We start from the raw sequence: 46,198 nt of genomic DNA on the forward strand, positions 1-46,198 counted from the left end.
AAGAAGGTAGTGGCGTACTCGCCCTTGCCGTCAATGCCCAGGATCGCGGTTTTTTCCTGGAAGCCCGAGCAGTGGTAGGCGCTGGATGCGTGAGCCAGGTGGTGTTCTACCGGTTCGATCTTGATTTTCTTCGGATCGAAGCCCAGTTGCTCCAGGCACCAGACGATCTTGTTGCGATAGCGCTTGTAGCGACGGTTGCCCATCAGGATCGCGTCAAGGGCGCGGTCCGGGGCGTACCAGTAACGCTTGGCGTAGTGCCAGCGCGCCTCGCCGAACAGGCTGATCGGGGCGAACGGGATCGCCACCACGTCAACGTCCGAAGGCTTGATGCCAGCCTGCTCCAGGCAGAACTTCGCCGACTCGTAGGGCATGCGGTTCTTTGCATGTTTGTCGCGTACGAAGCGCTCTTCTTCGGCGGCCGCAATCAGCTTGCCGTCGATATACAGGGCTGCGGAAGGATCATGGCTAAGGGCGCCGGACAGGCCAAGAATCGTCAATGCCACTGGGGTCTAGCCTCTTTTAGTCTGCATGCAGGCGCATCGCGCCTGAAAAAAGTGTGTTTCTCGCCGGGGCGGGAAACAGCTAAAGGGCGGGATTATAGCTTAAAAGCAGCAGGAAGCTGTTAGCGCAGCTCGATGCTCCCGTCCGCGCTTTGGCGGTAGATCGTGTAGGGCAGGACGAGCGTGTCCAGGACAGCAGAAACGGGCACATCAAGAATGACCCAGGGAATGCCATTCAGCGAGAGATCACTTGCGGAGTTCGGCGGTCCATGCAAGACACACAAGTCATAAACCACGCCGCTATAAACACGCGGAACAGAGTTGCAGTACGTTTTCTTCCTCTTGAGGTCCAGAACAGTGACGTCATCGCCACGCAGTACCGTGGTCGTAGTGCCGCAGCCGCCCATGAGCAACGATATTCCCAGCAATACCAGCAACCTCAGAATAGGAGTCCGCATAGTTGATTCTTCTTGTTTGTTAATAAAGACCGAAAACCTAACACCACAGAACCAAGGCTTCAGGCTTACGCAGTCGACGCTAAGCGTAGGAAGCATCCCATTGCGCCCAGCGGTAAGGATTTCGGCAAATCAGAGGGCGAGTCGTTAAACTTGTAACATTTTCGCCTACACCCCTCACTTGCGCGCTACCAACCGGCCTCTTCATGACTCCTTCTGCCCCAACCTGCCTTGCCTTACTGCTGGGCCTGTGTAACACCGCCCAGGCCGACAATGCGCCCTTGATCCTGGACCCCAGCGTGGTCACCGGTTCGCGCAGCGCCAGCCCGACGTTCGATTTGCCCTATTCCGTGGACGGCATCAACCGCGAGCAGATCAGTGACGGCCAGCTCGGCATCAACGCCTCCGAAGCCCTGTCCCGCGTGCCCGGCCTGGTGGTGCAGAACCGTCAGAATTACGCGCAAGACCTGCAGATCTCGTCCCGAGGCTTCGGCGCCCGTTCAGCATTCGGCGTGCGCGGCATCAAGCTGATCGCCGACGGCATCCCCGCCAGTACCCCGGATGGCCAGGGCCAGGCCGCGACGTTCAACCTCGACACGGCCGAGCGCATCGAAGTGCTGCGCGGCCCGGCGGCGACGCTGTATGGCAGCAACGCCGGGGGCGTGATCCAGATGTTCTCCCGCGACGGCGAGGGCCCGCCGCGTATCGGCGCCGAAACCCTGGTGGGCAGCGACGGCCTGAACAAGAACCACCTCAGCGCCGAGGGCGCGGCGAATGGCGCCGGGTTTGTGCTCGACACCTCGCGCATGGACACCAACGGCTACCGCGATCACAGCAGCGCGCGCCGCGACCAGACCTTCGCCAAGCTCAATGTCGAGCCCGATGACGACAGCAAGCTGGCATTGATCTACAGCAGCCTGGAGCAGAACGGTACGCAGGATCCGCTGGGGCAGAAATGGGAAGCATACAAAGCCGATCCGCGCTCGGTAGATACAGCTGCTTTGCAATATGACACGCGCAAAAGCATCGATCATCAACAGTTGGGGATGAACTACGAGCGGCATTTCGATAGTGCAACTTTACAGGTCAACGCATATACCGGGCGACGTAGCGTGATTCAGTATCTATCGATTAAACAAGGAACACCGCCTAACGAACGCGGCGGTGGCGTGGTGCAATTTGACCGTAAGTTCTACGGCGGCAGCGTGCGCTGGCTGCAGCCCATCGAAAGCGCGCCTGGCGAGCTGACGATCATTACCGGCCTGGACTTCGACCAAAGCGAAGACAGCCGCCATGGCTATCAGAACTACAGCGGCAACACCCTCGGCGTGAAAGGCCAACTACGCCGCGACGAAATCGACACGGCTCGCAGCCTCGACCCGTATATCCAAGCCAACTGGGCCCTCGACCGCTGGACCCTGCAAGCCGGCGTGCGCCACAGCACGATGCAAATGGACGTTGACGATCAGTTCCTGAGCAATGGCGACGCCAGCGGCAACAAGACCTACCAGAAAAACACCCCTTCGATGAGCGTGATGTACGCGCTCACCCCCGACTTGCACGCCTACATCAGCGCAGGCAAAGGCTTTGAAACCCCGACTCAGGCGGAGCTGGCCTATGCACCGGGCAACGCCGAGGGCTTCAACTTCGGCTTGAAGCCGTCTGAAAGCACGCAATATGAAATGGGCGTGAAAGCGCAACTGAGCAACACGCGGATCAACGCCGCCATTTTCCAGATCACCACCGAGGACGAACTGGTGGTGCAGCAATCCATCGGTGGCCGTACCAGCTACCAGAACGCCGGTCGCACGTTGCGCCGCGGCTTCGAACTGGGTGTTGAAAGCCAGCTGAGCGACCACTGGAGCACCAGCCTCGCCTACACCCGCCTGCACGCAACCTACGACAGCGACTTTACCAGCGGCGCCAACACCATCGACAAAGGCAACTACCTCCCCGGCGTGCCACAAACCACCCTGTTCGCCGAACTGAACTGGAAACCACGGGACTGGGTCAGCACCGCCATCGAAGGCATGTACCGCAGCAAGGTCTACGTAGAAGACACCAACCAACAACACGCCGCGCCGGCCTACAGCGTCTTCAACTGGCGCGCACGGTTTGAGCAGAAGGTAGAGCACTGGACCTTTCACCAGACCCTGCGCCTGGATAATCTGCTGGATCGTCAGTACGTGGGATCGGTGATTGTGGGGGATGGCAATAACCGCTATTACGAAGCGGCGCCGGGGCGCTCGTGGTATGCGGGGGCTGGGGCGCAGTACCAGTTCTGAATGCAGCGCCTGGACGGGCGCCATCGCGGGCAAGCCCGCTCCCACATTTTGACCGCGTTCACAGATCAAGTGTGGGAGCGGGCTTGCCCGCGACAGGTTTAACTGCCGACACCCGCCTCTTTGGGCAACCGCTGATCAATCACGCGATACAACGCACTGCCTTGCGGCCAGTTACGCATAAACCTTGCACGATCTTTGGCATAGGCCGGCGCAAAGCTGGCAGCGGAAGAGTGCTGGCACATCGCATCCAGGTCAATCATCGCCCAGCGCCCGTCGCTCCAGAACAGGTTATGGCCTTTGAAATCCCCATGGCTGATGCGCTCGCGGATCAAGTCGGCAAACAGCTGGTCCAGCGCCTGCAACTCGCTCTCGGGCGCCTCGCCGCTCTCCACATACGGCGCAAAGCGCTCGATGATGTCCGGCCCAGGCAGGTATTCGGTGACCAGGTAGGCGCGGCTGCGCAACCACAGGAATCGTTTCTCCAGCACCGCCAGCGGCTTGGGTGTGGCGAAGCCCAGGAAGGCCAGGCGGTTGCCTTCGCGCCAGGAGTGCCAGGCGCGGCTCGGGCGCCAGAAGCGCTTGAGCCAATGGGCAAAACCCTTGATGTTGTAGCGCTTGATCACCAGCGGCCGGCCGGCCACGTCGACCTTGGCCACGCTCGCCGCGCCACCGGTCTTGTACAGGTGACCCTGGTCGAGCAACGCATCGGCCTGCTCAAGCACCGGCACCATGGCGGCTTCTTCTTCGCGGCGGATCGCACGCAAGCCAAAAGCGCCGCGCACCACACTGAACAGCGTGCATTCGCGGCCGGTCTTGTCCAGGTAGTCTCTCAAGCGCCAGGCGCTGACTTTACGCACCTGTTTTTCCAGGGCTTGCATTGGCAAGGCGTGTTCGCCGTTGGCCAGCAAGTAATACACCAGCAACTCCTCGGTAAAGGGCTCGAGGTTTTTCGGCAGTTGGGCGAAGAACACACCGAGGTTCTCCAGCACTCGATTGCGCGATAGCGCCTTGCCCGCCTCTTCGACACGAATGCCGGCGCCATCGATCAGATACAGCTTGCCATCCTTGCGCAACAAGTTGTCCAGGTGCAGGTCTTCTTGCCACAGGCCCTTGGCATGCATCTGGGCGATCGCGCCCAGCGCTTCGGCGAGCACAGCGGTTTGTTCGTCCGCCAACGGCGGCAGGTTTTCGACGGCGAGCCAAGCGTCGGACAGGCTTTGGGCCCCCTCGATAAATTCAAACAGCAGCCAACCACCCTCGCCGTCCTGCAAGCCATCGGCCAGCAGCAACGGCGTGGTCAGGCCTTGCTCAGCCAACAGACGCACACCCGTGAGCTCACGCTGAAAATGCCGCGCCGCCTTGCTGCCCACCAACAACTTGGCCAACACCGGGCGACCACGCCACACGGCGGCACCCACGTAGCGCTGCCCCGGCAACACCCGCAGCAGGCTCAGCAATTGCAATTGCCCAGGGCCGGCGGCATCCGCCAGGTCGAGGGTCAGTGGCAGGCTGGGGGTACGCCCAGCCGTTTTCAGCTCGGATAAACGCATCAGCGGTTCTCCTTGTGGCTGCGGCGCGCGGTCAGGCGCTGGTGCCAAGTGGACACCAGGGCACCGTCCTCGGGCTGCTCAAGGTACGCCGCCAGCAGTTGGCGCACCTGCGCATCCGACCATTGCGGCGCACGGCGCAGCAGCGGTTCCAGGTCCTTGACCCGGTCACGCCAGCCAAACAACAGCGGGCGGGTTTTCTCCAGGTCGATCAACTGTGCGGCATACCCCTCACCGGCAGGCTGCAGGAAAATATGCTTGGGGTAAAAACAGCCATGCACCTGCCCGACGCTGTGCAGATGACGCGCCAGCTTGCCGCAGGCCAACAGGATCGCACTGTGCTGGGCTGCGCTTAATTGCGCCCACTGCTCCAGCAACGAATCCAGGTCATTCCAGCCATCCAGCGCACGGGTGAGCAGCATCGCCCGGCGCTCACCCTTGACCTTGCGCTCTCCGAAGAACGCCGCTTGCAGGGCCGGGATGCCGAGCTTTCGATACAGGCTGATGTTGCGAAACTCGCGGGCAAAACTCGGCTCGCCAAACGGCCGGTGCAAGGTGCGTGTGAGGTAGTTGCTCTGGCGCTTGAGGTAGTAGCCTTGCCCCTCAAGCTCCAGGCGATACACGCTGCTCCAACCGTCGCCGCTGGTGTTCGGCTCGTCCACCGCATCCAGTTGCTTGGCCCACAGGGCGTCGAAGGTCGCCAGGCCGTTGCGCTCAAGCAGAGCGCGGTCTTCAGCCGCCAGGAAGTCACTCATTCGCGTCCCTCGAAAAACTTCACCACATGGCGAATTCGCTGTTTGTCCGACGCGGTCAGGTGCGCGCGCTGGCGATATTGCAGGTAGAAACGCAGGCGCTGGGTGGCCGACAAGTGATACTTGGCGACTTTGTCCAGGCAGGCCAAGTCCTTGGTGATGCGGTACTTGAGCCAGAAGCCGCGCCAGAAATCACCGTTGGGGCAGTCGATCAGGTACAGGGTGCGCTGATCGTCCACCAGCAGGTTGCGCCACTTCAAGTCGTTATGGGTGAAGCGGTGATCGTGCATGGTGCGCGTGTATTCGGCGAGCTGGCGGCTGATGCCATCGACCCACCGGGGGTCTTTGAGGCGCTCATCGTGACGCTCGGCCAGCACCGACAGATCTTCGGTCTTGGGCAGTTCACGGGTGATCATGGCGCCACGGTTATAGGCCAGGCCCTTGCGGTCCAGGCCCCAGGCCACCACGTCGGCGGTGGGGATGCCCCACTTGGCGAAACGCTTGAGGTTCTGCCATTCGGACTTCACCCGCGGCCGACCCAGGTAACGACGCAGGCCCTTGCCGGCACCTACGTAGCGCTTGACGTAATAATTGACCCCGTCACGCTCCACCCGAATCACTTCCGACAACGGGTCGCGGGTCAGCCGCTCGCCTTGCAAGGCGAACACCGCGTCCAGGCTTCCAAAGTCATCCGCCAGGGCGGCGTAGGCAGGTTCCAGATTCCAACCCGCCATCAGATCGCATCCCCGTATCGTTGTTTACGCGCATACAGCTTTGCTGCCATGCGTTCCAGCGCAGACAACAGCGCGGTTTGCTCCGCCAGGATCTGGCGCAGCGGCTGCTGGAAATAGGCCTTGAGAAAACGCAGCTTGTCGCGCTGGGTCAAGCCGATCTCCAACGCGGAGTAATACAGGCCGGCCAAGTCTTTGTTGCGCCAGCGCACGGGGATCGTCGCACGCACCTGGGCACGGTGCAGGTCGATCACCGACAGCTTGAGGTTGTCGACACTGATGGGCCGGTCGGTGTGCAGCAGGAAATGGCAGAGGTAGCAGTCACGGTGGTTGACGCCACCGCGGTGCATCGCGCCCACGGTACGCGCCAGCTCAAGGGTCAAGGCATGCTTGATCGACGGCACGGGCGGTTGCTTGACCCAGTCGAGGGTCAGGTCTTCCAGGCTGATGATGGGGGTCAGTTCCTGGGTGATGATGAACGAGTGCTGGTCGGCCGGGTTGCTGCCTTTTTCACCGAACGCCACGGCGGTCATGGTCGGTACACCAAGCGCCTGCAAGCGCTGGATCGCCACCCACTCCTGGCCCGCGCCCAACACCGGCAATTTGGCAGTAACCAGGTTCTTGAGGATTTCGCCCCAGCCGATCCCACGGTGGATCTTCACAAAATAAGGCTGGCCCTCGACCACCGTACGCAACGTACGGCGAGCGGCCAGCTCGCGGAACACCTGGCCTTCCAGCTTCTCGACCTCGGCGAACGCATCGCGTCCGGCCCAGAGGGTCTTGAAGGGTTCGGCTAGAATCAACTTCATCGGTTTGGCTCCGCCAGAATCAGGTCCGCAGCGTACTGCGGCATGCTAAAGAGGTCGGCCGTCTCGGCGAAGGCCAGACCATTGCGACTCCAGGTCGCACGCGCTTGTGGGTCGTCGAGCATATCGACCAGATACTGGTTGAGCTGGGTTTGCTCGAACGGCTCGTCCAACACCCGGCCGCTCTGGGCCTTGTCGATGTAGAACGCATAGCCGCACACCTGGCTCACCAGTACCGGGAGGCCGGCGACCACCGCTTCGACCAGCACCATGCCGGCCGCCTCGTTGTACGCGGGGTGAATCAACAGGTCCGCCCCCAGCAGGAAACGCGGAATATCATTGCGGCCCTTGAAGAACTGCACCTGGTCGCCCAGGCCCAGCGCCGCGCTCTGCAATTGGAATACTTTGGGGTCGTCCTGGCCGATTACAAATAGCCGGGTACGTTTCTTCAGCCGCGAAGGCAGTGCGGCCAGCGCCTTGAGGCTGCGGTCGACGCCCTTGGTCTTGAACCCCGAACCGATTTGCACCAACAGCAAATCGTCTTCGGCCAAGCCGAATTCAGCGCGGAACTCGGCGCGGATCTCGGCGGCGTTCGGCGGGGCGCGGCGGTCGCGGGCAATACCCGGTGGCAACAGGTGAAAACGCTCGGCCTGGGTGCCGTAATACTGGGTAAACAGCTGTTGCTGATGCTCGGACAACACCATGATCTGCGTCTTGGCGTTTTTATCGAACACGGCGCGCTCGTATTCGGCAAAGTGCTTGTAGCGCCCGAACCAGCGATACATCGGGTTGCGCAGTGTCTGGGCCTTGTCCTCGAACACACCGTCGGCGGCAAAATACAGGTCCAACCCCGGCATCTTGTTGAAGCCCACCACGCGGTCCACTGGGCGCTTGGCCAGGTCGGCCTGGATCCAGGCGTAGAGCTTTTCGTTGCGGCGGTGGTTGACCAAGGCCTTGACCGGCGCCACCAGCACCTCAAAGCCTGGCGGGATATCGCCTTCCCAGATCAGGGTGTACACCCGAATGCTGTGGCCGCGCTGCTGGCATTCCAGGGCGATGCGCATGAAGTCGCGCTGCAGGCCACCGAAAGGAAAGTACTTGTACAGAACAAAAGCCAGTTGCATCAGTGCTGCTCCTCGGCCAGTAACAACGTGCTCAGCCGGCTTGCGACACGCTCAGGGTTCAAGCGCGTGAAGCACAGGGGCGACTCGCGTGCGATGTCGAACCGCCGCAGGTCGTCGGCAGTGGGTTGATAAGTGCACTGTTTTTGCAGGCAAGGCGCACACGGCCAGTCGCTGGCCAAGTGAATCTGGCCCTTGCCGTAGGCACCGGTGAGGCCTGGGTTGGTGGGGCCGAACAGGGAAATGGTCGGCACGTCCAATGCCGCCGCCAAGTGGCCAAGGCCGGTGTCGACGGCCACGCAGGCACGGGCGCTCGCCAAGACACGGGCAACGCCCGCCAGGTTGAGCTTGGGCAACACTTCGGCGTTGGGCAGGCCGAGGGCCAGGCGTTCGGCCCGCGCCTTTTCGGCGGCGTTGCCCCACGGCAGCTTTACATCGACGCCCAAACGGCCCATGCGTTCGGCCAGCTCGCGCCAATAGGCTTCGGGCCAGTGCTTGGTGTCCCAGGTAGTACCGTGCAGCAGCAATACGAACGGTTTTTTCGGCGGCAGGCCAAGCAGCTTTTCAACGCTCAGGCCGTAGTCGCCCAGGCGTTGGGGCAGGTCGTAGCCCAGCGCCACGGCGAACAGCTGGCGCAAGCGCTCCACCGCATGCTGCCCACGGGCCACGGCCAGGCGCCGCGAATAAAAGCGCGCAGCCAGGGGTTCACGCGCAGAATCTTTGTCGAAGCCGGCGATGGGCGCCCGCACATAGCGGGTCAGCCAGGCGCTTTTGAGCAAGCCCTGGGCATCGATCACCAGGTCATATTTGGTCGACTGCACCGCCTGCTTGAACCGCCGCCATTCACCGCTCTTGATGGTTTGCCAGAGGTTCTTGCGCCAGCGGCGAATCGCTACCGGGATGACCTTGTCGACCGCCGGGTGCCAGGTTGGGATTTCGGCAAAGCCTTCTTCCACCACCCAGTCGAACCGAATGCCGGGAATCGCCCGTGCTGCATCAGTGAGGGCCGGCAAGGCATGGATCACGTCGCCCAGGGATGAGGTCTTGATTACCAGAACCCGCAACTCAGTGAACCTCGACCACGTCGCCCTGCAAACGCTGCAAGGCATCGGTTACCGGCTGGGGCAGCAACTGGCGCAGGCAGTTGTAGTGGCCGAAGCGGCAGGTGCGGTCAAAACACGGACTGCAATCCAGACCCAGGCGCACCACTTCGACCTTGTCGGCCAACGGCGGAGTGAAGCCTGGGGATGTGGAGCCGTACACGGCCACCAGCGGACGGTTCAGCGCCGCCGCCACATGCATCAGGCCGGAATCGTTGGACACCACCGAGTCGGCGCACGACAACAGGTCGATGGCCTCAGCCAGGGACGTGTCGCCACTGAGGTTCACCGCTTCTTCACGCAGGCCGGGTATAAGGCGCTGGCGAATGTCTTCGCCCACCGAATGATCGTTCTTGGAACCGAACAACCACACCTGCCAGCCTTCGCGGATCTTGGTATCAGCGACTTTGGCGTAATGCTCCGACGGCCAGCGCTTGGACTCGCCAAACTCGGCGCCAGGGCACAAGGCCAATACGGGCCGATCCAGGGTGAGGCCGAACTTGGCCAGCGCCGCGTCGCGGGTCACCGGGTCGATCTGCAAGCTGGGGCGTGGGTACGGCTTGGGCAGTTCAGCACCCGGCTCGTAGGCCAAAGCCATAAAGCGTTCGATCATCAACGGGTAACGGGCTTTATCCAGGGTGCGCACGTCGTTGAGCAGCACATAGCGAAACTCGCCGCGCCAGCCGGTGCGCTTGGGGATACCGGCAAAGTACGGCACCAGCGCCGACTTCAGCGAGTTAGGCAGCAGGATCGCCTGGTCGTACTGGCCCGCCATGGACTTGCCGATGCGTCGGCGGGTCGCCAACTCCAGGGCACCGTGGCCGAGCGGGAAGCTCAAGGCCTTGCGCACCTCGGGCATGCGCTCAAGGATCGGCCGGCTCCACTCAGGGGCGAGCACGTCGATCTGGCAGTCTGGATAGCGCAGGCGCAGGCACTGAAACAGTGTCTGTGCCATCACCATGTCACCGACCCAACTGGGCCCAACGATCAGAATATTCATGTAGTTTCCACAAACGATGCGGGGAGGCCTATGCCTCCCCGCCTCGATAATGACTGTAGATCGCGGTGCGCCAGGGAGCATCTTTATGTGGGAGCTGGCTTGCCTGCGATCGCATCACCTCGGTATCCCTGATAAACCGAGGCGCCTGCATCGCGGGCAAGCCCGGCTCCCACATTAATCCGCATCCCATATAAAAATTGGCGTCGCCAATCAGTCGAGTTTCAATTTAAGCCCAGCGCCTGCCAGATTCGCATCACCTGTCGCCGCTCGTCGGCGAACTGGTCCCCGGCTACCGTACCGGCCTCGTTCTGCAAAGCCTGGCGGTGCGCGGCTGAGCGATAAGCCTTGTACACTTCACGCAGCAAATGGGCATCGGCGGCGGGCATCAGCCCGACCTGCTCCAGGCCCTCCAGAATGCGGATATTGTCGGTGTAGCGCAGCAACGATGGATGTTGCGCAGACCACGCCAAAGCCGCGTATTGCACCATAAATTCAATATCGACGATACCTCCGGCGTCCTGCTTGAGGTCGAACAGCGCCGTGGCCTCGAAGGCATTGGCGCCCCTGCCGGCCGTCGTGGCCTTGGTGCCCAGGTTGTCACGCATCTTGGCACGCATCTCGCTGACCTCCTGGCGCAGCTTCTCCAAGTCCCGCTCACGCCCCAACACGTTAGCCCGTACCTGCTCGAACGCCTGGCCCACATCCTGGCTGCCCACCAGTACCCGCGCGCGGATCAGGGCCTGATGTTCCCAGGTCCAGGCTTCATTTTGTTGATACCGATCAAACGCCCCCAGGGAACTCACCAACAAGCCGGATGCGCCGGAAGGTCGCAGGCGCATGTCCACTTCATACAGCTGGCCGGAGTTGGTCTGGGTGGTCAGCAGGTGAATGATGCGCTGGCCCAGGCGTGTAAAGAATTGCGCGCCATCGATCGGCTTGGCACCGTCCGTCTCGGCCTGGGGGTCGCCGTCATGGATAAACACCAGGTCCAGGTCCGAACCATGCCCCAGTTCGATGCCGCCCACTTTCCCATAACCGACAATGATGAACCCAGGATCGCACAGGGTGCCGTCCAGTCGCTGCGGCGAGCCGTGACGGGCGACGGTCTGGCGCCAGGCCAGGGCCAGCACTTGTTCAAGAATCGCTTCGGCCAGCCAGGTGAGGTAGTCGCTGACCTTCATCAACGGCAGGCTGCCGGCGATTTCCGAGGCGGCCACCCGCAGGCGGTGCGCCAGTTTGAAATGGCGCAAGGCTTCCATTTGCTGCTCAAGGTCATCTTCGGGAATGCGCGTGAGGCGCTCGCGCAACTCAGCGGCCAGCTCCGGCGCCAGCGGCGGCTTGAACAAGCGGCCTTCGTTGAGCAATTCATCCAGCAGCAGCGGAAAACGGGTGATCTGTTCGGCGATCCAAGGGCTGGCCGCGCACAATGTCAGCAGGCGACGCAGGGCGTCGGGGTTCTCAGTCAGCAACACCAGGTAGGCCGAACGCCGGGCCACGGCTTCCACCAGCGGCAACACGCGCTCCAGTACCAGGTCGGGGTTGGCATGTTCAACGGCCTGGGCCAGCAGGCGCGGGATAAACGCATCCAGGCGCTCACGCCCCAGGCGCTGCATGGCGCGCAACTGCGGGCTGGCACGCAGGCTGGCCAACGCCTTGAGGGCCTTGGGGGCATCGGTGAAACCACCTTCACTCAGTTGACGGCACGCCGCGTCGTCATCCTGGGATTCCTCCCACAGTGGCAACCATTCACCACCGACCACCAATTCGCTTTCTTCGCCTTCTTCCTCATCAGGGTCGGCAATCACCTGGCGAAAGTGCCAGTCCACGCGACCACGCCAGTACATCAGGCGCTCGTGGAACGCGGCCCAGTCACTGAAGCCCAGCATAAAGGCAATGCGCGCCTGGTCTTCGGGCCTGTCCGGCAGCATTTGCGTCTGGCGGTCGGCAATCGCCTGGATCGCATGCTCGGTGTAGCGCAGGAACTCGTAACCGCTGCGCAGCTCGCTGATCACCGCTGCGGGCAAATAACCCTGGCCTTCCAGCGTGCCCAGCACGTTCAACAGCGGGCGTTGCTGCAGGCTGAGGTCGCGGCCGCCATGGATCAGTTGGAATGCCTGCGCGATAAATTCCACCTCACGAATGCCGCCCGCGCCCAGCTTGATATTGTCGGCCATGCCCTTGCGCCGTACTTCCTGCTGGATCAGTTGCTTCATGGTGCGCAGCGCTTCGATGGCCGAGAAGTCCAGATAACGGCGGTAGACAAACGGGCGCAGCATGTCGAGCAGTTGCGCGCCAGCCGCCTGGTCGCCGGCCACCACCCGCGCCTTGATCATGGCGTAGCGCTCCCAGTCCCGGCCCTGGTCCTGGTAGTACTGCTCCAGCGCGTTGAAGCTCAGCACCAGGGCGCCGGCCGAACCGTAGGGGCGCAGGCGCATGTCGACGCGGAAGACAAAACCGTCGACGGTCATCGGGTCCAGGGCCTTGATCAGTTTTTGACCCAGGCGAATAAAGAACTCCTGATTATCCAGGGCGCGCTTCACGCCCACCGTCTCGCCGCCCTCGGGGTAGGCGAAGATCAGGTCGATATCCGACGACAGGTTCAGCTCCACTGCACCGAGCTTGCCCATGCCGAGGATGACCATGTGCTGCGCCTCGCCGCTGCGTGCGCCGGTCGGCGTGCCGAACTGGGCACAATGGCGCTGGTACAGCCATTGATAGGCCTGGTCGATGCAGGCGTCGGCCATGTCGGACAGGTCGCGACAGGTTTGCACCAGGTCGGCCTGGCGTGTGAGGTCGCGCCAGATGATGCGCACCTGCTGGCGCGTACGTTGGCGGCGCAGCACGCGGCCCAGTTCATCTTCTGTTTCGGCCTGTTGCACGGCACCGGCTATCTGGCTGCATAGCTCGCCGGGCGCAAAGCCGCGGTCCAGCTCGCCCCAGGCCACCAGCTCCAGCAACATCAAAGGGTCACGAACACTCTGTTCAATGACGAAATCACTGGCGGCGCACACGCGGACGAAGTCGGCCCACCGTTGCGGCGTCCACGCAGAAAGGCCATGATCGTCATCCAGCGCGGCCACCGCGTCACGAAATGACTGCTCGGCCCGGTTGGCGTAAGGCAACAGAATGGCCGGCAGTTCGGCCAGCGTTGGAAGGCTCATGGTCTATCCTTGATCGGCGTGTAAATGGCGTGTAGTTGTGAAGGCAAGAGCCATGCTCGGTGAAGGACTGTCGAACAAAGGTTAGAAATAGCTGAAATTAAATTAATCTTGGCAGGCAACATCAAAGTTTCACCTTTTCTTGTTCGCAATAGACCAACAATAACGATTATGCTCACCAGCAAGACCGAGCCATACGCTCAGTCTTGTGTAGTTTTACTACTCGTATATACATTCGAAAGGCTGAAATGGCCGACGATTTGTAGTAAAACTACAGGACGCCGAAGCAACCTTCGGCCATCCAAGAATTTATGTCGTCTGCCCACAAGGCCAGTCGCAAACTTCAGGCAACCGATTCTGGTAGCCTTTCCGCCCTGGAGCAAGCCATGCAAGACCTCGATCCCGTCGAAACCCAGGAATGGCTGGACGCCCTGGAATCGGTTCTCGACAAAGAAGGCGAAGACCGTGCTCACTACCTGATGACCCGTATGGGCGAACTCGCGACCCGCAGCGGCTCGCAACTGCCTTACGCCATCACTACGCCATACCGCAACACCATCCCCGTTACCCACGAAGCACGCATGCCTGGCGACCTGTTCATGGAACGCCGCATTCGCTCGCTGGTACGTTGGAACGCCATGGCGATGGTAATGCGCACGAACTTGAAAGATTCGGACCTGGGCGGTCACATCTCCAGCTTCGCTTCCAGCGCAACCCTGTATGACATCGGCTTCAACTACTTCTTCCAGGCCCCGACCGACGAACACGGCGGCGACCTGATCTACTTCCAGGGCCACACCTCGCCAGGCGTCTACGCCCGTGCGTTCATGGAAGGTCGCATCAGCGAAGAACAAATGAACAACTTCCGCCAGGAAGTCGACGGTCAGGGCCTGTCGTCCTACCCTCACCCTTGGCTGATGCCTGACTTCTGGCAGTTCCCGACCGTTTCCATGGGCCTTGGCCCGATCCAGGCGATCTACCAGGCACGCTTCATGAAGTACCTGGAAGCCCGTGGGTTCATCCCGGAAGGCAAGCAGAAAGTCTGGTGCTTCCTGGGCGACGGCGAGTGCGACGAACCGGAATCCCTGGGCGCCATCTCCCTGGCCGGCCGCGAGAAGCTCGACAACCTGATCTTCGTCATCAACTGCAACCTGCAGCGCCTCGACGGCCCGGTTCGCGGCAACGGCAAGATCATCCAGGAACTCGAAGGCGTGTTCCGCGGTGCTCAGTGGAACGTGACCAAAGTCATCTGGGGCCGTTTCTGGGACCCACTGCTGGCCAAGGACGTCGACGGTATCCTGCAACGCCGCATGGACGAAGTCATCGACGGCGAGTACCAGAACTACAAGGCCAAAGACGGCGCGTTCGTTCGCGAGCACTTTTTCAACACGCCTGAACTCAAGGCCATGGTTGCCGACCTGTCCGACGACGAAATCTGGAAGCTCAACCGTGGCGGCCACGACCCGTACAAGGTCTACGCGGCGTACCACGAAGCGGTCAACCACAAAGAACAACCCACCGTCATCCTGGCCAAGACCATCAAGGGTTATGGCACCGGTGCCGGCGAAGCGAAGAACACCGCGCACAACACCAAGAAAGTCGATGTCGACAGCCTGAAGTTGTTCCGCGACCGCTTCGACATCCCGGTCAAGGACGAAGAGCTGGAGAACCTGCCGTTCTTCAAGCCAGAGCCAAACAGCGCCGAAGCCCGCTACCTGAGCGAGCGTCGCAGCGCACTGGGCGGTTTCGTACCACAGCGCCGCGCCAACAGCTTCAGCGTACCGACGCCAGACCTGAGCACCCTCAAGGCTATCCTTGACGGCTCGGGCGACCGTGAAATCTCCACCACCATGGCCTTCGTGCGCATCCTGGCGCAGCTGGTCAAGGACAAGGACATCGGCCCGCGCATCGTCCCGATCATTCCGGACGAAGCCCGTACCTTCGGTATGGAAGGCATGTTCCGTCAGTTGGGCATCTACTCCTCCGTCGGCCAGCTCTACGAGCCAGTCGATAAAGACCAGGTGATGTTCTACAAGGAAGACAAGAAGGGCCAGATCCTCGAAGAAGGCATCAACGAAGCGGGCGCCATGAGCTCCTTCATCGCTGCCGGTACTTCGTACTCCAGCCACAACCAGCCAATGCTGCCGTTCTACATCTTCTACTCGATGTTCGGCTTCCAGCGTATCGGCGACCTGGCTTGGGCCGCTGGCGACAGCCGCACCCGTGGCTTCCTGATCGGCGGCACCGCCGGCCGCACCACGCTGAACGGCGAAGGCCTGCAACATGAAGACGGTCACAGCCACATCCTGGCTGCCACCATCCCGAACTGCCGCACCTTTGATCCAACCTACGGCTATGAGCTGGCGGTGATCATCCAGGACGGCATGAAGAAGATGACCGAAGAGCAGCAGGACGTTTTCTACTACATCACCGTGATGAACGAGTCCTACCAGCAGCCAGCCATGCCGGCCGGTGTGGAAGAAGGCATCATCAAGGGCATGTACCTGCTCGAAGAAGACACCAAGGAAGCGGCGCACCACGTACAGCTGATGGGCTCCGGCACTATCCTGCGTGAAGTACGTGAAGCGGCGAAGATCCTGCGCGACGAGTTCAACGTCGGTGCCGACGTATGGAGCGTCACCAGCTTCAACGAACTGCGTCGCGATGGCCTGGCCGTAGAGCGCAGCAACCGCCTGCACCCTGGCCAGAAACCAGCCAAGAGCTACGTCGAAGAGTGCCTGGCCGGCCGTAAAGGTCCAGTCATTGCCTCTACCGACTACATGAAACTGTTTGCTGAACAAATTCGCCAGTGGGTCCCGTCCAAGGAATTCAAAGTCCTGGGCACCGATGGTTTCGGCCGCAGTGACAGCCGCAAGAAGCTGCGTCACTTCTTCGAAGTCGACCGTCACTTCGTGGTGTTGGCAGCCCTGGAAGCCTTGGCTGACCGTGGTGAGATCGAACCCAAGGTGGTGGCTGACGCTATCGTCAAGTTCGGGATCAACCCGGAAAAACGCAACCCACTGGACTGCTGAGGAGATTTTTTGTGAGCGAACTCATTCGCGTACCTGACATCGGCAGCGGTGAAGGTGAAGTAATCGAGCTGTTTGTGAAGGTCGGCGACACCGTCGAAGCCGACCAGAGCATCCTGACCCTCGAGTCGGACAAGGCGAGCATGGAAATCCCTGCTCCCAAGGCCGGCGTGGTCAAAAGCCTGAAAGTGAAGCTGGGCGACCGTCTGAAAGAAGGCGACGAACTGCTGGAGCTGGAAATCGAAGGCGCTGCTGATGCAGCCCCTGCGGCCGCGGCTCCGGCCGCCGCCGCACCTGCACCTGCTGCTGAAAAGCCTGCCGCTGCCGAGGCTGCTCCAGCCCCGGCCGCTGCACCTGCCGCCGCGACCGTCCAGGACATTCACGTCCCGGACATCGGTTCGTCGGGCAAGGCCAAGATCATCGAGCTGCTGGTCAAGGTCGGCGACACCGTCGAAGCCGACCAGTCGCTGATCACCCTGGAGTCCGACAAGGCTTCCATGGAAATCCCATCGCCGGCTGCCGGCGTGGTGGAAAGCATCGCGGTCAAGCTGGAAGACGAAGTCGGCACCGGTGACTTCATCCTCAAGCTCAAAGTACAAGGTGCTGCGCCAGCCGCCGCACCAGCACCGGCTGCTGCTCCGGCTGCCAAGGCTGAAGCGGCACCTGCCGCTGCTGCCCCTGCTCCGGCCGCAAAAGCCGAAGCTGCGCCAGCCCCTGCGGCTGCTGCGCCTGCGCCAAGCGGTGCCAAGGTTCACGCCGGCCCAGCCGTGCGTCAGCTGGCCCGTGAATTTGGCGTCGAGCTGAGCGCTGTTGCAGCCAGCGGCCCTCACGGCCGTGTGCTGAAGGAAGACGTGCAGGTTTACGTCAAAGCCATGATGCAAAAAGCCAAGGAAGCTCCGGCTGCCGGCGGCGCTACCGGTGGTTCGGGCATTCCGCCGATCCGCACCGTGGATTTCAGCCGTTTCGGCGAAATCGAAGAAGTGCCGATGACCCGCCTGATGCAAATCGGCGCGGCAGGCCTGCACGCCAGCTGGCTGAACATCCCGCACGTGACTCAGTTCGACCAGGCCGATATCACCGACCTGGAAGCGTTCCGCGTTGCGCAGAAAGCCGTGGCCGAGAAGGCCGGCGTGAAGCTGACCGTGCTGCCACTGCTGCTCAAGGCCTGTGCACACCTGCTCAAGGAACTGCCGGACTTCAACAGCTCGCTGGCGCCAAGCGGCAAGGCGATCATTCGCAAGAAGTACGTGCACATCGGCTTTGCGGTCGACACCCCGGATGGCCTGCTGGTACCGGTCATCAAGAACGTCGACCAGAAGAGCCTGCTGCAACTCGCTGGCGAAGCGGCTGCGCTGGCTGCCAAGGCCCGCGACAAGAAGCTCACCCCGGACGACATGCAGGGCGCTTGCTTCACCATCTCCAGCCTCGGCCACATTGGCGGCACTGGCTTCACGCCAATCGTCAACGCGCCGGAAGTGGCGATCCTGGGTGTGTCCAAGGCCACCATCCAGCCTGTGTGGGACGGTAAAGCGTTCCAACCCAAGCTGATGCTGCCACTGTCGCTGTCCTACGATCACCGTGTGATCAACGGCGCCGCGGCTGCGCGCTTCACCCAGCGCCTGAGCCAGTTGCTGAACGACATCCGCACCATCCTGCTGTAAGTCGCAGGGCCTTCCTGTTGCCGGGAAGGCCCTTGCCACACCGATTTCCGAGCGCCACGCTCGTACCTCAACCCCGCCACTTGGCGGGGCTTTTTTTGCCTGTATTTTGTAGGAGCGAGCTTGCTGTGGCGAGGGAGCTTGCTCCCGCTGGAGTGCGAAGCGCTCCCAAGATTTTGGGGCCGCTGCGCAGCCCAGCGCAAGCAAGCTTGCTCGCCACACGCAAGCACCCTACCTGCGTCAACGCACCACCGATCACCCCAATTACAGAAATCCCTTGCGCGGCCGATAACAGGCTTATAGCACTTAGCCTTCATCCTCTCTTGTCACTGCGTCCTGCATGATGCAACCTTGCCGCAGTCGACAGTCAAGAGGGCGTGAGCCCAGCGCAGTGCGCATTTTCCCAAGCGAGTTTCCCCATGAAAAGCCAACCCGATGTCGCCCGTATGGCGGCCGAGGTAGTGACGCAATTACCGGTGCCTTCGCGCCTCGGTATGCTGCGTTTCGAGCGGCTTAATGAGGCAAGCTGGGCCCTGCTCTACCTCGATCCCAATTGCGAACGCCAGTTCGGCCTGCCGGCGGTTGAACTCTGCGCCTTGATCGGCACACCCTACGCCAGCCTGATGGAACCCCAGGCGCGCTACCAGTTGCACGATGCGATCCAGCAGCAACTGGCCCACAGCCCCCATTATCTGGTGCGCTACAACCTGCACACCCATGACGGCCCGCTGAGCGTGCTGGAGATGGGCGAGGCCTACAAACAACATAACCGCCACCTGGTGCGCGGCTACCTGATGGTGGTCGAGGGGCTGTTCAGCGAGACCAGCGCACCCGCCCCGACGGTCGACCTGGAAAACCAGAACAGCCGCCTGCAAATCGCCCTGGAGCTCAACCAGCGAGCGCAGCAGGAGCAGTTGCAACACCTGGAGCGAGTGCGCGCCCAGCAAGAACTGATCCTGCTGCTGGCGCGCCAACGCTACACAACGCCAAATTCCCTGCAAGAAGCCGCTGAACTCATCACGCGCAGCGCCTGCGACATTTACCAGATCGACTGCGCCAGCATCTGGAACCTCGAAGGCCATCATCTGGTACCGATCTCCGCCTATCACCGCGCCGATCAACAACACCATCTGCCTGAAGCCATCGATGCCAGCGGCTTCCCGGATTACCTGGAAGCCCTGCACTCCAGCCGCGCGATCGACGCCACCCACGCCCTGCGCGACCCACGCACCCGGGAAATGGCTGAAAGCCTGCGCGCCAAGGACATCCACGCGATGCTCGACGCCAGCATCCGCGTCGACGGCCAGGTCGTCGGCGTGCTGTGCCTGGAGCAAGGTGGCAGCCCACGCGCCTGGCAGTCCGATGAAATCGCGTTCGCCGGCGAGCTGGCAGACCAGTTCGCCCAAGTCATCAACAACCACAACCGCCGCACTGCCACCAGCGCCCTGCACCTGTTCCAGCGCGCCGTGGAGCAAAGCGCCAACGCGTTTTTGCTGGTCAATTGCGACGGCGTGGTGGAGTACGTCAACCCCAGCTTCACCGCGATTACCCAATACAGCGCCGAAGAAGTCCACGGCCATCGCCTGGCCCAACTGCCAGCCCTGGAAAACCTCAGCGAATTGCTGTTCGACGCGCCTTCGGCCTTGGCCAAAAGCAACAGCTGGCAAGGCGAGTTCAAGAGCCGCCGCAAGAACCTGGAACCGTACTGGGGCCAGCTGTCGATTTCCAAGGTGTATGGCGACAACCGCGAGCTGACCCACTACATCGGCATCTACGAAGACATCACCCAGACCAAGCTGGCGCAACAGCGCATCGAACGCCTGGCCTACACCGACAACCTGACCAACCTGGGCAATCGCCCGGCGTTCATTCGCAACCTCGACGAGCGCTTTGCCCGCGACAGCGACAGCCCGATCAGCCTGCTGTTGGTGGACATCGACAACTTCAAGCGCATCAACGACAGCCTCGGCCACCAGACTGGCGACAAGTTGCTGATCAGCCTGGCGCGCCGCCTGCGCAACAGCTTGAGCAGCGGCGGCAGCCTGGCGCGTTTTGCCAGTAACGAATTCGCGGTGCTGTTGGACGATGCCGACCTTGAGACCGGCCAACTGGTGGCCAGCCAGTTGCTGACTACCCTCGACAAGCCGATGTTCGTCGACAACCAGTTGATCAGCGTCACCGGTTCCGTGGGCCTGGCCTGCGCGCCGCTGCATGGCCGCGACCCGCAGACCCTGATGCGCAACGCCGGCCTGGCCCTGCACAAGGCCAAAGCCAACGGTAAGCACCAAGTGCAAGTGTTTACCGAAGCGCTGAATGCCGAGGCCAGCTACAAGCTGTTCGTGGAAAACAACCTGCGCCGTGCCCTGACCCAGAACGAGCTGGACGTGTTCTACCAGCCCAAGCTATGCCTGCGCAGCGGTCGCCTGCTGGGCATGGAAGCACTGTTGCGCTGGAACCACCCGGAAAAAGGCATGATCCGCCCCGACCAGTTCATCAGCGTGGCTGAAGAAACCGGGCTGATTATCCCCATCGGCAAATGGATCGCGCGCCAGGCCTGCCGCATGAGCCGGCAATTGACGGCCGCAGGCCTGGGCAACTTGCAGGTGGCCATCAACCTGTCGCCCAAGCAATTTTCCGACCCGGACCTGGTGGCCTCGATTGCCACCATCCTCAAGGAGGAACAGCTGCCGGCCAACCTGCTGGAGCTGGAGCTGACCGAAGGCTTGCTGCTGGAAGCCACTGAAGATACGCGCCTGCAACTGGACCAGCTCAAGAGCTTCGGCCTGACCCTGGCGATGGACGACTTCGGTACCGGTTACTCGTCGCTGAGCTACTTGAAAAAATTCCCCATCGACATCATTAAGATTGATCGCAGCTTTATCCATGAAATCCCGGACAACCAGGACGACATGGAAATCACCTCGGCGGTGATCGCCATGGCCCACAACCTCAAACTCAAGGTCGTGGCCGAAGGCATCGAAACCGCTGAGCAGTTGGCGTTCCTGCGCCGGCACCGTTGCGACGTGGGCCAGGGCTACCTGTTCGACCGCCCGATCCCGGGTGCCGAGCTGATGCAGAGGCTTAAACGCTACCCGCGCGGGCCAATCGCCTGACAGCGCTGTAACACTCGGGCACACTGGCTGTCTGACAATTTACTGTTACTCAACCTGACGAGAGGACTGATCATGGTCTTGCGCTCGGAAATTCTGGTGAACAAAAACGTGCTGCCTACTCAAGAACAAGCGTTGCCTGGTCGTGAAACCCCGATGAAGTTACCGGAAACGCACTTCGTCAACGGCAACCCACTGCTGGGCCCGTTCCTGGATGACGTCGGCTTTGCGATCTTCGGCCTGGGCTGCTTCTGGGGCGCAGAACGCAAGTTCTGGCAGCGCGACGGCGTGGTCAGCACCGTGGTCGGCTACGCTGGCGGCTTTACGCCTAACCCCACTTATGAAGAAGTCTGCTCGGGCCTGACCGGCCATAGCGAAGTGGTGCTGGTGGTGTATGACCAGGCCAAGGTGAAATACGAAGACCTGCTGAAAATGTTCTGGGAACTGCACAACCCGACCCAGGGCATGCGCCAGGGCAACGACATCGGCAGCCAGTACCGTTCGGTGATCTACGCCACCACGCCTGAGCAACTGGCGGCAGCCAAGGCCAGTGCCGAGGCGTATCAGCAAGAGCTGAGCAAGGCCGGCCTGGGTGAGATCACCACGGAAATCGAAGAGGCCCCGACGGTGTACTTCGCCGAGGCGTATCACCAGCAGTACCTGGCGAAGAACCCCCAGGGCTACTGCGGGATCGGCGGCACGGGCGTGACCTGCCCGATCTGACCCCTGTGCCATGATCATTCCCACGCTCCGCGTGGGAATGCCGTACTGGATGCTCCGCGTCCGCTTTTAACATCGTGACGCGGAGCGTCACAGGCTGCGTTACCACGCGGAGCGCGGGAACGATCGGTTACTCGGCGATCAGCCAATCCATCTGCCAGCCACCCTGGGTCTGGCCCAGTTGCTTGGACAACCATGGCAGCAACTCACGCAATTCCTCTTCCAGGCCCCACGGCGGGTTGGCAATCGCCAGGCCCGAGCCGATAAGGGTATTGGGCGTGTCCAGCGGATGCACCAGCAACTCCACACGCAGCAGCTTCGGCGCACCGGTACCGGCCAGGTCCTGATAGAAACGGCGCAACATGCGCTGGTCTTTCACCGGGTACCAGATCGCCGCCACCGTCTGGCGCATACGGCTAACAGCCTCCTTGAGGGACGCGGCGCAACGCTGCATTTCGTCGAGTTTTTCAAACGGCGGGTCGATCAGCATCAGCGCGCGCTTTTCCGGCACTGGCAGCAAGGCCCGTGGCACGTGCCAGCCTTCGCCCAGGTGCACTTTGACGCGGCGATCACCCTTCATGTTGTCCTTGAGCAGCACGCCATCTTCAGGGTGCTTCTCGTTGAGCAGCACACGGTCCTGGGGCCGCGTGAGGCGGCGCGCCAGTTCCGGCGAGCCCGGGTAGTAGCGTAACTGGCCATCCGGGTTCATCTCGTGCAACACGCGCATGTAGTCGGCGGTCAGCGGCGGCAGGTCGCTTGCGCCCCACAGGCGGGCGATGCCTTCCAGGTACTCACCGGTGCGGTTGGCCTGGTCGCCCTGCAAGTCATACAAGCCAATGCCTGCGTGAGTGTCGAGGTAGGCGAACGGCTGTTCCTTGCGCGACATCAGGGCGATGAGGCGGGTCAAGGTCAGGTGTTTGAAGACATCGGCATGGTTGCCGGCGTGAAAGGCGTGACGATAATTCATGGTTGCTCCTGCGCAGGGGGCGAAGTTTACCTTCTACCGGTGCAAAGGTGCAGGGCCGCATGGCGGGCGGCACGGAAGTGACGCTATCGCCAGGGGCTCAACTGAGCTGCGAGGCAAGGTAATCAGCCAATGCACCAGGGCTGATTTGCGGCCTGCGTGCGAAGTAGGCGACTTTATGCTGCAAGGTTGCTGGCGTAAACGCGGTATAGAGGTCAGGACGCTGCTCTTGGAGCCATTGCAGCAGATTGTCGACCAGCACCTGTGGAGACTGTTGAGCCATATGCTTGAGCAACGATGCCGGTACCTGCCACCAGGGGCTGACTGGGGCCGCAGTGACTGGTTTGGCCGCCACCGACAGCGGCTGGCCGTTGATCAAGTAGCGCTGGAACACCGGTAGCACGCCCCCGGCCCCGTCGCCTAATGACTGCAACATCGGCAAAAGGTGCGCGCCGTCCCAGAAACGCAAAAACACCGGTTGGCTTTCCGGCAGGTACACCTGGGTCAAACCCTTCAAATGCGCGATCACCACCTCCAGCGGGCTGGACGAGACCGCCAGCCAGCCCCAATCCGGCGCTTGGGTGGTGGCTATCCAATCGAGAAAGGCACTGCTCGGCTCAACGACGCCAACGTAGGGCATGACCTCATCCCAGTCAGCGTAGGCCGTGTCCGCCCAGATCGGTCGCGGCATCTTTGCAGCGGCCGTGGCTTGCCAGGCGGCGAGCGGCTTGGCGTCGCTGGCATTGCCCAGCACGGCGTACAGCTGTTCATCAGGCTGCAACGGGTATTGCGCCAGCCAGGCATTGGGCGTCAAGAGCGCGGGCATCAGGACGCACTCCGTGTATGGGCGTCGATGTCGCATTGGCCGTTCTTGCAGCGCTCGCATTCTTCGCAGAACGGCGCGCTGCGTTTGAGGCTGAACACTTGTGCACGGCTTAACGGCGCGGGAACCGCTGCCAATACAGCCTCTTTCAACCCAGGCATTAACGGCGCCGGCGTCGGGGCAGGCGCGCTGCCGAGCTGGATCGGCACACTGCTGAAAATCCCGCCCGCTGACAATGTGATCGACTGCCCGCCCGCCTGGATCGTCACGCTGGCACCCGCATCAATGATGATGCTTTGCCCGGCCCCCAGCGCAATGATTTGCCCGGCACGCATGTGCTGCGAACCGCCAACCACCAGATGGTCATCCTGCTTGAGCTCGGTCAAACGGTTGCCGTGGGTGATGCGCTGCTCCTGGCCCTGCAACTCATGGCGCGACTCGCCGCCCACCTGCACGCGACGCTGGTTATCGACCTGTACCTGTTGGTCGTGCAACACATGCTGGGTCCAGTCCCGCTGGGCGCGCAGGTAGATTTCCTCGGCACCCTTGCGGTCCTCGATACGCAGTTCGTTGTAGCCACCACCGCCAGGGCTGCTCTGGCTACGCCAGAGACTACGGGTCTTGTCCGCGGGCAGGTCGAGGGGCACAGGCGTGGCGGCGTTGGGCAGGCACCCCACCACCAGCGGCATATCCATGTCGCCATTGACGAACCCCACCAGCACTTCCATGCCAACCCGGGGTATCAGCACCACGCCATAACGGTCATGGGCCCAGCCACTGGCGACCCGCAGCCAGCAACTGGAATGGTCGTTGTGCTCGCCGACACGATCCCAGGCCAGTTGCACCTTGACCCGGCCGTATTCGTCACAGTGAACCTCACTGTCAACCGGGCCGGTGACCACTGCACTTTGATATCCCGATACCGTCGGGCGCGGCTGCTCCGGCAAGGGCGGACGAAACACCGCATCCCATGGCGCGGCGACAAATGCGTTGCGATACCCTTGGCGCAGTTCCCCTCCGTCCTCCTCGGTGACCGCTTCCTCCAGCACCTGAGGCTGCTTGCCTTCATGGCGCACCTGCGTCACCAGCCACAGGTCGTTCCAGTCCTCACGGGGGTGCTCACGCAACTGCAGAAACCGGCCACTGGCCAACGCCGGCTCATCGCCCTGGCCATGGGCACTACGATAGTCGCTGCGGTACCGCTCCAGGCCACGCTGGGCGAGGCATCTGCCTTGGGCTCGGTCGGAAAACTTGCCGGGGTAGTGCTGCGCTTCAAGCTTGGGCAATGACTTGTCGACGGCTGCGCTTTCCAGCTCGACATGGGGTTTGCGAAAGTCGTAATCGCGAAGACTCAACGCCGTGGTGCAGGTCGCCAATTGCAAGGTGAAGCGCTTGATCGCAGGGTTAGCGGCGACCATTCCCGAACCAGGCCGGTACGGCGTGGGCTGATCTGCCTGGGCAAATACGGTCTGGTCATCGCCAAACACCAGCAGATGCCCTGCGGGGGAATGCTGGAAGTGATAGTGAATACCCAGCTCGGCACACAGGCGCTGGATGAACGCCAGGTCGCTCTCGCCGAACTGCACGCAATATTCACGCTCCGGGTAATCACCGCTCAACCGGAACTCAAAGCGATCACTGTGAATCCCCTGCCCTGCCAGCACCTGAGCAACAATCTGCGGCACCGTCTTATGCTGAAAAATGCGCTGGTGGCTGCTGTGTGCCAGGTACGCCAGATGCGGCGCAAGGCTGAGCTGGTAACGCGTCAGGCGCCGGCCCGAGTCGCCCTGGGCAACCCGATACACCAGGCCGTGAACGCCATGCCCCTGATCGTCGAAGCCCAAGTACACCTGGCGATGCAGCAAGCCCTCCAGGTCGATATCCGGCTGCTCGCTGACCAGCTCAAGTTCAAAACGATAGGGCTGGCTGATGGCCTCGGTGCCGTCGAACGCGAACACCTCGAAATCACTCGGCGCCCCATCCAGGGCCAGGGTAAATGCAGGTTGGTTGGCAGGAGCGAACATCCGGTGTTTCTCTGCGAAGGGTGGGCGGTCGATTCTGCACCAGCCGTTCGCCTTGCCGAGCGCTGCCTCGGCAAATAAGTAAGGTCCTACGTGAGCACCGCTGGAACCCACGAGCATCGACGGCAATTGCACCAATCAGCCCACACAAAAAAAGGCCCAGTGTCCTTCGGACGTGGGCCTTTCTTGTTCGTTCAGTAGGCGTTAAACGCCCAGCGAATTACTTGTTCAAGTTGTAATCTTTTTCCGCAGCATCAAAACGCTCGACCATGCCCACCGTCGGTGCGCCCATCTTGCTCACGAAGTAGATCGCCAGGCTGGCGAAGATGAAGCCTGGGATGATTTCGTACAGGCCCAGCAATTCGAAGTGCTTCCAAACGATCACGGTGATCGCGCCGACCAGGATGCCGGCCAGGGCGCCGTTGCGGGTCATGTGTTTCCAGATGACCGAGATCAGTACCACGGGGCCGAAGGCTGCACCGAAACCGGCCCAGGCGTAGCTGACCAGGCCCAGTACGCGGTTTTCCGGGTTGGCGGCCATGGCGATGGCGATCAAGGCCACTACCAGCACCATGATGCGACCGACCCATACCAGCTCAAGCTGGGAAGCGCCTTTGCGCAGGAACGCCTTGTAGAAGTCTTCCGTCAGGGCGCTGGAGCACACCAGCAGTTGGCAGCTCAGGGTGCTCATCACAGCCGCCAGAATGGCCGACAGCAACACACCGGCAACCCATGGGTTGAACAGGATTTTGGCCAGCTCGATAAACACACGCTCTGGGTTTTCAGTCACCGGGCCCGCCACTTCCGGGTGCGCCGAGAAGTAAGCGATACCGAAGAAGCCCACCGCCACGGTGCCGCCCAAGCACAGGATCATCCAGGTCATGGAGATGCGACGCGCCTTGGCGATCGACTTAACCGAGTCCGCCGCCATGAAGCGCGCGAGGATGTGCGGCTGGCCGAAGTAGCCCAGGCCCCAGCCCATCAACGAGATAACGCCGATGAAGGTGGTGTTTTTCAGCATGTCGAAGCTGGTCGGGTCCTTGGCTTCAATGGCCAGGAAGGTGGTGTCTACGCCGCCGGTGGCCAGCAGCACGATAATCGGCGTGAGGATCAGCGCGAAGATCATCAGCGTGGCTTGCACGGTGTCGGTCCAGCTGACTGCCAGGAAACCACCGATGAAGGTGTAGGCAATAGTCGCCGCAGCACCGGCCCACAGCGCGGTCTCGTAGGACATGCCGAAGGTGCTTTCGAACAGGCGGGCGCCGGCGACGATGCCGGAGGCGCAGTAGATGGTGAAGAACACCAGGATCACCACGGCGGAGATGATCCGCAGCAGGCCGCTTTTATCTTCGAAGCGGCTGGAGAAGTAATCCGGCAGGGTCAGGGCGTCGCCGTTGTGTTCGGTCTGCACGCGCAGGCGGCCGGCCACGAACAACCAGTTGAGGTAGGCACCGACGATCAGGCCGATGGCAATCCAGCTTTCCGACAGACCGGACATGTAGATCGCGCCCGGCAAGCCCATCAACAGCCAGCCGCTCATGTCGGAAGCACCGGCGGACAAGGCTGTCACCACGCTACCGAGGCTGCGACCGCCCAGGATGTAATCGGAAAGGTTGTTGGTGGAGCGATAGGCCATCAGGCCGATCAGCACCATTGCTGCGATGTAGATCACGAACGTGATCAGGGTTGGATTACTAACGCTCATAGGAGTGACGCCCTGGCTTTGTTTTTATGTAGCGACGGTCATGGGGACGGCCACCCGTGGATAACCGGATAGACGAACCTGCATGCCGCGCATTTATGACTGGCGTTTCCCCAGGAAAGCCGCCAGCCGATGAACCCACCCAGAGGGTTGGTTGCACCTTGGTGCGCGAATGCTATTCAACAAAGCAAATAAGGTGCAACCAGTTTCTGCCGATTAAGTTGCACCCAAGTGTGTTTTAGGACAAACGCGCTTTTTTTGCTCCTTTTCGGAGCAAGAACAGCCGATCTCAGAAGCAAATGCACCAGCGCGAAGCGGATTCGGTCGTGTGTTTATTTTTTTCCGATCAAGCGTCGAATATTTAACCAACAAAAGGGTTGCACCCGGTTGCACCTCAGGATGGGCAAAGCTAATCTTGCCGCCAGCAGATGCCACTCGGTAGTGGCACCCATGAGGATAAAAAAATGGCAACGACCACCCTTGGGGTCAAACTCGACGACCCGACCCGCGAACGCCTGAAGGCCGCCGCGACCTCCATTGATCGCACGCCGCACTGGCTGATCAAGCAGGCGATTTTCAATTACCTGGAGAAACTCGAGGGTGGTGCAACCCTGTCCGAGCTCAATGGCTTGAGCACCAAGGAGGCCGATGATGCCGGCGAGGTCCAGGCCGACCACGCCCACCAGTGCTTCCTTGAGTTCGCCGAGAGCATCCTGCCGCAATCGGTATTGCGTGCCGCAATCACCGCCGCTTACCGCCGCCCCGAGCCGGAAGTGGTACCGATGCTGATCGAACAGGCGCGCCTGCCGGCACCGATGGCCGAAGCCACCAACAAGCTGGCCGCGAGCATTGCCGAAAAACTGCGCAATCAGAAGAGTGCCGGCGGCCGTGCCGGTATTGTTCAGGGCCTGCTGCAAGAATTCTCCCTGTCGTCCCAGGAAGGCGTGGCGCTGATGTGCCTGGCCGAAGCGCTGCTGCGTATCCCGGACAAAGGCACCCGCGATGCGCTGATCCGCGACAAGATCAGCACCGGCAACTGGCAGCCCCACCTGGGCAACAGCCCATCGCTGTTCGTCAACGCCGCTACCTGGGGCCTGCTGCTGACTGGCAAGCTGGTGTCCACCCACAACGAAGCAGGCCTGACCTCGTCCCTGAGCCGCATCATCGGCAAGAGCGGCGAGCCGATGATCCGCAAGGGCGTCGACATGGCCATGCGCCTGATGGGCGAGCAGTTCGTCACCGGCGAAACCATCGCCGAAGCCTTGGCCAATGCGAGCAAATTCGAAGCCAAGGGCTTCCGCTATTCCTACGACATGCTCGGTGAAGCCGCACTCACCGAACACGACGCCCAGAAGTACCTGGCCTCGTACGAACAAGCCATTCATTCCATCGGCAAAGCCTCCCATGGCCGTGGGATCTATGAAGGCCCGGGCATCTCCATCAAGCTCTCCGCCCTGCACCCGCGCTACAGCCGTGCGCAGTACGAGCGCGTGATGGACGAGTTGTACCCGCGCCTGCTGTCGCTAACCTTGCTGGCCAAGCAGTACGACATCGGCCTGAACATCGACGCCGAAGAAGCCGACCGCCTGGAGCTGTCCCTGGACCTGCTCGAACGCCTGTGCTTCGAGCCGCAATTGACCGGCTGGAACGGCATCGGCTTTGTGATCCAGGCGTACCAGAAGCGTTGCCCATATGTGATCGACTACGTCATCGACCTGGCCCGCCGCAGCCGCCATCGCCTGATGATCCGCCTGGTAAAAGGCGCGTACTGGGACAGCGAAATCAAGCGCGCCCAGGTCGAAGGCCTGGAAGGCTACCCGGTGTACACCCGTAAGGTGTACACCGACGTTTCCTACATTGCCTGCGCGCGCAAACTGCTGTCGGTGCCGGAAGTCATCTACCCGCAGTTCGCCACGCACAACGCCCACACCCTGTCGGCTATCTACCACATCGCCGGTCAGAACTATTACCCCGGCCAGTACGAGTTCCAGTGCCTGCACGGCATGGGTGAACCGCTGTACGAACAGGTTGTAGGCAAGGTTTCCGAAGGTAAGTTGAACCGTCCGTGCCGTGTGTACGCGCCGGTCGGTACCCACGAAACGCTGCTGGCCTATCTGGTACGCCGCCTGCTGGAAAACGGCGCCAACACCTCGTTCGTCAACCGCATCGCTGACCAGTCCATCTCGATCCAGGAACTGGTAGCCGACCCGGTGGCCAGCATCGAGCAAATGGCAACCCAGGAAGGCGGTTTCGGCCTGCCGCACCCGCGCATCCCTTTGCCGCGTGACCTGTACGGCAGCGACCGCGCCAACTCGGCCGGTATCGACCTGGCCAACGAACATCGCCTGGCCTCGTTGTCCTGCGCCCTGCTGGCCACTGCTCACAACAACTGGAAAGCCGCACCGATGCTCGGTTGCGCCGCCAGCAATGAAGCGGCACAACCGGTTCTGAACCCATCCGACCTGCGTGATGTGGTCGGCCAGGTACAGGAAGCCACCGTCGAAGACGTCGACAACGCCATCCAGTGCGCCATCAGCGCCGCGCCGATCTGGCAGGCCACCCCGCCCGCCGAACGCGCTGCCATCCTCGAACGCGCCGCCGACCTGATGGAAGGCGAGATCCAGCCGCTGATGGGCTTGCTGGCCCGTGAAGCCGGCAAGACCTTCGCCAACGCCATCGCCGAAGTGCGTGAAGCCGTGGACTTCCTGCGTTACTACGCGGTGCAGGCGCGCAACGACTTTACCAATGACGCCCACCGCCCATTGGGCCCGGTGGTGTGCATCAGCCCGTGGAACTTCCCGCTCGCCATCTTCAGCGGCCAGGTAGCTGCAGCGCTGGCTGCTGGTAACCCGGTGCTGGCCAAGCCTGCCGAGCAGACGCCGCTGGTGGCTGCCCAGGCCGTACGTATTCTGCTTGAAGCCGGTATTCCGGAAGGCGTGCTGCAATTGCTGCCAGGCCAGGGCGAAAGCGTCGGTGCCCGTCTGGTGGGTGATGATCGCGTCAAAGGCGTGATGTTCACCGGTTCCACCGAAGTGGCGCGCCTGCTGCAACGCAATGTCGCCGGTCGCCTGGATGCCCAGGGTCGCCCGATTCCGCTGATCGCCGAAACCGGTGGCCAGAACGCGATGATCGTCGATTCCTCGGCGCTGACCGAACAAGTGGTGATCGACGTCGTATCGTCGGCCTTCGACAGCGCCGGTCAACGTTGCTCGGCCCTGCGCGTACTGTGCCTGCAGGAAGATTCGGCAGACCGTGTGGTCGAAATGCTCAAGGGTGCCATGGCTGAATGCCGCCTGGGTAACCCGGAACGCCTGTCGGTCGACATTGGCCCGGTGATCGACGCCGAAGCCAAGGCCGGTATCGAGAAACACATCCAGGCCATGCGTGACAAAGGCCGCAACGTTTACCAGGTGGCGATTGCCGACGGTGAAGAGATCAAGCGCGGCACCTTCGTGATGCCGACCCTGATCGAGCTGGAAAGCTTCGACGAACTGCAACGCGAGATCTTCGGCCCGGTATTGCACGTAGTGCGCTACAAGCGCAAAGAGATCGACCAGCTCATCGGCCAGATCAACGCTTCCGGCTATGGCCTGACCCTCGGCGTGCACACCCGCATCGACGAGACCATCGCCAAGGTGATCGACAACGTCAATGCCGGTAACGTCTACGTCAACCGCAACATTGTTGGCGCCGTGGTCGGCGTGCAGCCGTTCGGCGGCGAAGGCCTGTCCGGCACTGGCCCGAAAGCCGGTGGCCCGCTGTACCTGTACCGCTTGCTGTCGACTCGTCCTACCGATGCGATCGAGCAATCCTTCGTACGGGGCGACAAGCTGGCCGCGCCTGATGTGCGCCTGCGTGATGCCATGAGCCAATCGCTGACCGCTCTGAAAACCTGGGCCGACGGCAATAAGTTCAGCGAACTGAGCGCGTTGTGCACGCAGTTCGCCGCCCAATCGCAGAGCGGTATCACCCGCCAACTGGCCGGCCCGACTGGCGAGCGCAACAGCTACGCCATCCTGCCGCGCGAGCACGTGCTGTGCCTGGCCGAAGTGGAAGGCGACCTGCTGACCCAACTGGCGGCGGTATTGGCCGTCGGTGGTTCGGCGGTATGGCCGGAAACCGAGCTGACCAAGGCCTTGTTCCCACGCCTGCCTAAAGAGATTCAGGCGAAGATCAAGCGCGTGGCCGACTGGTCCAAGGACGACGTGGTGTTTGACGCTGTGCTGCATCACGGTGATTCCGACCAACTGCGTGCGGTGTGCCAGCAAGTGGCGCAGCGCGGTGGGGCGATTGTCGGGGTGCATGGCATGTCGCAAGGCGAAACGGCGATTGCGCTGGAGCGTCTGGTGATCGAGCGCGCGTTGAGCGTTAACACTGCTGCAGCGGGTGGTAACGCCAGCCTGATGACCATCGGCTAACTGACACAACGCGGCTGATCGCGGCTGATCGTTCCCAAGCTCCGCGTGGGAATGCAGCTCAAGGACGCTCTGCGTCCAGAAGCGTGACGCGGAGCGTCAAAAGAGGCGTTCCCACGCAGAGCGTGGGAACGATCTCGATGCCTCGCCAGCGTTCTGCCCTTCTATCACTTAAATCAATCTTGCTATCCACCCTCCATTCGCGGACTTAGACTCAGGCCAATTCCTTCAAAGGTACGCCGCCATGTCCGAGACGCTGCTCAGTTCCCGCAATCTGGCTTTCGAGCTGTACGAAGTCCTCGATGCCGAGGGCCTGACCCAGCGCGAGCGGTTTGCCGAACACAACCGCGAAACCTTCGATGCCGCGATCAGCACGGCGCGCAACATCGCAGAAAAGTACTTCGCCCCTCACAACCGCAAGAACGACGAAAACGAACCGCGCTATGAAAACGGCCAGGCGATCCTGATCCCGGAGGTCAAACCCGCCGTGGACGCCTTCCTTGAAGCCGGCTTCCTCAACGCAGCACGTAGCTTTGAAGCAGGCGGCATGCAACTGCCGACCCTGTTGTCCCAGGCTTGTTTCGCGCACTTCCAATCGGCCAACGCCGCCTCGACGTCCTACCCGTTCCTGACCATGGGCGCCGCCAACCTCATTGAGAGCTTCGGCACCGAGGAGCAGAAACAACGCTTCCTGCAGCCAATGATCGACGGGCGCTTCTTCGGCACCATGGCCCTGACCGAGCCCCATGCCGGTTCCTCCCTGTCGGACATTCGGACCCGTGCAGAACCAGCGGCTGACGGCAGTTATCGGCTCAAGGGCAACAAGATCTTTATCTCCGGTGGCGACCATTCGCTGTCGGAAAACATCGTGCACATGGTGCTGGCCAAATTGCCGGACGCTCCCGCAGGCGTGAAGGGCATTTCGCTGTTTATCGTGCCCAAGTTCCTGGTCAACGATGACGGCAGCCTGGGCGCTCGCAACGATGTGCTGCTGGCGGGGCTGTTCCACAAGATGGGCTGGCGCGGCACCACGTCCACGGCGCTTAACTTTGGCGATAACGGCAACTGTGTCGGCTACCTGGTGGGCAAGCCGCACCAGGGGCTGAGCTGCATGTTCCAGATGATGAACGAGGCACGCATCGGCGTAGGCATGGGCGCGGTAATGCTCGGTTACGCCGGCTACCTTTACTCCCTGGACTACGCCCGCGAACGGCCCCAGGGGCGCCTGCCTGATAGCAAAGATCCGAGCACCGCACCGGTGGCGATCATCCAGCATGCCGACATCAAGCGCATGCTGCTGACCCAGAAAGCCTATGTGGAAGGCGCCTTTGACCTCGGCCTCTACGCGGCGCGGCTATTCGACGACACCACCACCCTGCAAACCGACACCGAACGCAAGCAAGCCCACGAATTGCTCGACCTGCTCACGCCCATCGTCAAATCCTGGCCGTCGGAGTTCTGCCTCAAGGCCAACGAGCTGGCGATCCAGATTCTCGGCGGCCACGGCTACACCCGCGAATACCCGGTGGAGCAGTACTACCGCGACAACCGCCTGAACCCCATCCATGAAGGCACCCACGGCATCCAGTCCCTGGACCTGCTCGGGCGCAAATTGGCGCAGAATGGTGGTGCCGGCTTGAAGCAATTGATTCGCCTGATCGCTGAAACCGGAGCCCGGGCGCAAAAGCACCCTTCACTCACGGCACTGCGAGAGCCTCTGGAGCAACTGGTAAACCGGCTGCAAAGCGTCACGATTGGCCTGCTGACCGATCTCGCCCAAGGCAAGGTCAACAGCAGCCTGGCGAACTCGGCGCTGTACTTGAAAGTGTTCGGGCACACGGTGATTGGCTGGCGCTGGCTGGAACAGGCGATCCGCGCCGAAGAAGGGCTGGCCAAGGGTGACGCGGCTGACGCGGCCTTTTATAAGGGCAAGCTCCAGGCCGCCCGGTACTTCCTGACCTGGGAAGTACCGAGCTGCCATCATGAACTGGCGATTCTGGAAGCACGCGACGATACGTGCCTGGGCATGCAAGACGAGTGGTTCTAAGGCTGACCGATCACCTTGGAGATCACATCGACCGTGGCGCTGACTTGCTCTTGGTAACGGTCGAGTTCCTGCTGGTGAGCCTGTTGCATTTCAATCTGCTCGGCGCACAGGTTCAGCGCGGCCAGTACCAATAGCTTGTCACCGATCAGGGTCGGGTACTTTTTCTTGGTAACCGCCAGGGAGGCCTTGAGCATGGTCACGGCATGCATCAGGGTCTGATCTTCGCCGGCCGGTGCCTTGATCGAGTAATCCTCTCCGAGAATCGAAACGACCTTTATGCCCTCACTCATGCGCTGACAGGCCCTGCACTTACACGCTCAACCAGCGCCTGAATGCGGGCGGCGGTGGCGCCGTGCTTTTCTTCCTGTTCCATCAGGTTCAGTTGCAGGCTGTCGTTTTCGTCCTTGGCGCGGGCCAGCTCGGCCTTGAGGGATTCGTTGCTGCCCAGCAATTCTTGATTCTGCTGTACGAGGTCGCTGACCAGTTGTTCCAATTGGCTGAGGGATGCTTCTAACATTTTGATTTCTCGGGCTTTTAAAAAGGGCGGTGACGATAAAGAAAATTCACCTCGGATGCCAGGGTTATCCCTGGCCGCGCAGCCCGATGATGCAAGGCCGGGCCGCACTTTCGAGCCTTAGTGACTGCATTTACCCGATCTGGTTCCTGAACTCACCCAACCCCTGGTCCGATGCGACAAAAGCGCGCGCCCCCTTAAGACTTTAGTCGCATGGCCGATAAGGCGGGCACACTTCGTCTCATGGCCGCATGGATAGCGCCTCCCCCAGGACTCCAGCATGTCTCTTCGTAATATGAATATCGCCCCGAGGGCCTTCCTCGGCTTCGCGTTTATTGGCGCCTTGATGTTGTTGCTCGGTGTGTTCGCCCTGAACCAGATGAGCAAAATTCGTGCAGCCACCGAAGACATCACCTCGGCCAGCGTGCCCAGCATTCGCGCCCTGGATGAATTCACCCAACTGACCCTGCGCCTGCGCGTGCTGTCGTACCGCTTGCTGACCAACCGCGAGCCGGATGTACAGCAAAAGACCCTGGAAGCCTTTGAACTGCGCAATCAGCAGATTCGCACAGCCCAGGACATCTACGAAAAACTGATCACCAGCACCGAAGAGCGCAACGTCTACAACGAGTACGTCCGCTTGCTGGGCCAGTACCGCCAGATTGAAGAGCGCATGAAGAGCCTGTCTCGCGCCGATCAGGTCAACGAGCTGCGCAGCCTGCTCAACACCGAGTTGCTGGACAACTCCGAGCAGGTCAATGCGGTCTTGACCCGCTTGCTGGATATCAATAACGACGACGCCAACGCCACCAACCAGCGCGCCAAAGACCAATACGACATGGCCTTTGACCTGGTGGTAGGCCTGCTGGTGATTGCCACGGCACTGACCTTGCTGTTTGCCTGGTTGCTGACCCGCAGCATCACCCTGCCCATCGCCCAGGCGCTAGAAGCCGCCGAAGAAGTGGCCGAAGGCAACCTGACGCGCCCGATCAGTGTGGACGGCAACGACGAAGCCGGGCGCCTGCTCGCGGCCATGGCCAAGATGCAACACAAACTGCGCGACACCCTGCAACGTATCGCCGGCTCCGCCACCCAGCTTGCGTCTGCCGCTGAAGAGCTGAATGCGGTCACCGACGAAAGCGCCCGTGGCCTGACCCAGCAGAACAACGAAATCGAACAGGCCGCCACTGCCGTCAACGAGATGACCAGTGCGGTGGAAGAAGTCGCACGCAACGCGGTGAGCACCTCCGAAGCTTCGCGCAACGCCACCACCTCTGCCGGTGACGGCCGCGACCTGGTGCAGGAAACCGTTAGCGCTATCGAACGCATGAGTACCGATGTGCAGGCCACCGCCTCCCTGATTGGCGACCTGGCCAATGAATCGAGGGATATCGGCAAAGTGCTGGACGTGATCCGTGGCCTGGCCGACCAGACCAACCTGCTGGCCCTGAACGCCGCGATCGAAGCAGCGCGAGCCGGGGAAGCCGGGCGTGGTTTCGCCGTGGTGGCTGATGAAGTGCGGGCGCTGGCCCATCGCACCCAGCAGTCCACCAGCGAAATCGAGCGCATGATCGGCAGCATCCAGACAGGCACTGAACACGCGGTGGATTCGATGCGCAACAGCACCGAGCGCGCCGAATCGACACTCAACATCGCCCGAGGCGCGGGCCTGTCGCTGGACACTATCAACACGGCGATTGTGGAGATCAACGAGCGCAACCTGGTGATCGCCAGTGCGGCGGAAGAACAGGCTCAGGTGGCGCGGGAAGTGGACCGCAACCTGGTGAATATCCGTGACCTGTCGGTGCAATCGGCAACCGGCGCCAGCCAGACCAGCGCGGCGAGCGGTGAGTTGTCGCGCTTGGCGGTGGATCTGAATGGGATGGTCGGAAGGTTCCGCCTCTGAAATAAGCCTTTGCTCACACCGCATACCTTGTGGGAGCTGGCTCGCCTGCGATAGCAATCTGTCAGCTGACGCCCATGGCGCCTGGCACACCGCAATCGCAGGCAAGCCAGCTCCCACATTTGGCCGATGTGCAGCCACAAAAGCTTTTTGACAGCGCAGCAATTCAACAGGTTAGAATCCCTGGCACGCAGACTGCATGGTCAGTTTGCACCCTGTCTTCCCCTGCCCTGGAGTACTGCCTTTGAATGCGACGACCATCAACAGCCTGTTCTTGATCGGCGCGTTGCTGGTGACTGCGAGCATTCTGGTGAGTTCGCTTTCGTCACGCCTGGGTATCCCCATCCTGGTGATTATCCTGGCCGTGGGCATGACCGCCGGGGTCGATGGCGGTGGCATCATTTTCGATAACTACCCCACCGCCTATCTGGTGGGCAACCTCGCCCTCGCCGTGATCCTGCTCGACGGCGGTTTGCGCACCCGGGTGGCGAGTTTCCGCGTGGCGCTGTGGCCGGCCTTGTCCCTGGCCACGGTGGGGGTGTTGATTACCACCGGCCTCACGGGCATGGCCGCGGCCTGGCTGTTTAACCTCAACATCATTCAAGGCTTGCTGATCGGCGCCATCGTCGGCTCCACGGACGCCGCGGCGGTATTCTCGCTGTTGGGCGGCAAGGGCCTCAACGAACGGGTCAGCGCCAGCCTGGAAATCGAATCCGGCAGCAACGATCCGATGGCGGTGTTCCTCACCGTCACCCTGATCGACATGCTCGCCAGCGGCCAGACCGGCCTGCACTGGAGCCTGCTCACGCACCTGATCCGCGAATTCGGCATCGGTGGCCTGGTAGGCCTGGGCGGCGGCTGGCTGATGCTGCAACTGGTCAACCGCATCAACCTGGCCAACGGCCTGTACCCGATCCTGGTGATCGCCGGTGGCCTGTTCGTATTCGCCCTGACCAACGCCCTGCACGGCAGCGGCTTCCTCGCCGTGTACCTGTGCGGGCTGGTGATCGGCAACCGCCCGGTGCGCAGCCGCCATGGCATTTTGCATATGCTCGACGGCATGGCCTGGCTGGCGCAGATCGGGATGTTTTTGGTGCTGGGCCTGCTGGTCACGCCTCACGATTTGCTGCCCATCGCCGTGCCCGCCCTGGGCCTGGCGCTGTGGATGATCCTGTTTGCCCGGCCGCTGTCGGTGATGGTTGGCCTGCTGCCATTCAAGGCGTTCCACGGTCGCGAAAAAGCCTTTATAGCCTGGGTGGGCCTGCGCGGCGCGGTACCGATCATCCTCGCGGTGTTCCCGCTGATGGCCGGCCTGCCCCATGCGCAGCTGTACTTCAACCTGGCATTCTTTATCGTGCTGGTCTCGCTGTTGGTGCAGGGCACCAGCCTGCCGTGGGTGGCCAAGTTGCTCAAAGTCACCGTACCGCCAGACCCGGCGCCGATCTCCCGCACGGCCCTGGAAGTGCACGTTACCAGCGAGTGGGAGTTGTTCGTCTACCGCCTGGGCGCCGAAAAATGGTGCATCGGCGCGGCCCTGCGCGAGCTGAAAATGCCCGAAGGCACGCGCATCGCCGCGCTGTTTCGTGGCCAGCAACTGCTCCATCCGTCGGGTAGTACGGTGCTGGAAGTCGGCGATTTGCTCTGTGTGATCGGCCACGAACACAACCTGCCGGCCCTGGGCAAATTGTTCAGCCAGGCGCCGCAACGGGGCCTCGATTTGCGCTTCTTCGGTGACTTCGTACTCGAAGGCGACGCCCAGCTGGGCGCGGTTTCCGCCTTGTACGGGCTCAAGCTTGAAGGTATCGACCCGGACATGCCATTGAGCCGCTTCATTACCCAGAAGGTTGGCGGTGCACCGGTAGTCGGCGACCAGGTGGAGTGGAACAACACCATCTGGACCGTCGCCGTCATGGACGGGAACAAGATTGGCAAAGTCGGCGTCAGATTCCCCGAAGGAAGTCGCCCGGGCCCCGGACTCTTCCTCTAAACTGCGGGACAACGACGCCCCGATTCTTCACTTTGCAAGACCGGTCTCTATGCCAACCCTGCGTACTTTTCTCGCCACTGCCCTGCTGGGCCTGACCCTTTGTGTTGGCAGCGTATACGCCGCCGACCCGCCCAGCGCCGAAGCCGTCCAGCAAAGCCTGGATAAACTGCCCGACCGCAAGCTGCCTGACGCCGACATGAAGGCGCTGCAGGCGACCCTGCAACAGACCCTGACCTACCTGGGCAATCAGCAGGACTACGAGCAGCGCCTGGCCGACCTCAAGCGCCAGCTGGAAGAGGCCCCGCGCCAGACCAATGAGAACCAGCGTGAGCTGGCGCGCCTCAAGGCCACCAAAATCATTCCGGTGGCCCAACGCTACGCCAGCCTGCCGGTGCCGCAGCTTGAGCAGTTATTGGTGCAACGCAGCACCCAGCAAGGCGACCTGCAAAAAGAACTGGCCGACGCCAACAGCCTGACCATCGCCGCCCAGACCCGCCCTGAGCGCGCCCAGACCGAGATCAGCAGCAGTCAGACGCGCATCCAGCAAATCAACGCGACGCTCAAGCTTGGCAAAGACAATGGCAAACCTCTCAGCGGCGACCAGCGCAACCAGCTCAACGCCGAACTGGCGGCCCTGAATGCCTTGATTCCCCTGCGCCGCCAGGAATTGGCCGGCAACAGCCAGCTGCAAGACCTGGGCAACAGCCAGCACGACCTGATTCAGGAAAAAACCGCACGCCTGGAGCAAGAAATCCAGGACCTGCAAACCCTGATCAACCAGAAACGCCTGGCCCAGTCCCAGCAGACGGTGACCCAACAGTCCATCGAAGCGCAGAAAGCCGGCGGCAGTAGCATCCTTGCCAAGGAAAGCGCAGACAACCTGAAGCTGTCCGACTACCTGCTCAAAAGCACCGACCGCCTCAACGACCTGACCCAGAAAAACCTGCAGACCAAGCAGCAACTGGACACCGTGACCCAAAGCGATTCGGCCCTGGACGAGCAGATCAACGTGCTCAAGGGCAGCCTGCTGCTGTCCAAGATTCTCTATAAACAAAAGCAGGCCCTGCCGCGTCTCACCGTGGACAAAGACCTGGCCGACGACATCGCCAACATTCGCCTGTATCAGTTCGAGGTCAACCAACAGCGTGAGCTGATCAGTTCCCCAAGCGCCTATGTGGACAACCTGCTGGCGAACCAGCCACCGGATGAGGTCACCCCGCAACTGCGCCGCACCTTGCTGGAAGTGGCGATCACCCGCAGCGACCTGTTGGAGCGTCTGAGCCGCGAGCTGAGTGCACTGCTCAACGAATCCATCACCCTGCAACTGAACCAGAAACAACTGCTCAGCACCGCCAGCACCCTGCGGGCCACGCTCGACGAGCAAATGTTCTGGATCCCCAGCAACAAGCCGCTGGACACTGAATGGCTGGAAACCGTACCGGCGCATCTGAGCAAACAGGTCACCACCCTGCCTTGGGCGTCCAGCGTCAGTGAGCTGTATGACGGCCTGACCCAACGCCCACTGCTGTTCCTGCCGTTGCTGTTGCTGATCGGCGCGCTGTTGTGGCGACGCAATGCGCTGTATGTGCGCCTGAAAAAGGTTCACCAGGACATCGGCCACTTCAAGCGCGACAGCCAGTGGCATACGCCGCAGGCCATCCTGATCAACATCCTCCTGGCAATGCCCGTGGCCTTGGGCCTGGCGCTGTGCGGCTACGCGTTGCAGATCGACGCCCGCGGGCAAAACGCCAACCTGGGCGCGGCCTTGCTGCAGATCGCCCAAGCCTGGCTGGTGTTCTACACCGCCTACCGCATCCTCGCGCCGGGCGGCGTGGCGGAGCTGCACTTTCGCTGGGAGAGGCCGCAGGTCGAATTCCTGCAAGGCTGGATACGCAAGCTCGGGCTGGTGGTACTGGCGCTGGTGGCCGTGGTCGCGATTGCCGAACATCAACCGGCCGCGCTGGCTGACGACGTGTTGGGTATCGCCGTGGTACTGACCTGCTACGGGCTGATGGCCTGGCTGCTGGGCCGCCTGCTGCTGAACAGCCCGACCCACGAAAAGGCCTCGTTGTTTCGCAAAGCTATCGGGGTGGTGTTCACCGCGCTGCCCATCGCTCTGTTTATTGCCGTGTGCTTTGGCTATTACTACACCGCGCTGAAACTCAGCGACCGGCTGATCAATACCCTGTACCTGCTGATGTTCTGGCTGGTGATCGAAGCCACCTTCGTGCGCGGCCTGGGTGTTGCCGCACGGCGCCTGGCCTACGCCCGCGCCCTGGCCAAACGCCAGGCAGCCAAGGAGGCCGGTGACGGCGAAGCGGTGATCGAAGAGCCGACCCTGGACATCGAGCAGGTCAACGAACAGTCCATGCGCCTGATCCGCCTGGCCCTGCTCGGCGGCTTTATCGCGGCGCTGTACTGGGTGTGGTCGGACCTGATCTCGGTATTTTCCTACCTGGACAACGTCACGCTGTACGAATACACCAGCGGTACCGGTGCGAATATCAGCATGGTGCCCATCAGCATCGGCGACCTTCTGGGCGCGTCGATTATCATCGGTATCACCTTCGCCCTGGCGCGCAACCTGCCCGGCCTGCTGGAAGTGCTGGTGCTGTCCAAGCTCGACCTGGCCCAAGGCAGCGCCTACGCCACCACCACCTTGCTGTCCTACATCATTGCCGGCGTGGGCTTTGTCACCACCCTTTCCACCCTCGGTGTGAGCTGGGACAAACTGCAATGGCTGGTGGCCGCGCTGTCGGTGGGCCTGGGTTTCGGCATGCAGGAGATCTTCGCCAACTTCATCTCCGGCATCATGATTTTGTTCGAACGCCCGGTGCGCATCGGCGACACTATTACCATCGGCAACCTGTCGGGTACGGTGAGCAAGATCCGCATTCGTGCCACCACCATCACCGACTTCGACAACAAGGACATCATCGTCCCCAACAAAACCTTCATCACCGGGCAACTGATCAACTGGTCGCTGACCGACACCATCACCCGTGTCACCCTGAAACTGGGCGTGGACTACGGCTCCGACCTGGACCTGGTGAAGGAATTGCTACTCAAGGCGGCGCGAGAAAACCCACGAGTACTCAAAGAGCCGGAACCCCACGTGTACTTCCTCAACTTCGGCGAAAGCACCCTCGACCACGAGCTGCGCATGCATGTTCGCGACCTGGGCGACCGCAACCCGGTGTTGGACGAGGTCAACCGCTATATCAATCGTGAATTCAAGAAACAGCACATCAACATCTCGTTCCGGCAGATGGAAATCTACCTGAAGAATCTTCACGGCCAGGAATACAAATTGGTGCCGGCCGAAGACGAGCGCAAGACCATCGCCGAGCCCCTCGACAAGCCCGACGCCCCCGAGCCTCCTGCAGGCAAAGTCGTGGATGCGCCAGAGCCGCCACCCAGCAAACTCGACTAAACGCCCTATCCCCAGCAGAATGCTCGGACATTCTGCTGGAGATGGCCGGTGAAAGCCCTCGACGAACTGACCTTCGACAACCGCTTCGCACGCCTGGGCGACGCATTCTCGACCCACGTACTGCCAGAGCCCCTCGATGAGCCGCGCCTGGTCGTCGCGAGCAAGGCCGCCATGGCCCTGCTCGATCTCGACCCGGCCGTGGCCGAAACCCCGGTATTTGCCGAGCTGTTCGGCGGCCACAAGCTGTGGGCCGAGGCAGAACCACGGGCGATGGTGTATTCCGGGCATCAATTCGGCGGCTACACGCCGCAACTGGGCGATGGCCGCGGGTTATTGCTGGGCGAGGTCTATAACGAGGCCGGCGAGCATTGGGATTTGCACCTCAAGGGCGCCGGGATGACGCCTTACTCGCGCATGGGCGACGGGCGTGCCGTGTTGCGCTCTTCGATTCGTGAATTCCTCGCCTCCGAGGCCCTGCATGCGCTAGGCATCCCCACCAGCCGCGCCCTGTGCGTGATCGGTTCCAGCACGCCGGTATGGCGGGAGAAACAGGAACGCGGGGCGATGGTTTTACGCCTGGCCCACAGCCATATTCGCTTCGGACACTTCGAATATTTCTACTACACCAAGAAGCCTGAGCAGCAGGCCGAACTCGCCGAGCACGTGCTGAACCTGCACTACCCCGAATGCCGCGAGCAACCCGAGCCTTACCTGGCGATGTTCCGCGAGATCGTCGAGCGCAACGCCGAAATGATCGCCAAATGGCAGGCTTATGGTTTTTGCCACGGCGTGATGAACACCGACAACATGTCGATCCTGGGCATTACCTTCGACTTCGGGCCCTTCGCGTTTCTCGATGATTTTGACGCGCACTTCATCTGCAATCATTCCGACCATGAAGGGCGCTACTCCTTCAGCAACCAGGTGCCGATCGGGCAGTGGAACCTCAGCGCCTTGGCCCAGGCGCTTACACCGTTCATCAGCGTTGACGCACTGAAAGAAGCCCTCGGCCTGTACCTGCCGCTGTATCAAGCGCACTACCTGGACCTGATGCGCCGCCGGCTGGGGCTGACCACCGCCGAAGAAGACGACCAGACGCTGGTGGAGGGTTTGCTCAAGCTGATGCAGAACAGCGGTGTGGACTACACGCTGTTCTTCCGCCGCCTGGGCGACGAATCGGCGACGTTAGCCGTGGCGCGGTTGCGTGATGACTTTGTCGACATGGCCGGGTTTGATGCCTGGGCCGAGCGGTACAAGGCCCGTGTTGCACGGGATGGGGATTACACCCAGGAACAGCGCCGTGAGCGCATGCACGCGGTCAACCCGCTATATATCCTGCGCAACTACCTGGCCCAAAACGCCATCACCGCCGCCGAATCAGGCGACTACAGCGAAGTGCGGCGGCTGCATGACGTGCTGACCAGGCCGTTTGAGGAACAAGCGGGCATGGAGCAGTACGCGCAACGGCCGCCGGATTGGGGCAAGCATTTGGAGATTAGTTGTTCGTCGTGACCCCTTAGATAAAGGTCTCCACCGACACCCCGAAACGCTCGGCCAGCCAACGAATCTGGCGCACGTTGAGCTGGCGTTTTCCGCTCAGTATCTCCGAGACAACCGATTGCGCCCCAACGCCAGGAAGGTCACTCTGGGTAAGATTGTGCTCGCGCATCATGTAGCGCAGCACATCGACCCCGCTGGCTACGGGCATTGGGCGATGCTCACGATCATAAGCTTCGATCCAGTCGCTCAGAATGTCGACCAGGCTCATCAGCGGGCTGTCCTCGTCTTCACCCACCAGACTCAATAGCTCATCCAAACCGCATACCAATGCGTCGTAGTCTGCCTCGTTTTCCGGCTTGCGCAGCACAGGCGAAACGAACTGCCAGTGCTCTGCCGCCACTCGCATAAGTGCGCTCATCTGATTTTTTCCTTCCATTTGTTTTTCTCATAATCACGGTGGTCAAGCAGGTGTTTGATGTAAACGCGCTGCATTCGATACTGCACCGACGCAATCAACCTCAGCTTGTTACCGCCAATATCAAATACATGAAATTCACCTACCTTGTCGGTGGCGGGAAACATGGCTTTCATTGCGGCAAAGTCATTGGGGGCGTTGCGCTTGATCACGCGATACCACTGATCCAGAGCTGTTGCAGAGCGCGGCCATTTTCCTTTTGCTTCCCAGATCCTGCTTTCACTGATGACTCGCATGCAACGTCCTTATCGCATCTTGCTATGAAGGGTAAACCTGAATTCGAACTATCGCAATTTGCTATAGCCGCAAACAGACCGGTGGTGCACAACAAAAAGCCTAGCCACACCGTTCACGCTGGCGAGGACGAAAATGTGAGCGAATAAGTATCTATATCCTTGATAAACCTCTGTCTCGACACCAAATACCCAACTGGCCAAACCCCAGGAGCCTCCGATGTCCGAACCTCTTGTCATCCCCTGCCCTCATTGCAACGGCCTCAACCGTATACCCGGCGAACGCCTGGGTGACGCGCCCAAGTGCGGGCGTTGCAAGCAGCCGGTGTTGCTGAACAAACCCTTTGATTTGAAACAGGGCGACTATGCCAGCCAGATCAAGGGCGACCTGCCGCTTTTGGTCGATGTGTGGGCCGACTGGTGTGGGCCGTGCAAGTCGTTTGCGCCGGTATTCGAACAGGCAGCCGGGCAGTTGGAAGGCAAGTGCCGGCTGGCGAAGCTGGACAGCGAAGCTAACCAGCAGTTGTCGGCGCAGTTGGGGATTCGCTCGATTCCCAGTTTGATTCTGTTCAAGAACGGCCGCGAAGTGGCGCGCCAGAGCGGGGCATTCCCGTTGCCGCAGTTGATGAGTTGGTTGAGCAGCCAGGGGGTGTAAACATCCCCCTCAATCAACTCGGTCAATGTGGGAGCTGGCTTGCCTGCGATGCAGGCGACTCGGTCGGTCTGATACACCGAGGCGATGCCATCGCAGGCAAGCCAGCTCCCACATTGAATGCATTTCAGCTTCAGGTCAGCGGGGCTTCGCGGTCCATCATCTGGCTGACCAGCATGACGCCCAGTTCGCTTAACTGGTGGATGGCCAGCGCTACGTCGCGGTGTTCGCCGGTGAGGTCGTTGGACAGGTTGAGCAGCAAGGTGCGCACCGAGGAGAAGGTTTCGTAGCTGTTGAGTACGAGGGTTTCGGTGGGGAGGTTGGGTGACACGGTATAGAGGTTAGCCATGGATCGTCTCCGGGTTGGGGAGCCGCAACCAGCCCGCTACTAAACGGAGGGTGGCAGCTGTACGCAGGTTAGTAGACCGGGGAGACGCAACCGGCGCGCTCGAAAACGCCCTCCGTACAGCCACCATAGAATTCAGGAAGATCCTGATCGACGATATGCCGTACATCTCACCACGGGCTACTAAACCCGATCACTGAACATTCAGCGACCGGCAAACCTTAGAGACGCCCATCCAGACGCACAAGCCGGCGGATTCTGGCGTAGCTGTAGGCAAGGTTACAAGGCACAAGCCCAATTGCCAGACCCTTCCTACATACCTTGTGGGACATATCCAACTCACCTGCCGGCATGCAATCCAAACTGTGGGAGCTGGCTTGCCTGCGATAACGGTGTTCCAAGCGACACATTCACTCAATGTGCCGCCCTCATCGCGGGCAAGCCCGGCTCCCACAGTGTTCGGTGTTGCCTGTGGGGTCAGGCGTTCTCAAGTAAGTTATGCAACTCCACAAACTGCTGCGTCAGCTTATGCCGTGGGTCCAGATGAATCAGCGGCTTGCTCTCCTGGTGCGACTCGCGCATACGCACGGAGCTGGCCAGGTACACCGGCAGTACCGGCAGCCCTTCGGCAATCAACTCATCGAGAATCTGTTGCGGCAGGCTCGCCCGTGCCTGGAATTGGTTGACCACGATGCCTTCCACTTCCAGGCCTTCGTTATGGTCGTCCTTCAATTCTTCGATCTCAGCCAGCAGGCCATACAGGGCCTGGCGGGAAAAGCTGTCGCAATCGAAGGGGATCAGTACGCGATCGGCGGCAATCAGCGCCGAAACCGCGTAAAAATTCAGCGCTGGAGGCGTATCCAGGTAGATTCGGTCGTAATCTTCGCTCAGTTCATCCAGCAGCTTTCGCAACTTGTTGATCTTGTGCTTGGCCTCAAGCTTGGGCTGCAGGTCGGCCAGTTCCGGGGTGGCGGTGATCACATGCAGGTTATCGAAGGGGGTTTCGTAGATATCTACCCTGTTTTTCTTCGAAAACGGCCCCGTCGACAGGGTTTGCTTGAAAAAATCCGCGATTCCCATGGGGATGTCGTCGCCCGTCAGCCCGGTGAGGTACTGAGTTGAGTTGGCCTGTGCATCGAGGTCCACCAACAGGGTTCGATAACCTTCGCTGGCGCTGACCGCCGCCAGGTTGCAGGCGATGCTGGACTTGC

Annotated in this window: 31 protein-coding genes and 2 pseudogenes; 13 read left to right on the top strand and 20 right to left on the bottom strand. The window is 61.3% G+C overall.

What is annotated here, in order from left to right; all coding sequences use genetic code 11:
* Together APH41_RS10855 and APH41_RS10860 are read right to left on the bottom strand one after the other, a co-directional pair.
* A partial coding sequence (locus APH41_RS10855) for a carbamoyltransferase N-terminal domain-containing protein (protein ID WP_305728899.1) occupies positions 1 to 503 on the bottom strand: 503 nt, incomplete at its 3' end.
* Positions 504 to 622: 119 nt separating this feature from the next.
* Positions 623 to 958 carry a YceK/YidQ family lipoprotein gene (locus APH41_RS10860; RefSeq protein ID WP_054918884.1) on the bottom strand — a complete coding sequence of 112 codons (336 nt, stop codon included), beginning with the start codon at positions 956 to 958 and terminating at the stop codon, positions 623 to 625.
* 203 nt (positions 959 to 1,161) lie between these two features.
* Here APH41_RS10860 and APH41_RS10865 point away from each other — a divergent pair, with 203 nt between their 5' ends.
* The gene (locus APH41_RS10865; protein ID WP_054918885.1) at positions 1,162 to 3,240 is read left to right on the top strand and encodes a TonB-dependent receptor; all 2,079 of its coding nucleotides are present in this window, start codon (positions 1,162 to 1,164) and stop codon (positions 3,238 to 3,240) included.
* 98 nt (positions 3,241 to 3,338) lie between these two features.
* Here the strand turns inward: APH41_RS10865 and APH41_RS10870 are convergent, their stop codons facing one another.
* The 8 genes from APH41_RS10870 to glnE all read right to left on the bottom strand — a co-directional run bounded on the left by APH41_RS10870 (position 3,339) and on the right by glnE (position 13,458).
* Entirely contained in the window at positions 3,339 to 4,790 is a 1,452-nt protein-coding gene (locus APH41_RS10870) for a lipopolysaccharide kinase InaA family protein (RefSeq protein ID WP_054918886.1), read from the bottom strand.
* Positions 4,790 to 5,542, bottom strand: a complete 753-nt coding sequence (locus tag APH41_RS10875) for a lipopolysaccharide kinase InaA family protein (protein ID WP_034125618.1) — start codon at positions 5,540 to 5,542, stop codon at positions 4,790 to 4,792. Before APH41_RS10875 ends, APH41_RS10870 begins: the two co-directional genes overlap by 1 nt.
* Entirely contained in the window at positions 5,539 to 6,273 is a 735-nt protein-coding gene (locus APH41_RS10880; protein ID WP_054896240.1) for a lipopolysaccharide kinase InaA family protein, read from the bottom strand. Before APH41_RS10880 ends, APH41_RS10875 begins: the two co-directional genes overlap by 4 nt.
* A complete protein-coding gene (gene rfaP / locus APH41_RS10885) occupies positions 6,273 to 7,079 on the bottom strand; it encodes a lipopolysaccharide core heptose(I) kinase RfaP (RefSeq protein WP_054896239.1) in 807 nt (268 codons plus the stop codon). The genes APH41_RS10880 and rfaP overlap by 1 nt, the downstream gene beginning before the upstream one ends.
* Positions 7,076 to 8,200: a glycosyltransferase family 4 protein gene (locus tag APH41_RS10890; RefSeq protein ID WP_014716627.1), complete on the bottom strand. Its 1,125-nt coding sequence runs from the start codon at positions 8,198 to 8,200 to the stop codon at positions 7,076 to 7,078. Before APH41_RS10890 ends, rfaP begins: the two co-directional genes overlap by 4 nt.
* On the bottom strand, positions 8,200 to 9,261 hold the full coding sequence (waaC, locus tag APH41_RS10895; RefSeq protein WP_054896238.1) for a lipopolysaccharide heptosyltransferase I: 1,062 nt from the start codon (positions 9,259 to 9,261) through the stop codon (positions 8,200 to 8,202). Before waaC ends, APH41_RS10890 begins: the two co-directional genes overlap by 1 nt.
* A gap of 1 nt (position 9,262) precedes the next feature.
* Complete coding sequence (gene waaF / locus APH41_RS10900; RefSeq protein ID WP_054918888.1) at positions 9,263 to 10,297, bottom strand: lipopolysaccharide heptosyltransferase II; 1,035 nt, start codon at positions 10,295 to 10,297, stop codon at positions 9,263 to 9,265.
* 221 nt (positions 10,298 to 10,518) lie between these two features.
* Positions 10,519 to 13,458: a bifunctional [glutamate--ammonia ligase]-adenylyl-L-tyrosine phosphorylase/[glutamate--ammonia-ligase] adenylyltransferase gene (glnE, locus tag APH41_RS10905; protein ID WP_054918891.1), complete on the bottom strand. Its 2,940-nt coding sequence runs from the start codon at positions 13,456 to 13,458 to the stop codon at positions 10,519 to 10,521.
* 383 nt (positions 13,459 to 13,841) lie between these two features.
* On the opposite strand from glnE, the gene aceE reads away from it, so the two are divergent.
* The 4 genes from aceE to msrA all read left to right on the top strand — a co-directional run bounded on the left by aceE (position 13,842) and on the right by msrA (position 21,975).
* Positions 13,842 to 16,487, top strand: coding sequence for a pyruvate dehydrogenase (acetyl-transferring), homodimeric type (gene aceE / locus APH41_RS10910; RefSeq protein WP_003187985.1), 2,646 nt, complete (start codon positions 13,842 to 13,844; stop codon positions 16,485 to 16,487).
* A gap of 11 nt (positions 16,488 to 16,498) precedes the next feature.
* Entirely contained in the window at positions 16,499 to 18,145 is a 1,647-nt protein-coding gene (aceF, locus tag APH41_RS10915) for a dihydrolipoyllysine-residue acetyltransferase (protein WP_054918893.1), read from the top strand.
* 416 nt (positions 18,146 to 18,561) lie between these two features.
* Positions 18,562 to 21,255 (top strand): bifunctional diguanylate cyclase/phosphodiesterase, encoded by a 2,694-nt coding sequence (locus tag APH41_RS10920; protein ID WP_054918895.1) that lies wholly within the window; start codon positions 18,562 to 18,564, stop codon positions 21,253 to 21,255.
* A gap of 72 nt (positions 21,256 to 21,327) precedes the next feature.
* Complete coding sequence (gene msrA / locus APH41_RS10925) at positions 21,328 to 21,975, top strand: peptide-methionine (S)-S-oxide reductase MsrA (protein ID WP_014716620.1); 648 nt, start codon at positions 21,328 to 21,330, stop codon at positions 21,973 to 21,975.
* Between the two features lie 127 nt (positions 21,976 to 22,102).
* Here the strand turns inward: msrA and APH41_RS10930 are convergent, their stop codons facing one another.
* The 4 genes from APH41_RS10930 to putP all read right to left on the bottom strand — a co-directional run bounded on the left by APH41_RS10930 (position 22,103) and on the right by putP (position 27,485).
* Positions 22,103 to 22,939: a 23S rRNA (adenine(2030)-N(6))-methyltransferase RlmJ gene (locus APH41_RS10930; protein ID WP_054918897.1), complete on the bottom strand. Its 837-nt coding sequence runs from the start codon at positions 22,937 to 22,939 to the stop codon at positions 22,103 to 22,105.
* A 97-nt stretch (positions 22,940 to 23,036) separates the two neighbouring features.
* Positions 23,037 to 23,762 carry a DUF4123 domain-containing protein gene (locus APH41_RS10935; protein ID WP_054918898.1) on the bottom strand — a complete coding sequence of 242 codons (726 nt, stop codon included), beginning with the start codon at positions 23,760 to 23,762 and terminating at the stop codon, positions 23,037 to 23,039.
* Positions 23,762 to 25,783 (bottom strand): type VI secretion system tip protein VgrG, encoded by a 2,022-nt coding sequence (locus APH41_RS10940; protein WP_054918900.1) that lies wholly within the window; start codon positions 25,781 to 25,783, stop codon positions 23,762 to 23,764. Before APH41_RS10940 ends, APH41_RS10935 begins: the two co-directional genes overlap by 1 nt.
* A 217-nt stretch (positions 25,784 to 26,000) precedes the next feature.
* A complete protein-coding gene (gene putP, locus APH41_RS10945; RefSeq protein WP_034125609.1) occupies positions 26,001 to 27,485 on the bottom strand; it encodes a sodium/proline symporter PutP in 1,485 nt (494 codons plus the stop codon).
* A 461-nt stretch (positions 27,486 to 27,946) separates the two neighbouring features.
* On the opposite strand from putP, the gene putA reads away from it, so the two are divergent.
* Both putA and APH41_RS10955 read left to right on the top strand, forming a co-directional pair.
* A complete protein-coding gene (gene putA / locus APH41_RS10950; RefSeq protein WP_054896231.1) occupies positions 27,947 to 31,900 on the top strand; it encodes a trifunctional transcriptional regulator/proline dehydrogenase/L-glutamate gamma-semialdehyde dehydrogenase in 3,954 nt (1,317 codons plus the stop codon).
* Positions 31,901 to 32,141: 241 nt separating this feature from the next.
* On the top strand, positions 32,142 to 33,944 hold the full coding sequence (locus APH41_RS10955) for an acyl-CoA dehydrogenase (protein ID WP_054896230.1): 1,803 nt from the start codon (positions 32,142 to 32,144) through the stop codon (positions 33,942 to 33,944).
* Here APH41_RS10955 and APH41_RS10960 read toward each other — a convergent pair.
* Positions 33,941 to 34,234 carry a cell division protein ZapA gene (locus APH41_RS10960; protein WP_003187971.1) on the bottom strand — a complete coding sequence of 98 codons (294 nt, stop codon included), beginning with the start codon at positions 34,232 to 34,234 and terminating at the stop codon, positions 33,941 to 33,943. The genes APH41_RS10955 and APH41_RS10960 overlap by 4 nt on opposite strands.
* On the bottom strand, positions 34,231 to 34,461 hold the full coding sequence (locus tag APH41_RS10965) for a hypothetical protein (RefSeq protein ID WP_003187970.1): 231 nt from the start codon (positions 34,459 to 34,461) through the stop codon (positions 34,231 to 34,233). Before APH41_RS10965 ends, APH41_RS10960 begins: the two co-directional genes overlap by 4 nt.
* A 343-nt stretch (positions 34,462 to 34,804) precedes the next feature.
* Between APH41_RS10965 and APH41_RS29645 the strand changes: the two are divergent.
* The 5 genes and pseudogenes from APH41_RS29645 to selO form a co-directional block, all read left to right on the top strand.
* Positions 34,805 to 35,461: pseudogene (locus APH41_RS29645) on the top strand (MCP four helix bundle domain-containing protein); the annotation flags it as partial.
* A 303-nt stretch (positions 35,462 to 35,764) separates the two neighbouring features.
* Positions 35,765 to 36,364 (top strand): annotated as a pseudogene (locus APH41_RS29650) (methyl-accepting chemotaxis protein); the annotation flags it as partial.
* Between the two features lie 241 nt (positions 36,365 to 36,605).
* Entirely contained in the window at positions 36,606 to 38,348 is a 1,743-nt protein-coding gene (locus tag APH41_RS10975; protein ID WP_054918904.1) for a potassium/proton antiporter, read from the top strand.
* Between the two features lie 49 nt (positions 38,349 to 38,397).
* Positions 38,398 to 41,781: a mechanosensitive channel MscK gene (gene mscK, locus APH41_RS10980; protein ID WP_054896228.1), complete on the top strand. Its 3,384-nt coding sequence runs from the start codon at positions 38,398 to 38,400 to the stop codon at positions 41,779 to 41,781.
* A 48-nt stretch (positions 41,782 to 41,829) separates the two neighbouring features.
* Complete coding sequence (selO, locus tag APH41_RS10985; RefSeq protein ID WP_054918905.1) at positions 41,830 to 43,293, top strand: protein adenylyltransferase SelO; 1,464 nt, start codon at positions 41,830 to 41,832, stop codon at positions 43,291 to 43,293.
* Positions 43,294 to 43,297: 4 nt separating this feature from the next.
* Here selO and APH41_RS10990 read toward each other — a convergent pair whose 3' ends face one another.
* Positions 43,298 to 43,699 (bottom strand): type II toxin-antitoxin system HigA family antitoxin, encoded by a 402-nt coding sequence (locus APH41_RS10990; protein WP_034125602.1) that lies wholly within the window; start codon positions 43,697 to 43,699, stop codon positions 43,298 to 43,300.
* Positions 43,696 to 43,992 (bottom strand): type II toxin-antitoxin system HigB family toxin, encoded by a 297-nt coding sequence (locus APH41_RS10995; RefSeq protein ID WP_054896226.1) that lies wholly within the window; start codon positions 43,990 to 43,992, stop codon positions 43,696 to 43,698. Before APH41_RS10995 ends, APH41_RS10990 begins: the two co-directional genes overlap by 4 nt.
* A gap of 217 nt (positions 43,993 to 44,209) precedes the next feature.
* On the opposite strand from APH41_RS10995, the gene trxC reads away from it, so the two are divergent.
* On the top strand, positions 44,210 to 44,644 hold the full coding sequence (trxC, locus tag APH41_RS11000; RefSeq protein WP_054896225.1) for a thioredoxin TrxC: 435 nt from the start codon (positions 44,210 to 44,212) through the stop codon (positions 44,642 to 44,644).
* A 130-nt stretch (positions 44,645 to 44,774) separates the two neighbouring features.
* Here trxC and APH41_RS11005 read toward each other — a convergent pair whose 3' ends face one another.
* Both APH41_RS11005 and APH41_RS11010 read right to left on the bottom strand, forming a co-directional pair.
* Positions 44,775 to 44,990 carry a DUF6124 family protein gene (locus APH41_RS11005; protein WP_047712416.1) on the bottom strand — a complete coding sequence of 72 codons (216 nt, stop codon included), beginning with the start codon at positions 44,988 to 44,990 and terminating at the stop codon, positions 44,775 to 44,777.
* Positions 44,991 to 45,464: 474 nt separating this feature from the next.
* On the bottom strand, positions 45,465 to 46,198 hold a 734-nt coding region (locus APH41_RS11010), incomplete at its 5' end, for a ParA family protein (RefSeq protein WP_082430438.1).

This window comes from Pseudomonas sp. NBRC 111138 (genome assembly GCF_001320835.1).
Taxonomy (GTDB): Bacteria; Pseudomonadota; Gammaproteobacteria; order Pseudomonadales; family Pseudomonadaceae; genus Aquipseudomonas; species Aquipseudomonas paracarnis.

Excerpts from the sequence above, each read along its gene's own strand:
- APH41_RS10860 (WP_054918884.1), bottom strand. The coding sequence starts at position 958 with ATGCGGACTCCTATTCTGAGGTTGCTGGTATTGCTGGGAATATCGTTG.
- APH41_RS10865 (WP_054918885.1), top strand. The coding sequence starts at position 1,162 with ATGACTCCTTCTGCCCCAACCTGCCTTGCCTTACTGCTGGGCCTGTGT.
- APH41_RS10870 (WP_054918886.1), bottom strand. The coding sequence starts at position 4,790 with ATGCGTTTATCCGAGCTGAAAACGGCTGGGCGTACCCCCAGCCTGCCA.
- APH41_RS10875 (WP_034125618.1), bottom strand. The coding sequence starts at position 5,542 with ATGAGTGACTTCCTGGCGGCTGAAGACCGCGCTCTGCTTGAGCGCAAC.
- APH41_RS10880 (WP_054896240.1), bottom strand. The coding sequence starts at position 6,273 with ATGGCGGGTTGGAATCTGGAACCTGCCTACGCCGCCCTGGCGGATGAC.
- rfaP (WP_054896239.1), bottom strand. The coding sequence starts at position 7,079 with ATGAAGTTGATTCTAGCCGAACCCTTCAAGACCCTCTGGGCCGGACGC.
- APH41_RS10890 (WP_014716627.1), bottom strand. The coding sequence starts at position 8,200 with ATGCAACTGGCTTTTGTTCTGTACAAGTACTTTCCTTTCGGTGGCCTG.
- waaF (WP_054918888.1), bottom strand. The coding sequence starts at position 10,297 with ATGAATATTCTGATCGTTGGGCCCAGTTGGGTCGGTGACATGGTGATG.
- glnE (WP_054918891.1), bottom strand. The coding sequence starts at position 13,458 with ATGAGCCTTCCAACGCTGGCCGAACTGCCGGCCATTCTGTTGCCTTAC.
- aceE (WP_003187985.1), top strand. The coding sequence starts at position 13,842 with ATGCAAGACCTCGATCCCGTCGAAACCCAGGAATGGCTGGACGCCCTG.
- APH41_RS10920 (WP_054918895.1), top strand. The coding sequence starts at position 18,562 with ATGAAAAGCCAACCCGATGTCGCCCGTATGGCGGCCGAGGTAGTGACG.
- msrA (WP_014716620.1), top strand. The coding sequence starts at position 21,328 with ATGGTCTTGCGCTCGGAAATTCTGGTGAACAAAAACGTGCTGCCTACT.
- APH41_RS10930 (WP_054918897.1), bottom strand. The coding sequence starts at position 22,939 with ATGAATTATCGTCACGCCTTTCACGCCGGCAACCATGCCGATGTCTTC.
- APH41_RS10935 (WP_054918898.1), bottom strand. The coding sequence starts at position 23,762 with ATGCCCGCGCTCTTGACGCCCAATGCCTGGCTGGCGCAATACCCGTTG.
- APH41_RS10940 (WP_054918900.1), bottom strand. The coding sequence starts at position 25,783 with ATGTTCGCTCCTGCCAACCAACCTGCATTTACCCTGGCCCTGGATGGG.
- putP (WP_034125609.1), bottom strand. The coding sequence starts at position 27,485 with ATGAGCGTTAGTAATCCAACCCTGATCACGTTCGTGATCTACATCGCA.
- putA (WP_054896231.1), top strand. The coding sequence starts at position 27,947 with ATGGCAACGACCACCCTTGGGGTCAAACTCGACGACCCGACCCGCGAA.
- APH41_RS10955 (WP_054896230.1), top strand. The coding sequence starts at position 32,142 with ATGTCCGAGACGCTGCTCAGTTCCCGCAATCTGGCTTTCGAGCTGTAC.
- APH41_RS10960 (WP_003187971.1), bottom strand. The coding sequence starts at position 34,234 with ATGAGTGAGGGCATAAAGGTCGTTTCGATTCTCGGAGAGGATTACTCG.
- APH41_RS10965 (WP_003187970.1), bottom strand. The coding sequence starts at position 34,461 with ATGTTAGAAGCATCCCTCAGCCAATTGGAACAACTGGTCAGCGACCTC.
- mscK (WP_054896228.1), top strand. The coding sequence starts at position 38,398 with ATGCCAACCCTGCGTACTTTTCTCGCCACTGCCCTGCTGGGCCTGACC.
- APH41_RS10990 (WP_034125602.1), bottom strand. The coding sequence starts at position 43,699 with ATGAGCGCACTTATGCGAGTGGCGGCAGAGCACTGGCAGTTCGTTTCG.
- APH41_RS10995 (WP_054896226.1), bottom strand. The coding sequence starts at position 43,992 with ATGCGAGTCATCAGTGAAAGCAGGATCTGGGAAGCAAAAGGAAAATGG.
- trxC (WP_054896225.1), top strand. The coding sequence starts at position 44,210 with ATGTCCGAACCTCTTGTCATCCCCTGCCCTCATTGCAACGGCCTCAAC.
- APH41_RS11005 (WP_047712416.1), bottom strand. The coding sequence starts at position 44,990 with ATGGCTAACCTCTATACCGTGTCACCCAACCTCCCCACCGAAACCCTC.